A 57,671-nucleotide genomic window follows, 5' to 3' on the forward strand; every position below is an offset into this window, starting at 1 on the left:
CATTGGTGATCGCGCCGCCGTAGAAATTCGCGCCCGAATAGTTCGGCGCGCCGCTGCCGACCGGCGCATCGCCGTAGGTGAACCCGGTGAAGACTTTCGCGGTATGCGTGATCACCGTCTGATCGTAGGTCGGTATGTTGCCGGGCAACGGCGTGAAGTCGATGTCACGCAGGATCAAGCCGACCGAGAACAGCTGCATCACCTCGCGCGCGTAGTTCTCGTCCGGCGACGTGGTCGCGCTCGGCTTCTGGTTGCGGAAGTGGCTGAGGAATTTGCCCATGGTCGGGTTGTAGGTGACATCGCCGAGCAGGGTCCGGTAGCTGCCGAATGCATCACGCGCGAGCAGATCCCAGTATTCGGCCATCGGAATCACGTCGCCGGAGATCGCACTGTTCTGGTCGGAGATGACGAAGATCTGGCTCAACGCCCAGGCCATGCGCTCGCGGAGCTGATCCTGGCCATACGTGGCCGTCCAGAACCAGCGGTCGTAGCGTTGCGTCTGGTCGACTCCCTGGCCCGCAGCCGTACGCGCGGCGACGACCTGTTCGACGAATGGCCGGCCAAGTGTGGTCGGCATGCCCAGTTGCTCGTTGATCCATTCGGCATAGCCGATGGCCCGGAGCCGCGCGATCTCCGCTGCAGTCGGACCGAAGGTCGCCTGGGTCAGGAAGCGCGCGGCTTCGGCATCGGAGGCCGGCGCGTCGGCAGGAACCTCGAAGCCGTTCGCATAGATGTGATCGTAGACACTAGCAGTTGCTGACCCTGCCCAGAACACGCCGCTGAGCAAGACCGCCCGCAGGACCGCGCGCCATGCATACATGTGGAATCCCCTTCCGACCGACGCTGAAGTCTAGTCAACGGAGATCCAAGCGATTGTGAAACTCTACACAACTGGGCAAGCGGCTCCGACCGCTCAGCGGTCCCGATCGGCCGAGCGTCAGGTAGCAACGCCACCCGCGGCGCGCACGCTGCGCCCGCGGCCAATTCCGTAGTACGCCAGCCCTGCAGCCTCGACCACTTTCGGCTCGAAGATGTTGCGGCCGTCGAAGATCACCCGCTCCTTGAGGAGCGCGTGCAGGCGCTCGAAATCGGGACTGCGGAACGCTTTCCACTCGGTCACCACGACCAGCGCGTCGGCGCCTTCGAGAGCGGCGTATTGCTGGTCACACAGGATCAGATCCTTGCGTGCGCCGTAGAGTCGGCGCGTCTCGGCCGCGGCTTCGGGATCGTAGGCACGCACCGTGGCGCCGGCCGCCCAGAGCTGCTCGAGCAGAGTGCGGCTCGGCGCCTCGCGCATGTCATCGGTGTTCGGCTTGAACGCGAGCCCCCACAACGCGATCGTGCGGCCTGCGAGCGATTCGCCGAAATGCCGCTGGATGAGCGCAAACAGCCGGCGCTTCTGCGCGGCGTTCACGGCCTCGACCGCGCTCAGCAGGCGTGGCTCGTAGGCATGCGCGCGCGCGGCGTATTCGAGCGCCTTCACGTCCTTAGGGAAACACGAGCCGCCATAGCCGGCGCCCGGGTAGATGAAGTGGTAGCCGATGCGCGGATCCGAACCGATGCCGCGGCGCACCTGCTCGACGTCGGCGCCAACCTGCTCGGCGATATTCGCGATCTCGTTCATGAAACTGATCTTGGTCGCCAGCATTGCGTTCGCGGCGTACTTGGTCAGTTCGGCCGAGCGCACATCCATCAGCACGATGCGCTCGTGGTTGCGGTTGAACGGCGCATACAGCGCCTTCAGCAGGTCGACCGCGTGCGCGCTCTCGGCGCCGACCACGATGCGGTCCGGGCGCAGGCAGTCCTGCACCGCATCGCCTTCTTTCAGGAATTCGGGATTGGAGACGACGTCGAACCCGACTTCGCTGCTGCGCGCGGAGAGTTCTGCGCTGATTGCCGCGCGCACCGCATCCGCGGTGCCGACCGGCACCGTCGACTTGTTGACGACGACGGTGTAGCGCGACAGTGTCCTGCCGATCGTGCGCGCCACCGTGAGCACGTGCGAGAGATCGGCGCTGCCATCCTCGTCCGGCGGCGTGCCAACCGCGATGAACACGATCTGCCCATGCTCGATCGCCGCTGCCGCATCGGTCGTGAACTTGAGATGCCCGCTGGCATGGTTCGCGCGGACCAGCGGTTCGAGGCCGGGTTCGTAGATCGGGACCTCACCCCGTTCGAGGCGCGCGATCTTGTTTGCGTCGACGTCCACGCAGACCACGTCGTTGCCGACCTCGGCGAGGCACGTGCCGGTGACGAGGCCGACATATCCGGTTCCGAAAATCGTCACGCGCATGCGAATTCTCCGCGCCGCGCCGGCCGCTTCACGCCAGCATTGAAAGTGCGGCCACGGATGGCCGCTCTGGATTCCGATCTCGCAGCGAGCCTCAAAGCTTATTCGGGCTCGCCAGTGCGGCGATCAGGGATCGACCGCAAAGATTAAACAAAAAGCAAGGCGCGCCGGTTCGCGGCGCGCCTTTGCGGACAAACACGTACTGCGACTTACTTCTTGTCGCCGGCCTTCGCAGCGGGCTTCGCCGGCGCCTTGGCCGCAGGCTTCGCAGCCGCCTCGGCAGCCGGCTTCTCGGCCGGGTTCTCGATGCCGAGCAGCTCGACCTCGAACACCAGCGTCGCGTTCGGGCCGATCGGGCCCGGCGCGTTCTCGCCGTAGGCGAGGTCCGCCGGCACGAACAGCTTGTACTTCGAGCCGACCGTCATCAGCTGCAGGCCTTCGCTCCAGCCCTTGATCACGCCATTCAGCGGGAACGTGGCCGGCTGGCCGCGATCGTAGGAGCTGTCGAACTTCTCGCCGTCGATCTTGGTGCCGAGGTAGTTCACCTTGACCGTGTCGGTGGCCTTCGGCTTCGCGCCGGTGCCTTCCTTCTCGACCAGGTACTGCAGGCCCGAGGCGGTGGTCTTCACGCCCGGCTTGGCCTTGTTGTCGGCCAGGAACTTGGTGCCGTCCGCCTTGTTCTTGTCAGCGGCGACCTTCTGCTCGGCGACGCGCTTGGCCTGCATCTGCTGCATGAATTCCTGGCGCACCTGCAGCGCCTCTTCCTGCGTCAGCGCGGTCTTCTCGCCCTTCATCGTTGCTTCCAGCGCCTGCTCCATGACCTTGACGTCAATGTCGTCCTTGAGCTGGGCGAGGCTGCGACCGATGTCCATGCCGACCATGGTGCTGACCTTGTTCTTGTCGAGCGGCACCGCGGGCTTGGCGGCCGTGGCGGGTGCAACAGCCGGCTTCGCGGCCGGGTCGGCGGCGACGGCGCTGCCGATCGCGAAACTGGCCGCGAGTGCGGCAACAAGGGTCTTCTGCACGAAACTCGTCATGTTTGCTCCTGAGAATTTGAAATGTTGCCGGTCTGGATGCCCGACGGCATTGCCATGCGGCCGGTGGGCCGACTGTGCGGGGCCGCGTATTGTGTACGGGGCTTCGGGCGTTGGCAAACGCCGGTTCCCCGCCCTGTAAACTCGTCCCATGCTGCGCTTTGACAACCTGAACCTGCGCCGGGGTTCCCGACTTTTGCTGAACGGCGCGAATTTTCTCATTCATCCGGGCTGGCGCGTCGGGCTGACCGGCCGCAACGGCAGCGGCAAGAGCAGCCTGCTCGCCCTGATCGGCGGTGAACTCGCACCCGATGGCGGCGACTTCGGCCGTCCGCGCGACTGGACGCTGGCCCATGTGCGCCAGCAGACCGACGCCTCCGCACGCAGCGCGCTCGACCACGTACTCGATGGCGATGCCGAGTTCCGGTTTCTCGAACGCGAACTCGTCAGCGCGGAGGCCGACCATGACGCCGGCCGCCAGGCCACGTTGCACGAACGCCTGCATGCGATCGGCGGCTACGCGGCACGCGCCCGCGCCGGCGAACTGCTGCACGGGCTCGGCTTCGGGCCCGGGGACGAGGTCCGCGCGGTCTCGGAATTCTCGGGCGGCTGGCGCATGCGCCTGAACCTGGCCCAGGCGCTGATGTGCCGTTCGGACTTGCTGCTGCTCGACGAACCGACCAACCATCTCGATCTTGACGCGGTGCTCTGGCTGGAGGAATGGCTGCGCCGCTATGCCGGCACGCTGATCGTCGTCTCGCACGATCGGGAATTCCTCGATCACGTCGTCTCGCATGTGCTGCACATCGCGGACGCGAATGCCGAACTCTTCGCCGGCGGGGTCAGCGCATTCGAGCGCAAGCGCGCCGAGCGCATGGCGCAGCAGCAGATCGCGCACGAACGCCAGCAGGCCGAACGCGCGCGCCTGCAGCGTTTCGTCGACCGCTTCAAGGCGAAGGCGACAAAGGCACGCCAGGCGCAGAGCCGGGTCAAGGCGCTCGAGCGCATGACCGAGATCGCGGCGGTGCGCGCCGAATCCGGCATCGAGTTCGAGTTCGCCACGCCGGACGCACTGCCCGACCCGCTACTGACACTCGATGACGCCGCGATCGGTTACGGTCAGCGCCGCATTGTTGAGCGCGTGAAACTCTCCTTGCGACCCGGCGATCGCATCGGCCTGCTCGGTGCGAACGGGGCCGGCAAATCGACCCTGATCAAGACGATCGCCGGCACGCTCGCTCCACTGGCCGGCAAGCGCCAGTCAAACCGGGGGCTCGCGATCGGCTATTTCGCGCAACACCAGGTCGAGCAGCTCGACAGCGAGGCGACGCCGGTGCAGCACCTGCTGCGCCTGCAGCCCGCGCTGGGTGAACAAGGCGCACGCGATTTCCTCGGTACATTCGGCTTCGCCGGAGAACGCGCGCTGGCCGAGGTGCGTGGATTTTCAGGCGGCGAAAAAGCGCGCCTCGCGCTGGCGCTGATCGTGTTCGCACGTCCGAACCTGCTGCTGCTCGACGAACCGACCAACCACCTCGACATCGACACCCGCGAAGCGCTCGCCGAGGCTCTGCAGGATTTCGCCGGCGCGGTCGTGCTGGTCGCGCACGACCGCGGCCTGCTGCGCGCGGTCTGCGACGATTACCTGCTGGTTCGCGACAACGAGGTGCAGCCATTCAACGGCGACCTCGACGACTATGCGCGGCTGGTGCTGCGCGGAGTGCCCCTATCGAACGCAGCGCCAACAGACAGCGCCGGCGATTCCCGGCGCGATGCGCGTCGCGACCGTGCCGAACAACGCGCACGCGTCGCGCCGCTGAAGAACGAGGTCGCCCGCATCGAGAAGCGCATCGCCACGCTCGAGAGCGAGCGCGCGGGCGTCCAGGCCGAACTGGCCGATCCGGCGCTGTACGAAAGCGGTCGCGGCGACCGAGTGGCGGACCTCGTGCGCCGTCAGGGCCAGTTCGCACAGGACATCGCCGCGCTCGAGGACGCCTGGCTGGAGGCACACGCGGCGCTCGAGGCCGCGGCACAAGGCTGAGCCGTTCCGGCCCGGAAGTCGCGGCGGAAAACCCATACCCCCCATCGGTCATGGATGCATCTCGCTTGACACGTTCGCTTTTAGTGTTATAGTTAACTACAACACTACTTCATCAACCTCCGCACAGAGACCGCCATGAACACTCACTTCAGCGAACATCTGGTCGAAATCATGATGCCGACGCGCCTGACCCGGCTACTGCTGCTGGCCGTGGCTATCGCCGGTACCGGCGCAACCATCGTCGCGCTCTCCCCTGGCTCCTCCGCCGCTCGCCAGCAGGTGAACGCCGCGGCAGTGGCCCCAGCGCCATCTGCCACCGCGACGACGCTGCTGCCGACCGTCGTGGTCCATCCGGAAGCGCCGATGCCGACGCTGGCAACGATCACGGTCCGTCCGGATCGCACCGATGCGGAATTCACCGAGGCCGCACGCGCAAATGACCATCTGCTGGGCGAGGCGGTCCGCAACGCCGGCGCGTCCGTGGGCGGCGTGCTGTCCAGCACGCCGTTCGACATGCCCTACTATTCCTTCGGCAAGCCCCTGCGCCGTGTGAGCAAGGAATGACCTTGATGAGCATCACCTGGAACGATTCGACGCCGATCTATCGCCAACTGCGCGACCGCGTGGTGGCGATGATCCTGGACGGCGTCCTCAAGCAGGGCGATCCCTTGCCCTCCGTGCGCCAGGTCGCCGGGGATTTCCAGATCAATCCGATCACGGTGTCCAAGGCGTACCAGGAACTGGTTGACGAGAGTCTGGTGGAAAAACGAAGGGGGCTGGGTATGTACGTGACCGACGGCGCACGCGAGGCGCTGCTGAAATCCGAACGCGAGCGCTTCCTGCGCGAGGAATGGCCAACGTTGTCGGCGCGCATCGCCCGCCTCGGCCTGGACCTCAGGCAGCTAGTGGACGAGGCAAGGGGCGAGGAGAAGAAATGAGCGTCATGGACATGAGCACCACGACAACCAGCACGATCATCCGTGCCCGCAATCTCTCGAAGCGCTACGACGCCACCAAGGCGCTCGACAATGTCAGCTTCGACATCGAAGCCGGCCGCATCATCGGTCTGATCGGACCCAACGGCGCCGGCAAGACCACCGCGCTGAAGGCAATCCTCGGTCTCACGGATTTCGAAGGCGAGCTGTCCGTGCTCGGCCTCGATCCACGTACGCATCGCCCCGCGCTGATGGAGCAGGTCTGCTTCATCGCCGACGTCGCAGTGCTGCCGCGCTGGATCCGCGTACGCGAGGCGATCGAGTTCGTCAGCGGCGTGCATCCGCGCTTCTCGCGCCAGAAGTGCGAGGCGTTCCTCACGCACACCAAAATCGCCCCCGGCATGCGCGTGCGCGAGCTGTCCAAGGGCATGATCGTGCAGTTGCATCTTGCGCTGGTCATGGCGATCGACGCCAAGCTGCTGGTGCTCGACGAGCCGACGCTCGGCCTCGACATCCTGTACCGCAAATCGTTCTACGAAAGCCTGCTCGCCGACTATTTCGACGAGAACAAGACGATCATCGTGACCACGCACCAGGTCGAGGAAGTCGAGCACATCCTGACCGACCTGATGTTCATCCGCGATGGCAGGATCGTGCTCGATGCGACGATGGACCAGGTAGGTGAGCGTTATGCCGAGGTCATGGTCAATCCGGACAAGGCCGATGACGCACGCGCGCTGAAGCCGCTCAGCGAGCGGCAGATCTTCGGCAAGTCGATCTTCCTGTTCGATGGGGCCGACCGCGTCCGGCTTGCCGCACTTGGCGAGTTGCACAAGCCCAGCGTTGCCGATCTGTTCGTCGCGACCATGAAAGGAACCTACGCATGAATACGCTGCCCCTCCTGCTCAAGCGCGAATACTGGGAACACCGTGGCGGCTTCCTGTGGACGCCGGTGTGGATCACCGGAGTGATCCTGTTCCTCACGGTTGCCGGCATGATTACCGCGGAAGTGTTGCGTAGCCACGCGCAGGTCCAGGTTGGCTTTTCCCTGGATTCGTTGCGCAACGACATCAGTGCGAAGGATTTCGCCGCGGCCGGCAACGGCCTGGACATGGTGCAGCTGGTGTTCAGCGCGATCCCCTGCATCGGCCTCTTCTTTGTATTGTTCTTCTACCTGCTCGGTGCGCTCTACGACGACCGTCGTGACCGCAGCGTGCTGTTCTGGAAGTCGCTGCCGGTCTCCGACACCTCGACGATAACGTCGAAAGCACTCGTCGCCATGTTGCTTGCTCCGCTGATCGCGTTCGCGGTGTCGACGCTCGCCTACCTGGTGTTCCTGGTACTGGTGAGCGTGTGGACCGCAATGCATGGATTGAACGTGCTGCCTGCAATCGCCGCGTCGCATCCGTTCGGCATGTTCTGGCGCCTGCTGCTGACGATTCCCGTCGATGCGCTGTGGGCATTGCCCACCATCGGCTGGCTGATGTTCTGGTCGGCCTACGTGCGCAGCAAGCCGTTCCTTTGGGCAGTCATGCTGCCGTTCGCCGCACTGTTCGCGAACTGGTGGTTCGGTGTGCTCGGCGGACCGCATATCAGCAGCGACCTGCGCCTCGCGGAAATTCTTGCCCGCTTGCTCTTGAGCGTGATGCCGGGCAGCTGGATGAACGGGAAATTCGGCGTCGGCAGCCCGAAGGGCTGGGTCAACCCGGACAGCGAGCAGGTGGTCGGAAGCTTTGATCCAAGTCATGTCTATAGCGTGCTGGCGACACCGGACCTGTGGATCGGCGTCGTGGCCGGCCTGGCTCTACTCGGTGGCGCGATCTGGCTGCGCGGGCGGCGCATCGAGACCAACGTCTGAACGTCAGGCCACGAGGTTCGCGATGAATCGTCCGTACCGAATCGGCGCCGAGATCACGGCACAGGCTTTTCGCATCCTGGTCCCATGCGTTCATCGAGTCGGACGAGGTCGCCGACCACTCGGCTAAATGGTTACAGCCATCAGGCAAGAAAAGGGCCGCTTTCGCGGCCCTTTTCTGTTGCGCGAATCCGTATGGCGTCAGTGCACGGTGTCGTTGAGCACCTTGTACTTGTTGGCGCCATCCGCCTGCAGGCCGGTCTGGTGGAGATCGAGCGAACCGATGAGCCAGTAGCGGGACAGGTCATTGCCCTGGCGACGCACGACAACCACCGCCGTGCCGTTCGAGTAGATCACGTCGCCGCTGTGTAGCTTGGCCGGCTCCAAGGTATCGCTGATGGTGCGCCCGTCGTTGAGGCTCTTCTCCAGCGCGAGGCGTGCGGGTGCGTCGGCGGCGGGTTCACGTGCCTGGAGCGTCGCCGCTTCGTTGCTGAATTCGCGCCGCAGCGTGCCTTCACCATGAATCGCCGACAGCACCTGGTAGCGATTCGATGCAATGACTTTCAGTTCTGTACGGCGCAGGTCGAGATCGCCGTCGAGCCAGTAAAGCACCGGCTTGAGGCCCTCGCGCCGCAACACTGCGCGCACCGGGCCGTCGACATAGATCGTGTCCGCGGACTGCAGACCGCTGACCGGCAACGTTCCCTCGGCGCTACGGCCATTGTTCAGCGACTGCTCGAAGCGACTGCGGATCGCATCCGCATCCGCTACCGTCGGGGCAGTATTAGCCGGGGCAGCAGCCGGACGTGGTGCCTGAGCGGCGACCGGCGCGGCCGCCTGCGGCGGCGGCGCGACCGGTGCTGGCTTGGCAGCTGCAGCGTCCCGTCGCATCTTCGCCGCCTCGGCTTCTGCCCGGGCCTTCTCCATTTCGGCCTTGCTCTTCTCGGCTTCGGCCTTTGCCTTCTCGGCTTCGGCCTTGCTCTTCTCCGCTTCAGCCTTCGCTTTCTCCGCCTCCGCCCTGCTCTTCTCGACCTCGGCCTTCGAGGTCTTCTCGGGTTCGGCGCTGGCCGATTTGGCCGACTTGTCCTCGACGCGCACCAGCACGTTCTCGTAGAAGCCATCCCGCAGCACGACGTCGGCGTTGCCGCCCGCATGCACCTTCGCGGTGATCTTCGCGTGCCACTCGGGCGGCGCGGTGATGACCAGGCGGTTGCCGGACGCGGCGGCCTTGCGGCCCAGCGCTGCGAGCGTCGCATCGGCCTTGCCGCTCGAGAAGTCGGCGCCTGCAATGTCGGTGTTTTGTTGTGCGAACGCATTGGCGCTGACCAACGCTGCCGCAAGCACGAGTTTTCTCAGCATTTCGCAAAGCTCCAATATATGTTCATCTATCTATGCAATTGTCGAACGATTTACGCTCGAACGGTGGGAAGGATCAGCACAAGGTTCCCGGTGCCAGGTACACGTGCGCAGGCATTCATACTCTCGCGGAATGACGATTCGCCGAGGCGCCCTTAAACAATTCTTCATCGTCACCTCACCACCCCAGCGTATTTCCGCCCCCGACGCGCACGCGATCGCAAGCAGTCGCACGCGGAAGGCAAGCCGCGGATTTTACGACGCGTCAAGCCGGCAAGTCTGGTCTCCGTATCCGCGTCGTGGCATGTGCCGTTCGCCACGGCCGATCGCGACCCCACGGAGTCGGCGCGCGCATCCTTCTCCATAGGGGCTTCCCGCTGATCACGATTGCTTTGCTTGAGAGCACGGCGTCGATGGCGTGCTCCTCAACTGCCGGCACGGACACAGGCTGACGTCACCCGCCCGCCGAACCTCCGTGGATACCGCCCTTGGTCAATGCAGCCGGGTCGAGCAACTCCTCGAGCTTCTTGCGCGGCAACCCGGTCGTCTCCAGCGCGATATCGATGATCGGGCACCCTTCCTTGTAGGCTTTCTTCGCAGTCGCGGCGCCCTTGTCGTAGCCGATCACCGAGTTCAGCGCGGTGACCAGGATCGGGTTGCGGTCCAGCGCCTCCTTGATCTTGTCCTCGCGCACCTTGAAGCCGGCGATCGACTTGTCGGCGAGCAGGCGCGAGGCATTGGCGAGCAACTCGATCGACTGCAGCAGGTTCAAAGCGACGACCGGCAACATCACATTGAGCTGGAAATTGCCGCTTTGCCCGGCGATCGTGATCGTCGCGTCGTTGCCGATCACCTGCGCACAAACCATCGCCATCGCCTCTGGAATCACCGGATTCACCTTGCCCGGCATGATCGACGAGCCCGGTTGCAGCGCCGGCAGTTCGATCTCACCGAGGCCGGCAAGCGGGCCGGAGTTCATCCAGCGCAGGTCATTGGCGATCTTCATCAGCGAGCAGGCGAGCGTCTTCATCTGGCCGGACAGCTCCACCGCGGCATCCTGCGAGCTGATGCCCTCGAAATAGTTGTCGGCCGACTCGAACTTCACGCCGGTCATCTTCGAAAGCTCGGCGCATACGCGCGGGCCGAGTTCGGCATCCGCGTTGATGCCGGTGCCGACCGCGGTCCCGCCCTGCGGCAGGCGGCACATGCGCTTGAGCGCATCGTTCAGCCGCTCGATGTTTGAGCGGATCTGCGCGGACCAGCCGCCGAGTTCCTGGCCGAACGTGACCGGCATCGCGTCCATCAGGTGCGTGCGTCCGGTCTTGGCGACCTTCTTCAGTTCGCGCGCGCGCGCGTCGAGCGTTTTCTTCAGGTGTGCGAGCGCCGGCAACAGTTTCTCGCTGACCGTCAGCGCCGCGCTGACGTGGATCGCCGTCGGGATCACGTCGTTAGACGACTGACCGTTGTTGACGTCGTCGTTCGGATGCACCTTGGCGCCAGCCGCCGCGCAGACGTGCGCGATGACCTCGTTCGCGTTCATGTTGCTCGACGTGCCCGAACCGGTCTGGAACACGTCGATCGGGAAATGCGCATCGAATTCGCCCTTGGCGACGCGCTCGGCGGCTTTGCGGATCGCCTTCGCCGACGTCTTCTTCAGGTGGCCCAGATCCGCATTCGCCTGTGCCGCGGCCGACTTGATCAGGCCCAGCGCACGAATGAATTCACGCGGCATGGTCAGCCCGGAAATCGGAAAATTGTCGACCGCGCGCTGCGTCTGCGCGCCGTACAGCGCATCGGCCGGGACCTTGAGTTCGCCCATGCTGTCGCGCTCGATCCGGTGCTGGCTCATGACTCACCTGTTGCATGAAAAAGGGGGCGCGATTATAGCCGCTGCACGCCACAGGGCCGGGCGCCGATGGCGCGAATGCTAGAATGACAGGCCGTCCAACCTTCTTTCTCGATGCTTTACAACCTGCTCTACGTCGGCGCGGCACTGCTGTTGGTGCTGCTCAACGGGCTTTTCGTCGCCGCTGAATTCGCCCTGGTGAAACTCCGCCACACGCAGGCGACGACGCTGGCCGCGGCCAACGGCTGGCGCGGCCGCATCCTGCTCGACGTACACGGCCATCTGGATGCCTATCTGTCCGCCTGCCAGCTCGGCATCACGCTGGCCTCGCTCGCATTGGGATGGATCGGCGAACCCGCATTCGCAGGCCTGCTCGAACCCCTGTTCACTCGTTTCGAAATCGGCGCCGAGACCACACGCATCGTCGCTCTGGTGCTCGCATTCACGCTGATCTCGTATCTGCACATCGTGCTCGGCGAACTCGCACCGAAATCGCTCGCGATCCGCCGGCCGGAGCGCATGTCGCTGTGGACCGCGGCGCCGCTGTATGCGTTCTATTGGCTGATGTATCCGGCGATCCGGCTGCTCAACGCGAGCGCGAACCGGATGCTCGCGGCAGCCGGACTCGATACCACCGCCCATGCCGGCGAGCACCCCTATTCGCGCGAGGAACTGAAACTCATCGTGCACGCCGAGCGGGCGATACGCGCCGGCGAGGAATATTCGATGATGAAGCACGCGCTCGACCTGCCGGAGCTCGTCGTCGGCGACGTGTTGCGCACACGCGACCAGCTGGTTGCGCTGCGCGACGGCCAGACCCAGGAACAGGTGCTCGCCGAGTTCCGGCGCACGCGTCTCAGTCGCTATCCCTGGTTCGACGCGGACGGCGATCACGCACGCGGCGTTCTGCACATGAAGGATCTGCTGCATGCGATCGCCGAGCAGGGCAAGGTCGGCGACATGACCGCACTGCTGCGCCCACCGGTTCTTCTGCCGCTGCATACCCCGTTGCTCGACGTGCTGAAACGCTTCCGTGCGGGCCATACGCACCTGGCGCTGGGCGTCGAGGACTCCGGCCGCGTCGCCGGGTTCTTCACGCTCGAGGACATCCTCGAAGTGCTGGTCGGCGACATCGAGGACGAGTACATGCCGAGCGGCGATGGCACGCAGAGTGGCGCCCCGATGCCGGACGGCTCGTTCACGATCTCCGGCGGCACTCCGATCTACAGGCTCGAGCGACTGCTCGACCGCGACATCGAGGCGCCCGCCGACGTGAATTCGGTCGGTGGCCTTATCATTCACCGTCTGGAGCGCCTGCCCGTCGAGGGCGAGACGTTCGCGTTCGATGGTTTCGACCTGACTGTCCACACGATGCACGGCGCACGCACCAACACGATCGTCGTGCGTCCGAGAACCGCAATCGCTTCCGAGGAAACACCATGAGTTCGACCTTGCTCGCCTTGTCGCCGCTGGATGGCCGCTACGCGGCGAAGACTGCCTCGCTGCAGCCCGTGTTCAGCGAGTTCGGCCTGATGCACCGGCGCGTGCGCGTCGAGCTGGCCTGGCTGCTCGCGCTCGCGGACGAACCTCGCATCACCGAGGTGCCGGTGCTTTCCGTCGGCGCACGCGCCGCGCTGCTCGCGATCGGCGAAGCGTTTTCCGAGGAAGACGCCGCACGCATCAAGACGATCGAACGCACCACCAATCATGACGTCAAGGCGGTCGAGTACTTCATCAAGGAAAAAGTCGTCGCCAACGCGGAGCTCGCCGCGGTGAAGGAGTTCATCCACTTCGCCTGTACCAGCGAGGACATCAACAATCTCGCCTATGCGCTGATGCTGCGCGACGCGCGCGACGGCGTGTTGCTGCCGACCCTCGATGGCGTGATCGCGAAGCTGCGCGAGCTTGCCCATGCGCACGCCGCGCTGCCGATGCTTTCGCGCACGCACGGCCAGACCGCATCGCCGACCACACTCGGCAAGGAGATCGCGAACGTCGTCGCGCGCCTGGACCGCCAGCGGCGGCAGATCGCCGCGGTCGAGATCACCGGAAAGATCAACGGCGCGGTCGGCAACTACAACGCGCATGTGGTGAGCTACCCCGAAATCGACTGGACCGCGTTCGCGCGACGTTTCGTCGATGGCCGCGGCCTGGTCTTCAATCCGTACACGACGCAGATCGAACCGCATGACTGCATCGCCGAGCTCGGCGACGCGATTCGCCGCAGCAATACGATACTCATCGACTGGTCGCGTGACGTCTGGGGTTATATCTCGCTCGGTTATTTCCGCCAGGTGCTGAAGGCCGGCGAAGTCGGCTCGTCGACGATGCCGCACAAGGTCAACCCGATCGATTTCGAGAACGCCGAAGGCAACCTCGGCCTCGCCAACGCCTTGTTCGAGCACTTCAGCACGAAGCTGCCGATCAGTCGCTGGCAGCGCGACCTCACCGATTCGACCGTGCTGCGTGCGCTCGGCACCGCGTTCGGCCATACGCAGATCGCACTCGATGCGCTGCTGCGCGGGCTGAACAAGCTCAATGCGAACCCGGACCGTCTCGCCGCCGATCTCGACGCAAGCTGGGAAGTGCTGGCCGAAGCGGTGCAGACCGTGATGCGCCGCTACGGACTGCCCGAACCCTACGAACAACTCAAGGCACTGACCCGCGGCCAGGGCATCACGCGTGAGGCGCTGAGCGGGTTCGTCGCTGCGCTCGATCTGCCGGCCGACGTCAAGCAGCGTTTGCTGACCTTGACGCCGGCCGGCTACATCGGTGTTGCCGAGAAACTCGCTCGCGCGATCTAGGCGACTACTTCGCGCTCAGGCCTTCAGCAGCGCGCGCCGCCTGCACCGCAGGACGCGCGGCGACGCGTTCCTGGAACGCAACGAGCGCCGGAAAACCGGACAGGTCGAGCTTCACGGCGTCGGCCCACTTCGTGACCGTGTACAGGTACGCATCGGCCGCGGTAAACGTGTCGCCGAGCAGGTACGGCTGCTTGGTCAGCGTCTTCTCGAACATGCCGTAGCGCATGCGTAGGTAGTTCTCGCGCTCCGTGCGCACCTCCGGCAGCGTGTCCGGCTTGAACAGCGGCGTGTAGGTCTTGTGCAGCTCGGAATTGATGTAGCCCAGCGTTTCCTGCAGGCGTGCGCGCTCGAGCGTGCCGTTCGCCGGTGCGAGCCCGGCCTCGGGCTTGCGATCGGCGAGGTACTGCACGATCGCCGGGCCTTCGGTCAGCACTTCGCCATTGTCCAGCTCCAGCGCCGGCACATAACCTTTCGGATTGATCTGCCAATAGTCGCGGCCGGTCTCGGTGGTCTTCGTCTTGGTGTCGACCTTTTCGAGAGCGACCTCGATGCCGGCTTCGCGCGCGACGATGTGCGGCGACAGCGAGCAGGCGGCCGGCGAGTAATAGAGCTTCATGCGGGTACTCCTTGCGTTATTGACGGAAATACATGGTCGGGCGGTCGGAAGCCTCGCCAGGCGAGGGCCGCTGCGGATTCGAAGTTCATCGAATCCCCTTCCATGCGATCTGCGCAGTCCGCGCAGCCCAGGTATCCTATCCGCATCTAGTTACTATTGGATACCACATAACTCGCAGTAAGCGTGAAATTGTGGTATCCAGCGGGTTACTCGTCATCCCGGAATCCGCCATGGGCCTGCCCCTGCGCAAGAGCAAAATCGATGCACCGCCGCCGGCGTGCCCGCTTACCGAATGCATGGCGCTGTTGCGCGGCGCCTGGGCTCCGAACGTGATCTGGTACCTCGGTGCCGGTGCGCGGCGTTTCGGCGAACTGCGCCACGACATCCCGCGCATCTCCGCGCGCGTGCTCAGCGCGCGCCTGCACGAACTGGAGGCCAAGGGCGTGATCACGCGACGGGTGCTGGCAACGTCGCCGCCATCGGCGGAGTACGAACTCACCGACCTGGGCGAAGAATTGATCCCGGCGATCAAGGCGATCGTTGCGGTCGGCACGAAGCTCAAGGAAGGGCCACACGCTCGTCGCAAAGCGCTGCGCAAGTAGGAGGTACCTGCAACTCCACATCCCTATCCGCATCCGGCCATCGGCTCCCCATGCCGTCCTTCTCCGGCGAAAGCGTCTAGTCGCCCTCGCAGGCCGGGGCCCACAGTTCGCGGCACAGGTTGGCACGCAAGCCTTCGAATTCCACCTGCGCCGGTGTCGGGTGCGAGCGCGCCCAGTGGCGCTGCGCCGTTCGCATCGGCGCGGTGCCGTACCGCCGCAGAATCCGCTCGAGCACCGCAGCGCTTTCCAGCGTATGCGTGATCGCGAGATGACGGATCTCATCCGCCGAGCGCTCGAACGGAAGCGGCCGCCGCTCTGCGCCGGAGCGACGCTCCGCGGCCCTCTCCGCCCGCCGCTCCGCGACGACGCCATGCAGCAGTGGCAGCGGCAGCGCAAGACGCTGCGAAAACGAGGCGGTCGCGTCGGCCAGTTTCGCGGAGACCATCTCGACGATCGCCGCGTTTATTTCGCGATAGGACAAACGCTCCCAGGTATGGAGCAGGAGATCGAGCCTCAGCCGATCGTGATACGACGGCCCCACTCGGTAGTGTGCCGGCAATCCGGCACGCGCCGCGACGAACTCGATGCGCAGCTCCCAGCAGGAACGCAGCGCCTCGTCACCGAGATCGCGCGTGGACCAGCCGCATCGGCGCAGGCACACGAGCAGACAGTCGTCCAGCGTGGCACCGCGCGGCAGTTCGAGCGACATCAGCCGAACCGGCCTGCGTTTTGCCCACGCACTGAGCGCAAGGCAACGGACGAAATCCGCCTGCAGCAGCGTCAGTCTCCATGCCTGCATCTGGTTACGCAGGTACGCACTGTCGCCGAACGGCGTCGACGCCATCCACTCGGAAGAATCCGGATCGTTGACTCTCCACATACGTCGCGCCTCCCCAGGTCGCGAAGCTCCCACCAGCGGGTGGAAACATATATTATATAAACTACTAGTTGATAAAAAGTGGTTAATGCAGGCGTCCCCACCTAGGGTTCAGGCATGAGCCCTGAAGCCCTGCAGATCCGCTTGGGGTACGTCATCCGCCGACATCGCGAAGCGCTGAAGTTCAGCCAGGAGGGTTTCGCAGACATGATCGGCGTGCACCGCACGTACTACGGAAGCATCGAACGTGGCAAACAGAATCCCACTTTGTGGAATCTGCAGCGCATCGCGCTGGGCCTGCGCGTGATGCTGTCTTCGCTCGTGGCCGAGGCGGAGCACCTGGACCTGGAACGCGCGGTGCGCGAACCGCCGTCGCCGCCGCGTCGCGGCCGGCCGCCGGGCCGGCGTTCGCGCTGAGCGAACGTTCCTCGAGAAAGAAGCGGAACGGATCCAGTCCGGCGAGTCGGGCTGGATCGAACGCGCGAGCGCTGAGATAAACTGGTCCGCCGCTCAGATCGTCAGCCCCATGTATCCGGAAACCGGTTTCCGCACGCCGATGCACAGGTTGGAAACGCCGTCGGGAACCCCCAAGCCCCTCATCCGCACGCGCCGCTACGAGACGGCAGCGCTGCATCCGAGCGCCGGTCGGCGCGATAGGACGGCGAGTCGCCGAGCCGCCCCCGAATGAAGACACCTCCGCGATCCCTGCCGCTGGAAGTCCGCGCATCGCCCGGTCGATGGCTCGGTATGCCGCCCGCACACTTCCTGCACGACTACTGGCAGAAACATCCGCTGCTGATCCGCGGCGCGTTTCCGGACTTTCGCAACCCCCTGGCGCCTGAGGATCTCGCCGGACTGGCCTGCGAGGAGCTGGCGCTGTCCCGCATTGCGATCCATGAAACCGCCGATTCGCGCAGTCGCGGGAACGGCGGCAAGAAGCCGAGCCAGATCGCGCGCGACCGCTGGAGCCTGCGCACCGGCCCCTTCGCGGAAGGCGATTTCGCGAAGCTGCCGAAGACGCATTGGACGCTGCTCGTGCAGGACGTCGACAAGTGGGACGCGGACGTCGCCGCGCTGCTGGAGCATTTTTCATTCCTGCCGAGCTGGCGCATCGACGATGTGATGATCAGCTATGCCGAGGACGGCGGTTCGGTCGGAGCGCACGTCGATCAGTACGATGTGTTCCTGCTGCAAGGCCTCGGCCGGCGCCGCTGGCAGATCAGTACCGATCCGCACGCGCCGATGGATTTTCGCGACGACGTGGAACAGAAGCTGTTGCGCGAGTTCGCGCCGACGCATGAGTGGATTCTGGAACCCGGCGACATGCTCTACCTGCCGCCCCGCGTGCCCCACCATGGCGTCGCGCTCGGCGCCTGCATGACGTACTCGATCGGCATGCGCGCGCCATCGCGCGCCGAACTGGTCGGCGATTTCGTCGACCATCTGATCGAAGCGATGCCCGAGGAATCGCGCTACGTCGATGCCGACCTGGAGTCCGCACGCGACGTCGGCGAGATTGACGAGGCCGCGATCGCACGCGTGAAGCGGGCGATGCCGTGGCTGCGGTTCACCGAAGGGGCCGCGCCGCGCGACCAGGCGCAGACGCACGAACGGAATGACGATAGCTCGGCGGCGCTCGACTCTTCGCAGCTTCGCACGTGGTTCGGTCGCTTCATCACGCGTTATCGCAGCGCTCACGTCGCCGCGCCGAGCACGCGAGCCATGACCGACGCCGCCTTTGCGCGCGCGCTGGAACAGGACGTCGAAGTGCGCCGCAATCCGTGGTCGCGCTTTGCCTGGATGCGCGATGCTCGCGGTGCGACCCTGTTCGTCGCCGGCGAGACTCACGCGTGCTCGCTGCGCTTCGCGAAGTTCATCTGCTCGCACGCGGCGTTTCCGGTCACGGCCGCACCCGCCGCCGTGCGCGATCGCGTCGTGTTGCGCGCGTTGATCGATGCCGGCCATCTCGCACTTGTCCGATCACGACCACGGAGGCCATGATGATTCCCGACGATTTCGGCGTCGAACCGGCATCGTGGGCCGCCGACCTGGCCGACCTGCGCGCCGTGCGCGAGCAGGTGTTCGTGATCGAACAACAGGTTCCGGTCGAGCACGAATGGGACGCGCTCGACGAGAAGTCGCGGCATGTGCTCGCACGCGACCGCGACGGTCGCCCGATCGGCACCGGGCGGCTGACACCGGAACATGGCATCGGTCGCGTGGCGGTTCTCGCCGAATGGCGCGGCAAGGGTGTCGGCGAAGCGATCATGCGCGTGCTGCTGGAGCAGGCACGCGCGCTGCATTACCCCGAGATCGAGCTGCACGCCCAGAGCCATGCAGTCCCGTTCTACGCGAAGCTCGGCTTCGAGCCGTACGGCGCCGAATTCGATGAATGCGGCATCGCGCACCGGATGATGCGCCGCGCACTCGAGCCGTTCGCCGGCCGCGACTCGGCCGGGCTGTCGCCAAAGCCCGAGGCGCGCATCCTGGTCGCCGACGATCGCGAGCAAGCCTTCACCGCGACCGCGGAATTGCTCGCGGATGCGAAATACGAGGTCGCGATCTACACACGCGATCTCGATGCGGCGCTGTTCGACGTGCCGGCCACGCTCGACGCCTTGAAACGGGTCGCACTGTCCGGGCGCCACGCGCAAATCCGGATCATCGTGCAGGACGCGAAGAAACCGCTCGCCGACGGCCATCGCCTGATCGCGCTGGCGCAACGCCTCTCGAGCACGATCGCGCTGCGCACGCCGGTCGACGAACGCGACCTGCAATACCCGTCCGCGTTCCTGCTCAACGATCGCGCCGGCTACCTGTTCCGTCCGCTCGGCAACCGCCTCGAGGGCGAGGGCTCGACCTATGCGCCCGGCCGCCACGCGCAGCTGCGCGAACTTTTCGACCAGGTCTGGGAACGCTCGGCGCCGAGCGAGGAACTGCGCCAGCTTGCGTTCTGAACGGGCGCCCCCACGCAATGTCATGCTGCCCTGCAATAAAGTGCAGCGAGCCGCTATACTTCCAGTGTTGTGTCAGCCGTCTTGCGACGGGATGACGAACACGGCCCATGGCGCGCGACCGGCGCGCCTTTTCGTCTGCACGGTGGCAGCGTGAGCGCAAATCCTTCCCAGCCCAGCCTTAGCCTTCTCCAGCAATTCCAGGCGACCTCGCCGATTTCCGGCGGCAATGCCGCGTTCGTCGAGGATCTCTACGAAACCTGGCTCGCCGACCCGAATGCGGTCGCGCCGCAGTGGCGCAGTTATTTCGACACGTTGAAAGGCCGCGAGGCCGGCGACGTGCCGCATTCCGCGGCGATCGCGCGCATCGAGGCGGCACAGAAACTCAACGGCCGCGGCCCGGCGCCGCTGGCGGCGACCGGCGCCGAAGCGCCCTCGCAGAAACAGGCCGGCGTGCTGAAGCTGGTCACGGCTTACCGCTCGCGCGGGCATCTGGCCGCCAAGCTCGACCCGCTCGACATGGAGCACGCGTTCCCGTCCTCGGACCTGAAGGCGATCGGCCTGCTGCCGCGCCCTTCGGCGCCGGATCTCGATCCGCAGTTCCACGGCCTCGGCAACGCCGACCTCGACACCGAATTCAGCACCGGCTCGCTGGCTGGGCCGAAGCGCCTGAAACTGCGCGATCTGGTCGCCTTGCTGAAGGCGACCTACGCCGGCAGCATCGGCGCCGAGTTCATGCACATTTCCGACGTCGAGCAGCGCCAGTGGGTGCACGAGCAGCTCGAGCGCGCCGGCGGCAACTACGGCCTCAGCATCGAGGACAAGAAGCGCGTTCTCGAGAAACTCGTGCAGGCGGACGGCCTTGAACGCTACCTGCACACCAAGTACGTCGGCCAGAAGCGCTTCTCGCTGGAAGGCGGTGACAGCCTGATCCCGCTGCTCGACGAGCTGATCCGCCGCGGTGGCGCCGACGGCATGAACGACATGGTGATGGGCATGGCCCATCGCGGTCGCCTCAACGTGCTGGTCAACATCCTCGGCAAGTCGCCGCAGAAGCTGTTCGAGGAATTCGATGGCAAGTTCGAACATCCGGACGATCCCGCGCATTCGGGCGACGTGAAGTACCACATGGGCTTCAGCGCCGACGTGAAGACGCCCGGCCGCACGGTCCATGTCGCGCTCGCGTTCAATCCTTCGCATCTCGAGATCGTCAACCCGGTCGTTGCGGGCTCCGTGCGCGCGCGCCAGACCCATCGCCAGGACACCACACGCGAACACGTCGTACCGGTGCAGATCCACGGCGACGCCGCGTTCGCGGGCCAGGGCGTCAACATGGAACTGCTGAACATGTCGCAAGCGCGCGGCTTCCGCGTCGGCGGCTCGATCCACGTCGTCGTCAACAACCAGGTCGGCTTCACCACCTCGAACCCGCACGACGCGCGCTCGACGCTGTACTGCACCGACGTCGCCAAGATGATCAACGCGCCGGTGCTCCATGTGAACGGCGACGATCCGGAGGCTGTGCTGTTCGTCGCGCGCCTCGCGTTCGACTACCGCCAGAAATTCAAGCGCGATGTGGTCATCGACCTGGTCTGCTATCGCCGCCACGGCCACAACGAGGCCGACGAGCCGGCGGCCACGCAGCCGCTGATGTACCAGATCGTGCGCGCGCGCCCGACCGCGCGCGAGCTGTATGCACAGAAGTTGATCGCCGCTGGCGTGATCGTCGATGCCGATGCCAAGGCGCTCGTTGACGGTTACCGCAACCGGCTCGAAGCCGGCACGCCGATCGCCGAGCTCGATCCGGACTTCAGGGACGCGTTCGCGATCGACTGGCGCAGCCACCTCGGCGCGAAGCTGGCGCAGGTGGTGTCGACCGGCGTCGCGAAGGACAAGCTCGCAGCGCTCAACAAGCAGATCCTCGGCGTCCCCACAGGCGTCGTCCTGCATCCGCGCGTCGCCAAGATCTACGAGGACCGCGCCAAGATGGCCGCGGGTGCGCAGTCGATGGACTGGGGCTTCGCCGAGAATCTCGCCTACGCCTCGCTGCTGGCCGACGGCTACGACCTGCGCCTGGTCGGCCAGGATTCCGGCCGCGGCACGTTCTTCCATCGCCACGCAGTGCTGCACGACCAGAACAGCGGCGGCGACTATGTGCCGCTCACGACCGTGCGCGACAGCGCGAACGTGACCATCATCGACTCGCTGCTGAGCGAGGAAGCGGTGATGGCGTTCGAGTACGGCTACTCGACCGCGGAGCCGCAGACGCTGGTGCTCTGGGAAGGCCAGTTCGGCGACTTTGCGAACGGCGCGCAGGTCGTCATCGACCAGTTCATCTCATCCGGCGAGGCGAAGTGGAACCGGCTGTCCGGCCTGGTCCTGCTGCTGCCGCACGGCTATGAGGGCCAGGGTCCCGAGCACTCCTCGGCGCGCCTCGAGCGTTACCTGCAGCTGTGCGCACTCGACAACATGCAGGTCTGCGTGCCGACCACACCAGCGCAGATGTTCCACATGCTGCGCCGGCAGATGCTGCGCAGCGTGCGCAAGCCGCTGATCGTGATGACGCCGAAGTCGCTGCTGCGCCACAAGCTCGCGGTGTCAACGCTCGACGAACTCGCCAACGGCAGCTTCCAGCTCGCGATCCCGGACACCACCGCGAAGAACGGCAGCAAGGTCCGCCGCGTCGTGCTGTGCTCGGGCAAGGTCTACTACGACCTCGTCGAGGACGCGGCCAAACGCGGCATCGGCGACGTTGCGATCGTGCGCGTCGAGCAGCTGTATCCGTTCCCGCGTACCGAAGTCAGCGCCGAACTGGCGAAGTATCCGGCCGCGAAGGAAGTCGTGTGGTGTCAGGAGGAGCCGATGAACCAGGGCGCCTGGTACCAGATCCAGCATCACCTGAAGGCCGTGCTGGCACCCGAGCAGAGCCTCGCCTACGCCGGCCGCACGCGCTCGCCGGCGCCGGCCTGCGGCCATTTGAGCACCCACGTGGCCGAACAGGCCGCGCTGGTCGAGCAGGCGCTGGTCCTGCCGGCCGGTCCCGATAACGTAATTGAATAGTGCGGCCAGGGATGGCCGCTGTTTGATCCTCGCGTTCATGGATGAACGCAAAAGTACACAAAGAACCCAAGGACAATCCCATGTCGATCGAAGTCAAAGTCCCCGTCCTGCCCGAATCCGTCTCCGACGCGACCATCGCGACCTGGCACAAGAAGCCGGGCGACGCGGTCAAGCGCGACGAGAACCTGGTCGATCTCGAGACCGACAAGGTCGTGCTCGAAGTGCCGGCGCCGGCCGACGGTGTGCTGAAGGAGATCCGGCAGGACACCGGTGCCACGGTGACCAGCCAGCAGCTGCTGGCGATCATCGAGGCAGGCGCCGTCGCAGCCGCCCCGGCCCCGAAAGCTCCCGAGGCCGCGAAGGCCGAGGCGCCGAAAGCCGCGGTTGCCACCTCCGCAAAGGCCGCCGATCTCTCGCCGGCCGGCCAGCGCGTCGCGACCGAGAACACGATCGACGTCAACGAGGTTTCCGCGACCGGCCGCGATGGCCGCGTGACAAAAGAAGACCTGGTCAACTTCATGCGCACCGGTACGCCGGCTGCAGCACCGGCAGCCGCTGCTCCGGCCGCGAAGCCGACGCCGGGCGCGCGACCGGAAGAGCGCGTGCCGATGACGCGCATGCGCGCGAAGATCGCCGAGCGCCTGATGCAGTCGAAGAACTCGATCGCGATGCTGACCTCGTTCAACGAGATCAACCTCGCCAAGGTTGCCGCGATGCGCAAGCAGCTCGGCGAGCAGTTCGAGAAGGCCAATGGCATCAAGCTCGGCTACATGAGCTTCTTCGTCAAGGCCGCCTGCGAGGCGCTCAAGCGCTATCCGATCGTCAACGCGTCGGTCGACGGCAACGACGTGATCTACCACGGCTACCAGGACATCTCGGTCGCGGTGTCGACCGACAAGGGCCTGGTCACGCCGGTGCTGCGCGACGCGCAGGCCATGGGTTTCGCCGACATCGAGAAGGCGATCGCGAACTACGCGAAGAAGGCGCGCGAAGGCGGCCTGACGCTGGATGACCTCGCGGGCGGCACCTTCACGATCACCAACGGCGGCACGTTCGGCTCGCTGTTCTCGACGCCGATCGTGAACCCGCCGCAGAGCGCGATCCTCGGCATGCACACGATCAAGGACCGTGCGATCGTCGAGAACGGCCAGGTCGTCGCCGCGCCGATGATGTACGTCGCGATCAGCTACGACCACCGCATCATCGACGGCAAGGACGCGGTGCTGTTCCTCGTCGATATCAAGAACCAGCTCGAGAATCCGCAGCGGATGCTGCTCGGGATGTGATGCTTCCCCCTTCCCCTTCAAGGGGAAGGCCGGGATGGGGATGGTGTTCGCGCACCGTCGCCACAATCTGAACACCATCCCCACCCTACCCTCCCCTTGAAGGGGAGGGCATTCGGCAGAAAGGATCTTCCTAATGGACAACTTCGACGTCATCGTCATCGGCGCCGGCCCGGCCGGCTATGTGGCCGCGATCCGCGCCGCGCAACTCGGCCTCAAGACCGCCTGCATCGACGACTTCAAGGGCAAGGACGGCAAGGCCGCACTCGGCGGCACCTGCCTCAACGTCGGCTGCATTCCGTCGAAGGCGCTGCTGGATTCATCCAAGCAGTTCTGGAACCTTTCGCACAGCTTCGAGGCGCATGGCATCAGCGCGAAGGACGCGAAGATCGACGTCGGCACGATGGTCGGCCGCAAGGACAAGATCGTCAAACAGTTCACTGGCGGCATAGCGATGCTGTTCAAGCAGAACAAGGTCACGCCGTTCTTCGGCAAGGGCCGTCTGTTGAAGGATCGCCAGGTCGAGGTGACCGCGGCTGACGGCAGCAAGCAGACGCTCGCTGCGACCAACGTGATCATCGCGACCGGCTCGGTGCCGATCGAGCTGCCGTTCGCGAAGTTCGACGGCAAGAACATCGTCGACAACGCCGGCGCACTCGATTTCAGCGAAACACCCAAGCGCCTCGGCGTGATCGGCGCCGGCGTGATCGGCCTCGAACTTGGCAGCGTGTGGAAGCGCCTGGGTTCCGACGTCACCATCATCGAGGCGCTACCGGATTTCCTCGGCGTCGCCGATGCGGATGTCGCCAAGACCGCCGCGCGCGAATTCGCCAAGCAGGGTCTGAAGATCGAACTCGGCGCGAAGCTGTCGAAGGCCGAGGTCAAGGGCAACGAAGTCAACCTCACCTACTCTGCGAAGGACGGCGAGAAGCAGCTCGTCGTCGATAAGCTGCTGGTCGCGGTCGGCCGCCGCGCCTACACCGATGGCGTCCTCGCTGACGGCACCGGGGTGAAGACCGACGAACGCGGCCGTGTCATTGTCGACGAGCATTGCTGGGCTGGCGTCGAGGGCGTGTGGGCGGTTGGCGACTGCGTACGCGGTCCGATGCTCGCGCACAAGGGGTCCGAGGAAGGCGTCATGGTCGCCGAGATCATCGCCGGCAAGGCCGGCCACGTGAACCTCGACACCGTGCCGTGGGTGATCTACACCGAACCGGAAATCGCCTGGGTCGGCAAGACCGAAGCGCAGTGCAAGGCCGAAAACATCCCGTACAAGACCGGCAGCTTCCCGTTCGCGGCGATCGGCCGCGCGGTTGCGATGAACGAACCGGCCGGCTTCGTGAAGGTGATCGCGCACGCGGAAACCGACCGCATCCTCGGCGTGCACCTGGTCGGCGCCTGCGTCTCCGAACTGGTCGCCGAATGCGTGGTCGCGATGGAGTTCAAGGGTTCGTCCGAAGACCTCGCGCGGATCGTGCATGCACATCCGACCTTGAGCGAAGCGGTGCATGAGGCGGCGTTGTCAGTCGACAAGCGGGCGATCCACAAGGCGAATTGAAGTCAGAATGACTTCATCCCGTTCAGGCCATGGATGGCCGGTGACACGGGATCCAGCGACCAAGGCGCCAAGTCCCGGCGTGCGCCGGACGAGGTTTCAATTCGTTGTCATCGCACACATCGGCACGATGAAATCGCACGCGATACAGTTGGCTCCGGCGTTCGACGAAATGGCCGGCGCATGGAAAGGTGACACTCCACCTTTCGTCGTCCCGGCGAACGCCGGGACCCAGTGTCTTGCATGTCACGCCCGAGCAAGCAGCCCTGCGTCTACATCGTGGCGAGCCGCCGCAATGGCACGCTCTACCTTGGTGTAACCTCGGATTTGATCCAGCGCGTCTGGCAGCACAAAAACGGATTCATCGAAGGATTCACCAGGCAACATCGCGTGCACGTGTTGGTCTGGTTCGAGCCGCATGCAACGATGGATTCGGCGATCGCGCGCGAGAAAGCGCTGAAGCAGTGGAGACGCGCGTGGAAAGTGAACCTGATCGAGCAGGTCAATCCGTACTGGCGCGATCTCTACGACGAGTTGCTGTAGCTGGAAAATCGAAGCCACTGGGTCCCGGCCTGCGCCGGGACGACGAGATAAAAGCATGAGTATCGCCGCCGCCTTCCCCGCCTTCCGCATCCACAACGACGCCACCGGCTACCGCGCTGGCATCGAGGACATGCGCGTCGACGCGCTCTCGCCGGGCGAGGTGCTGGTCAAGGTCGCGTACTCGTCGGTCAACTACAAGGACGCCCTGGCCGGGACCGGCAAGGGCAAGATCCTGCGCCAGTTCCCATTGAACGGCGGCATCGACGTGGCCGGCTACGTCGCTGCGTCGACCGATCCGGCGTTCAAGGAAGGCGACCAGGTGCTGTGCACCGGCTGTGGCCTCTCCGAAACGCGCGACGGCGGCTATGCGGAATACGCGCGACTGGAATCCAAATGGACGATCCCGCTGCCGGCCGGCCTCACGCTGCGCGAATCGATGGCGCTCGGCACTGCCGGCTTCACTGCGGCGCTGTCGCTGTTCCAGATGGTGCGCAACGGGCAGACGCCGGAGATGGGGCCGATCGTCGTCACCGGTGCGACCGGCGGCGTCGGTTCACTCGCGATCGACATCCTGACCCGCGCCGGCTTCGAGGCGCATGCGATCACCGGCAAGGTCGAGCAATTCGACTGGCTGATCGGGCTCGGCGCGAAGCAGTGCATTGCGCGCAAGGAACTCTACTGGGGTCAGCGCCCGCTCGAAACCGCGCGCTGGGCCGGCGCGATCGACAACGTCGGCGGCGACATGCTGGCCGGCTTGACCCGGGTCATCCGTCCCTATGGCAGCATCGCCAGCTGCGGCCTCGCCGCGTCCGCAGACCTGGCCACTACCGTGATGCCCTTCATCATCCGCGGCCTCAGTCTGCTCGGCGTCGCTTCGGCCGGCACCGCGCGACCGATCCGCGAGCAGGTCTGGGAACGCCTCGCCAGCGACTGGAAACCCGTCCATCTCGCCACGATCGTGAACCGTGAAGTGGCGCTGGCCGAACTTCCCGGCATTTTCGATACCATGCTGGCTGGCGGTTCGCTCGGCCGAACGGTCGTCAAACCCGGCTGAACGGCTCTTGGCCGGATGGCCGGCACCTGTCTAGAATGCATCCCTTCACAGGGGGAAACAGCCACAATGTCCAGAGTACTCATCGTCGACGATTCACCGTCGCAGCTGGTTGGAATGAAACGCACGGTCGAGAAGCTCGGCCATCAGGTCATCACCGCCGAGGACGGCGCTGCCGGCGTCGAAGCGGCCCGGCGCGAACTGCCGGACCTGATCCTGATGGACGTCGTGATGCCGAACCTCAACGGCTTCCAGGCGACCCGCACAATCGCCAAGGACCCGAAGACCAGCCATATCCCGATCGTGCTGGTCACCACCAAGGACCAGGACACCGACCGCGTCTGGGGCATGCGCCAGGGCGCGAAGGCCTACGTGACCAAACCGATCGACGACGCCGAGCTCTCGAAGGTCATCACGGAATACCTGCCGGCGGCTTAGCTCAGGCCCGCGGGTCGAAGTCGAATTCCTTCGCCATCTGCTCGTAGAGTGCGCGCTGCGCGTCGGTCGCAGCCTTCGGCACGCGCACGGTCAGCGTGACGATCTGATCGCCGGGCGTCTTGCCCGGCCAGCCGCGGCCGCGCAAGCGCATCTTGCGGCCGCCATCCGAACCGGCCGGAATGCGCAACTCGACGTTGCCGCCCAGCGTCGGCACGGTCACCGTCGCGCCGAGCGCGGCTTCCCACGGCGCGACCGGGAGGTCCGTGAGCACATCGCGTCCTTCCAGCCGGAAACGCGGATCGTCGCGCAAACCGACTTCGAGGATCAGGTCGCCCGCGGGACCCCCATGCGCCCCCGCACCGCCCTGCCCTGCCAAACGGATCTGCTGGCCCGGCGCGATGCCGGCCGGAATCCGCACCTCGAGCGTGCGTTCGCCGCCGCCGTCGTGCAGGCCGATGCGCTGCCGCCCGCCGTGATAGGCCGTGGTCAGATCAACGGCGATCTGCGCATGTACATCACGCCCGCGGCGCGGGCCCGCTCGTCCGCCGGCGCCGCGGCCTCCGAACAGCGACTCGAAGAAGTCGCTGAAATCCGCACCACCGTCCTCGCCGAAATCGGTGCCGCGCTGCCAGTTCGGCGGCGGACCGCGGAATTCGTCGCCGCCGCGGTAGCCGCCCGCGCGCAGCTGGTCATAGGCCTGGCGGCGCGTGGGGTCCTTCAGCGCCTCGTACGCCTCGTTGACCGCCTTGAACTTCTCCTCGGCGCCGGCTTCCTTGCTGACGTCCGGATGGTACTTGCGCGCGAGCCGCCGGTACGCGGACTTGATCTCCGCATCCGTCGCGCCGGACTTCACGCCGAGCGTCTCGTAATAGTCCTTGAACTCCATCGATTCTCCCGAGCCTCGCAAAACGAAACGGCCCGCGGTTGCGACCGCGGGCCGGCAGTGATCACCGGTACGCCATGCCTGCCGGCCAGCGTACCAAAGCACCCGCCCCCGCATAAGCGGAGCGGCGATCGGAGTTCGTCAGCTGTTGATCGCGATGCGGCGCGGCGTGGTCTCGGGCTTCTTCGGGATCGAGATCTCGAGCACGCCGTGTTTGCCGACCGCGGTGATGCCATCGGCATCGGCGCTGTCAGGCAGCACGAAGCGGCGATCGAAGCTGCCGTGCGTGCGCTCGACGCGCGTGAACGTGGCGCCCTCTTCCTTCGTTTCCGACTTGCGCTCGCCCTTGAGCGACAGGACGCCCTTGTCCATCTGGATCTCGATGTCGGCCGGATCGATGCCGGGGAGGTCGGCGAGGATCACGAAGCGCGCGGCTTCCTCGCGGATGTCGACGCGCGGCGTCCACGGCTGCGTGGCGGCGCCTGCCGCATTGGCTTCGTCGGTGTTGAAGAAACGGTCCAGTGTGTGCTTCGCCAGCGCGTTGCCGCGCACGAACCACGGGTTGTAATGGGTCACGATCATGGAATCTCTCCGCAATTGGCTGCGGCGACAGTCGCCGCGATGGCGAAAAGGTAGGGCCACCGGATCGGCTTTCAAGAGACGCCATGTTCGACGCCGGCGCGACGTATGATCCGCTCCCGACCCGCAGCGCGGGCAGCCACTCCAACGAGGATATTCCGATGACGATCCAGGTCGGCGACCGCATTCCCGCGGCGACACTCAACGTGCTGAAAGACGGCGTGCAGGCGATTTCCACCGACGAAATCTTCAAGGGCCGCAAGGCCGTGCTGTTCTCGGTACCCGGCGCATTCACGCCGACCTGCTCGGAACGGCACCTGCCCGGCTATATCGAGCACTACGGCGAATTCACGAAACGCGGCATCGAGGTCGCCTGCATCGCGGTCAACGATGCATTCGTGATGGATGCCTGGGGGAAAGCGCAGCACGTACCCGATGGCCTGATGATGCTCGCCGACGGCAATGGCGCATTCACGCAGGCGCTCGGACTGGAGATGGACGCGACGCGCTTCGGCATGGGTCTGCGCGGCAAGCGCTTTGCGCTCTATGCCGAGGATGGTGTCGTGAAGAAGCTCGCCGTCGAGGCACCCGGTGAATTCAAGGTGTCGAGTGCGGAGGCGATGCTGGCCGACGTAGGTTGACCGGTAGGAGCGGCTTCAGCCGCGATGCTTTTCCGGATGCTCGCCGGAAGGCGAAAGAGCATCGCGGCTGAAGCCGCTCCTACGCAATGGCGGTGCCGAACCTAGGTTTCGTCGGTGGGTGACGCAGCGCTGTCGATACCCGTCCCGGCCACGTCGCCGTTTTCATCCTCGCCCAGCTCGCCCGGCGCCTCGACCATGACCACGCCGAGCAGCGCCGCGCCCGCGGGCAGACAGGTCAATGTGACGCTCTGCGTGTAGGAGCGGCTTCAGCCGCGATGCTTTTCAGAGTGCTCGCGGGAAAGCGCAAGAGCATCGCGGCTGAAGCCGCTCCTACGCAATGAAGGTGCCGAAACTAGGTTTCGTCGGTGGGTGACGCAGCGCTGTCGATACCCGTCGCGGTCACGTCACCGGTGTCGTCCTCACCCAGCGCCTCGACCTTGACCACGCCGACCAGCGCCTCGTCCGCCGGCAGGCGGATCAGCGTGACGCCTTGCGTGTTGCGGCCGACGCGCGCGATCTCGGCTGCGCGCGTGCGTACCAGCGTGCCCTGGTTCGAGATCAGCATCAGCTCGTGGCTCTCGCCGAGCTGCACCGCGCCGATCAGCATGCCGTTGCGCTCCGAGCACTGGATCGCGATCACACCCTGCGTGCCGCGGCCCTTGCGCGGATAGTCGGCGAGCGGCGTGCGCTTGCCGTAGCCGCGTTCGGTCGCAGTCAGGATGTCATCGTCGCCCTCGCCGACGATCAGGCTGACCACCTGTTCGCCCTCAGCGAGGCGCATGCCGCGCACGCCGGTCGCGGTGCGACCCATCGAACGCACCGAGGCCTCGTCGAAGCGCACCGCCTTGCCGTTCGACGCGAACAGCAGGATGTCGCGCGCGCCGTCGGTGAGCTGCACGTCGACCAGCGCATCGCCCTCGTCGAGGTTGATCGCGATCTTGCCGCGCTGCAGCTGGAACGCGTACTCGGTCAGCGGCGTCTTCTTGACCGTGCCGTTCCTCGTCGCGAAGAACACGTAGCGGTCCTCGCTGAACTCGCGCACCGGCTGCACGGCCTGGACCTTCTCGTCCGGCTCCAGCGGCAGCAGGTTCACGATCGGCTTGCCGCGCGCGTTCGGACCGGCATCCGGCAACTGATAGACCTTGAGCCAGAACACGCGGCCCGCGCTCGTGAACGTGAGCAAGGTGTCGTGCGTGTTCGCGATCCACAGACGCTCGACGAAATCCTCTTCCTTCATGCTCGTCGCCGACCGACCCTTGCCGCCACGCTTCTGCGCGCGGTAGATGCTGACCGGCTGGCGCTTCGCATAACCGGTATGCGAAAGCGTGACGACGACATCCTCCGGCTCGATCAGGTCGAGGATGTTCAGATCCTCCTGGCTGGCCTGGATCGCGGTGCGGCGCTCGTCACCGTACTGCTCCTTCAGCGCGACGAACTCGTCGCGGATGATCTTCAGCAGTACATCGGGGTTCTCGAGGATCTCGATCAGCCCCGCGATCGTGCGCAGCAATTCCTTGTATTCGTCGCTGAGTTTTTCCTGTTCGAGACCGGTCAGGCGCGACAGGCGCATCTCGAGGATTTCCTTGGCCTGGATCTCGGACAGCTGGTAGCCGTCCGCCTTCAGGCCCGCCTCGATCGCCATCTCCTCGGGACGCGAGGCTTCCGCGCCCGCGGCCGCGAGCAGCGCGCGCACCATGCCCGGCTCCCAGCGCCGCGCGAGCATGCGCTGCTTCGCCTCGTCCGGCGTCGGCGAGGTCTTGATCAGCTCGACCATCTCGTCGATGTTCGCGAGCGCGACGGTCAGGCCCTCGACGATGTGCGCACGCGCACGCGCCTTGCGCAGATCGAAGATCGTGCGCCGCGTGACGACTTCACGGCGATGGCGGATGAATGCATCGAGGATCTCGCGCAGCGAGAGCGTGCGCGGCTGGCCGTCGAGCAGCGCGACCATGTTGATGCCGAACGTGACCTGCAGCTGGGTCTGCTGGAACAGGTTGTTGAGCAGCACGTCGGCCGAGGTGTCGCGGCGCACCTCGATGACGACGCGCAGGCCGTCCTTGTCCGACTCGTCGCGCAGCTCGGTGATGCCCTCGATGCGTTTTTCCTTGACCAGCTCGGCAATCTTCTCGATCAGCCGTGCCTTGTTCACCTGGTACGGCAGCTCGGTGACGATGATCGTCTCGCGGCCGTTGTCCTCGGTCTCGATCTCCGCCTTGGCGCGCACCAGGATGCGGCCGCGGCCGGTCTTGTACGCCTCGACGATGCCGGCGGCACCGTTGATGATGCCCGCGGTCGGGAAGTCCGGACCGGGAACGAGACGCAGCAGGTCGTCGAAGCCGAGCTCCGGATCGTCGATCAGCGCAATGCACGCGGACAGGACTTCGGTGAGGTTGTGCGGCGGCACGTTGGTCGCCATGCCGACCGCGATGCCGGCCGAACCGTTGACCAGCAGGTTCGGGATGCGCGTCGGCAGCACCGTCGGCTCGAATTCCTTCTCGTCGTAGTTCGGCTGGTAATCGACGGTTTCCTTGTCGATGTCGGCGAGCAGCTCGGAGGACAGGCGCTCGAGCCGGCATTCGGTGTAACGCATCGCCGCCGCTTCGTCGCCGTCGACCGAGCCGAAGTTGCCCTGGCCGTCGACGAGCATGTAGCGCATCGAGAAATCCTGCGCCATGCGCACCAGCGCGTCGTAGATCGACGAGTCGCCGTGCGGATGGTACTTACCCATCACGTCACCGACCACACGCGCGCACTTCACGTACGGGCGGTTCCACACCGTGTTCGATTCGTGCATCGCGTACAGCGTGCGCCGGTGCACCGGCTTCAGGCCGTCGCGCACGTCGGGCAGCGCGCGCCCGACGATCACGCTCATTGCATAGTCGAGATAGCTTTTCCGGACCTCGTCCTCGATGTTGACGCGTATGACTTCTTTGGCCAGCTCAGCCATCAGGAAACCTCTGCAAAAGTCCGGATTTGGAACGCGATCACGTCGCTCTCGCGGCGCTTTTCGAGGATCGAAAAGCAGAGCCGCGACAGCGCTGCGCAAGTGCCACTCGCGTGCGCGAAGGCAACACTAAATCTTACCACAGCAGACCGGCCAAAGTGGCCGTTTTTCCCTGATTTCAGCGGGACTTAGGGGCTATCCCGACCTCCCCGGAAGGGCAAGTCCCGGATCCGGGTTCCGCAGGAGCGGCTTCGGCCGGAATGTTCCATCTGCCCCACCTCCCCGGAGACATCAAGACAGGTCTCTCCCGCACAAACGGGCATCTGCCGGATGCCCTCAACCGCGATGCGCAGGCGCGCGGAAGATCCAGTACTTGGAACTCAGGAAGTTCACGGCCGCGCCGGCCACCGACCCCGCCGCGACGCCGATCGCCGGCCACTCGCGCACCAGCGGCCAGAACAGCACGCAGGCGGCGTACGCGCCGTAGTTCAACGCGAAGCCGAACGCCATTGCGACCAGGTAGCGCAGCAATTCACGACGCCGGCTGCCGCCGCCATGCCCGGCGAACGTATAGCGCCGATTGAAGCCCCAGGTCGTCGTCGCTGCGGCGAGAAACGAGACCACGCGCGCGCCGTAGGGATTGATGCCGAGTTCACGCACGAGGAACTGCACGATGCCGGCGTCGACCACGAAGCCGAGCAGGCCGCTGATCGCGAACAAAAGAATTTGCCTGTGCAACGCCATCCGAGGCTCCGTTCAAAGCAGGCGGAGATCAGCGCGCGGTGCCGAACAGCGCGGCCATACGCCCGGCATCCGGACGCTCGACAACGCCGCGCTCGGTCACGATCGCATCGATCAGGCTGGCCGGCGTCACGTCGAACACCGGATTCCATGCCTGCGCGCCCGCGGCCACGGTGCGCTGCCCCGCATAGGCGAGGAGCTCATCCGGTGAACGCAGCTCGATTTCGATATCGGCGCCGCTCGCGGTCGACATGTCGACCGTCGACGACGGCGCGACGACCATGAACCTGACGCCGTGGTGGCGCGCGCCGATCGCAAGCTGGTAAGTGCCGATCTTGTTGGCGACGTCTCCATTCGCGGCGATGCGGTCGGCGCCGACGATGACCCATTGCACATCACCGGACTTCATCAGGTGCGCCGCTGCCGAGTCTGCAACGAGCGTCGCCGGGATCCGGTCGCGCAGCAGCTCCCAGATGGTGAGCCGCGCGCCCTGCAGCCACGGCCTCGTCTCGCCCGCGAATACACGCGCGATGCGGCCCGCGCTGACGCCGGCGCGGATCACGCCGAGCGCGGTGCCGAAACCGGCAGTCGCGAGCGAACCGGTATTGCAGTGAGTCAGCACACCCACGCCACGACCGAGCAACGCCGCACCGAGTTCGCCCATGTGGCGGTTCGCGGCGAGATCCTCGTCCTGGATTGCCTGCGCCTCGCGAGCGAGTGCTGCCGCGTCCGCACCACGCACGATCGCGGCCTTCATCCGGTCCAGTGCCCACATCAGGTTCACCGCGGTCGGCCGTGCGGCGCGCAGTGTTGCCAAGGCCGCATCGAGGTGTCCTGGATCGCGTTGGGCGGCGATCACGACACCCCACGCCGCCGCGATACCGATAGCGGGCGCGCCACGCACGACCAGATCGCGAATCGCCGCGGCGACCTCGTCGGCGCTGTGGCAGTCGAGCCAGATTTCATCAGCCGGGAGGCGGCGCTGGTCGAGCAGGCGCAGATGGTCACCCTGCCAGATCACTGCGCGGATCGAATCGTGGCTGTATGCAGGCTGCGTGGTCATGCGGCGTAACCGGTGCAGTCGCACGCGGCGGAAAAGTCGGGCGCGCAGGGTACCAGCGCACTGGCATCGCGGCCAGCACAGCGCGCGGCACAGACGCTCGCGCGATGCAGATCCAACTGGAGAAAGTGGTGGGCGGTGCAGGGATCGAACCTGCGACCCTTGCCGTGTGAAGGCAATGCTCTACCGCTGAGCTAACCGCCCGGACTTGGTGCCGGAGAAGGGAATCGAACCCCCGACCTACGCATTACGAATGCGCCGCTCTACCAACTGAGCTACTCCGGCGGGGGCGCGGAGTATAGCGACCGATACCCGCCACCTCAACCCGGAGCACACAAATGCCTCGACTACCAGCAGCTGCCTGACGGATGGGTGCCACTGGCTCCCTTCGCACCGGTCTGATCGACCGTCAGCACCGCGCATGGATCGGCCGTCTGGGGGCCGGTCGGGGTGGCCGTCAGCGTATAGGCTCCCTGCGTCAGATTCGGCAACGTGATCGTATACGCCACGGTCGCACCGCCATCCGTTGGCGACTGGGTGAACGGAAGCACGAAGCCGACGTAGGTCCGGTTGACCGTGTATTGCCGCTCCAGCATTTGCGCGAGTTGAAGCAAATCTCCCTCCGCCCTCGCACGGCGCGCCTTCTGCATATGCCTTTGGTAGCTAGGTAGCGCGATCATCGCAAGGATCGCGACGATCGCCACGACAATCACCAGCTCGATGAGGGTGAAGCCGCGCGCGGTCGCGCAGGCGCCCGATCGCACCTCTCGCCATCGTCTGGGTCCGGTAATCATCTGCAGACACGACTTGCTCATCGCATTCCCCATCGATCGTTCAGCGAAGTTGGCGCCATGCCGCACGGCACTGGAACGCTTGGTTGCCGATTGGCGTGCCGGCATTCGGGATCAGACTGCATTGGGCGCTCTGGTTGCAGTACGGATAGCCGGGCGAGGCAGGCTGCGCCGGCGGCCCGGCGATGGCTGGATGGCAATCGGCCGGGGCCGGGCAATTCGGATAACCGGGCGTCGAAGGCTGGCACCAGGTGGGATCCGCGCAATTCGGATAGCCGGGCACGCCCGGTGTGCACCAGAAGTGCGGCGTCACGCAATTCGGATTGCCCGGCGGACAGCCGATCGCGGGGATGCCGGTCTGTCCCGAGATCGTCACGACCGGATTTGGCGAGCCCAGCGGCGGCCCATCGCCGATGTCCTGGCCGCCCTTCCCGCTGCCGCTGCCCGAGCCATTGCCACCACCGGCAGGGTTCGGAAATGCAGCTCCGCCATTGAGCAGATCCAGTTCCAGCAGACTGTTCACACCGGCCGGCAGGCAGATATCGCCGATCGGCCGGAACACATTGATGAACAACTTGCTGAGCACGCCCGTTGGCGCCGCCAGGACACGCTCGCTCTGCAATGGATCGGGGTTCGCCGATGTCACGGACAGATCGAGATACCAGCCCATCTTGCCGCCCGGGAACTCCGTGGTCTTGTACCCGAAAGCGTTCTGCGTGATCGTGAACGAACCACTGGTGTAGTCGGTAATCCGCTGCTGTTGCAGATCCGAGCGAGTCGGAGCCGCACTACCACCGTTGTCCCACACGGCATAGATGGAATTCACCAACGGCTTGCCGTCCGCCTGAAGGTCTTTCGGATCGTTGTCGGCAGTCGTCAGATATTTTCCGGTGCCGAAATAGATGATCACGCCGCCAAGCGGGTTCTTGATCGCATACATGCCGCTGGTGATCGGCTGCTTGTGGCCATAGGTGTCCACCGCCTTGAAGATCGGCGTGGATGGGTTGAGTTTCCAGGCGCCCTTCGTGAGGACGAATTTCCAGACATTGCCCAGATAATCGCCGGCATAGATCGTGTCGCCGACGCCGTCCGAGCACACAGGCGGGCCGCCGCTCGGACACGTGCCGGTCGCGTCGATGATGGTCGCCGTCGACAATCCGTTGGGCGCTGCGTTGGCGCTGTCGGTGATGGCATCGACGCTGATCTTGCTGCCCGTCGACAAATCGACGACGAACAGCTTCGCCCTGTTGCCGGCGCCGTTGTATCCATTGCCGAACGCGGCGACCCATTTGCCATCGGCGGTCAGCGTCGGCGGACTCGGGATGCCGGTGAATCGGCCCATGTCGGGATCGACCGTGCTGTTGAACTCCCATAGCAGACTGCTGGTTCCGAAGCTCGCGGGATCGGTCACATCGAGCGCGAACACGGCGGCGCACCCGCGCCAGCGGAGCTCACCAACACGGTCTTCCAGCTACCGAGATAGGCATCACCAATCGCCGGTGTTCCATCGACAGAATAGGTGTGCACATACCCGGGCTTGGCCAACGCACCCAGCTTGGAGATCACGGCATTCGGGATGTAGGCGAACAGTTCCTTGCCACCGGTGGCCGATCCATCGAATGCATGCAGCATGCCGTCGTTCGCGCCGACGAAAACCGTGGTCTTTGCCTTGCTCGCCACGAAGGTCGCATAGGACGACGTGCACGCCGCGCCGCAGCCCGTCGGGTTCGGCAGCTGGCTGTATCCGTAGTCGAGCTTGTAGGCAACTTGCGGCGAGGAATTGACGATGTCGCCAAGACGCTTCAGCGGGTCGCGTCGACGATACGAACCCGTGGGCAATTCGTTGGTTTGATCACCACTCAGATACACGATCAGGCTGTCGATCGACGCGCTGGTATTCGGCCACGTGGCAGGCGACGCGCCAGCAGCGGTCAGCGCCGTCGTCATCCAGGCGGGCAAATTCGATCGCGTGAACTTCTGCGCCATGAAGGTCGCACTCGTATTCGTCGGCGCCACGCCGATCCAGATGTCGCTGCGCGCGCCTGTGGGCAGCATCGCCGCAGCCGCCCATGCCTGATTGCCGAGCGAACCGTCGCCGTTGAGGTAAAAACCCTTGAGATCGCCGACCCAGTTGTTCGAGTCGTAGGACGACTGGTAGGCCAGCGTCTGTCCGACTGTGTAGCGCGACGAACTAGAGGCGACGCTTCCGGACGGGCTGGCGCCTGCGATCACCGCGTCGAAGATCTTCTGCAGCTGGGTCTTCAGCTTGCTCGGATCAGTGACAGCGAAGAAGTTGTCGGGGACGCCGGCTTCCCTCGAATCCCATTCGCCGGGATCCGGCCTGCCGTTGCTGTTGAGGTCGTTGAAGCTGCCGTACTTCGCCGCATAGAACAACGGGTTTTCAAGCTGTTTCGCCGCCGCCGTCGCTGCCTTGTATTTCATTACGATCGGGGCATACCACGAAGCGTTCGGATTCACAGTCTTGTTGAGCAAAGTGTCGTTCGTATTGCCGGGACGCAGCGTCAGGCGCTTGACGCCGTCGTCGTTCGAGCCGGCGATGCTGTAACCGGTCAGCATGGCGTTGCCCGCGTAAGCAGAAACGTTTTCGATGCGGATCAGCACCTCGTCTGCGGCTACGCTCGGCTTGCCATTGGTCGGACAGGGCGACGTGTATCCGTAGGGATCCTTGGTCGCGGTGGCCAATCCCGGTGCGGCGAATCCGCCTGCGGTGCTGCCCGTGGTGCCCGTGGTGCCATAGGCTCGCCAGCAGATGTCATATCCGTTGTAGCTGGTCCCATCCAGGTTCTTGCGACCACTCTGTTGATTGCCGGAACAGGCGCCACCTACGCAGTACGTGACCATGGTTACGACGTCGTTCTCGTGGTCGTTGCCCCACAGGGAGTCTTCCCAGACGAACGTGAACGTACCGAATTGCGGTAATGCACGGGTGTCCAGCGAGCGACCGTAGATGTAGTTCGGCGACACACTCGACTTTTTCTCGCCGATCGTCACCGAACCCATGTAACAGCTGCGCCAGTTCTTGTCGTTGGTGCCGTTGAGCGCATCGCCGGAACCGGAGTTGTTGGCCTGGCACAGCGGAGCCAACGAAATCGTGCTGCCGCCGAGCGGAATCTTGAAACTGGGCAGGTTGCGCGCGAGTGCGACCGAGAACGTCTTCACCGTGTTCTTGTACGTGTCGGGCTTCACCGGATTGCCCGTCGGCGGACTGTTGTGCAGATCGGGACGCAGATCATTCGTCCACGCATCGAAGGCCAGGCCATCCATCAGATAGCTGCCTTCCATGGCCGAGATATCCGGACAGATACCGCGGACGACACTCAGGTCGGCGACGCCTTTCGCCGTGCAAAGATCGGTGTGCGTGGCAGTCGAGTTGCCCACAGCAAGATCGCCTGGAGTATTCGTAGCGATGCGACCGACCGAATAATTGCCGGTGACGCCTTCGACAGCACCCACAGCCCTTGTCGATGCCGCAGCCTGCCTCGACAAGGCGGCCACGGTCGGAATCTCGTCGCTGTCGAACGAATTGAGGCCGGTCGAAAGCACGAGGATGCTGCAATTTGCGCAATACGGATTGCCGCCGGCAGCTGCGGACCGATAGGGATCTTTCCATGCCACATTGGTCGGCAATCCGGTCAGATCCGTGCCTCCGGTAAACGCGCTGCTCGGAGTGCTGGCCGTCGGATTCGGCGTACTGATATAGCGAAGCGCTTCTGCGTACATCTCCGACAGCGGATTGCCCCATGCTGCGCAGTTCTGCGTGTTGCTCCCTGCACCCGGATTGTTCAGATAGCGGTCGCCGTCAAAACCCTGACGGTTCAAGATTCCGTAGTTGTTGCAATCACTCCATTTCGGATTGGTGGCATTGAAATTGTAGTAACCACTGATATCCAGCGCAGTTATCGTGCTGACGATGCCCTTGTTGCCCGAAGCACTGTGCGTGCAGAACTTGCCGTTGTTCAGATTGACTTCGTCATCAGCCGCGCAACCTTCGGCGTCCTTCGCACCTGTGTTGCCGGCGAACAGTCCGATATTCCGGCGCAGCACGCCGCCACTGCGCGGTTTTGAGAAGCTGCCGGTCAACAAGCCAAAGCGCATCTGGCCCTTCTCGCCATAGGTCTGCAACAACCCGACAGGCTTGTAGGATGCGGCACCGTTGGAACTGTCCATGTATTTCTGACAAAAATTTTCGCGCAGGCTGGCGTTGCTGTTTGCGCAGACTTGCACGCGTGCCGTAAGCCCGGCCGTTGTCGCGAGCGCGGCCGACTTCGGCGCATCGTCGTAACAACTGTTGTCGCCGGCCGCGTTGGAACAACTGCCAGCCCCCGCTGAATACGCTTCCTCCCGCCAATTGCACATCTGCAATGCAGTGGCGGCCCATTCCGGATAAGCGCCCTGTGCTGCACGAATGGTAGGCGCCGCACCCCTACTCATCGTGGCATTGCAAAAGGACACGGTGCCCGAATACGGCGTGTATTTCCTGGTGTCGCTGCCGGCATACACCTTGACCCAGGCATGCAGGTCGGGCGGTATGGGCGCGCGCTCGAGGACCGCCCCGTTCGCTGGCTCGGGAATGACACGCCTGCCACCGGTCAGCACGAAATTCAGTACATCGAGACGGCTCATCGCCACCCAGTTCATGAAGTTGCCGCTGAACGTCGAACCACTGCACTGATGCGGATATTTCTGCCCGACAGCCACCGTACCCGTTGCTACTTCAGCGGCGCTGAATTGGCTGTTGGCATAGGCGTAGCACAGTGCGGAATCGAAATATCCTGAATAGTCGAAACGATCCTGATAGGTCGTATCGAGGATTCCATCGCCATCCAGATCCGAGTAGTCGTCATAGGCCTTGATGAACAGCTGCTCGTCGCGCGACATCACCATCATCATCAATGGCGGCACTCCGGCGGTGGTGAACAAAGGCTGGTCGGTGATCGGGATCGATTGCGCCTGCGCGCGGTCGATCGGCGAATCGATCGCGGCCAGCAAGGTCAGCGCGAAAGCCACCACGACCGACTTCATGTTGGATACATTCATGATGATTCCTCGATGGCCCACGACCCGATCAGAAAATGTAGATGCCCTGCAACGCGGTCTTGGCGTCGCCGCTCGGATCACCATCGATCGCGGCAACTGAGTAGTAGCGCAGAGCAGCGCCGCTGGGAGGAAGCGCCGCAGCGCTGCAGGAGGGGCAATACCTCAACGCCTTCAGCGAACTGATGGGCAGGGTCGGCTCGCTGGTCAGCCATGGCACCCACGGCGCCTGGTTCGGCAGACCCGTATTCGGATCGGTGATCACTGACACGCAATTGCCGGCCGTGTAGCAGTTGACGCCGTAGGTACTGGGTGCGGCGCGAACGGTTTCGCGGCCTTTTCCGAGCAGGGTTTCTCCCGCCTCGAAACCGTCGTGCCGCACCTTGAAGTTGCCCGCCATTCGTTCCTGCAGCACCGTCACCTGCATCGCGGTGATGCCGATCAGGCTCATCAGCAACAACATGATCAGCGCCACGAAGAGGGCTACGCCGCGCTGGCGCGGAAATCCGGAAGTTCGATTGACGTGGTTCATGGCGTAAGGTCCGGTCAGAAGCTGGTCAGGCGATTGCGCAGCGCGATCGTCGTTTCGTAGACATCGCGGAAACGACCGTCACTGGGCCGCGTCAGCTTGGCGTCCGCGACGTTGAACACGTTGCCGCCGGTCTTCGCCGTGGCACTGGCGCGGTCCTGGCTGCGCATCAACAGCGCCACTCGCACGCTGACGACCTTGCGCCATGCCGCGTCGATCGCGACGGGATCGGCGAGCGCGGCCGGCTGAATGTCGGACGCTTTTACAAAAGGATCATCCGCCAGACCATCCCCGTTGTTGTCCACGCCATACGTCAGATGCATGCTCTCGACACCGTCGACGATTTCTTCCGTGGTCAATTGCGGCAGAACCTCGCCTGCAGTTCCGTCGTAATGCCGAACCTTCAGAGCTGGATTCCCGTTGGTATCCAGGCCGACGAAGATCGCCAGATATTCCGCCTTGTGGATCTCGGCGTTCAGCGTGCCGGCCGGCGTACCCAGCGGCGGCTGCTGGAATTCGCCTTGTGCATTCGTGAACCCCCATGTGTCGTTCGCAACCGAGCCGCCGCGCAGCTGGTTTTCAACAGGCCCTGCGATCAGCGTCGTACCCGCCGATCCCCCGCTGGCCCGGAAGATATCGACGCGTGGGCGGCAATTGGTCGCCGCATACACCTCACCCGCCTTGACGAAATTCGGTTCGTTGGGGACCGCTGCGACCGTGAATGTTCCGGTCGTCGGATCGAATGCTCCAAGCGCCGGGGTGCTCTTCGCACTGAGGACGCGCAGGATGAGGACGTCGGACCCCTTCACGGTCGCAGACGCCAGAACATCGCTGTTCGCTGCGTTGAGTGGCGGCGTGAAGTCGCCGGCGACCGCCGCTGCCGGATCGAGGTTGTCGGTCGCGCACGACGTGGTCGTGCAGTTCGTGTATTCAAAACCCTGGATAGGTCTCTGGAATCGCACTCTTCCGGTCGGATCCGGCACGCCGGCGCCGGGGATGTGGTTGAAGAACTGCAGCGAGGAGTCAGCCTCGTTGCCACAGCCGTAGTAGCCGGCCATGCGCAGGTTGTCTTCCAGATAGCTGAAGACGAACCGCGCATTCTCCTGCGAGCGCGACATGCCCTGCTGTATCGAATAGGCGGCCTTCGATCCGAGGAAGATCTGGCTGAGTCCGAGCAGCAGCAGCGCTGCGATCGCCAATGCGACGAGAATCTCGATCAGCGACAGGCCGTGGCTGACGGAGCGAAACGGACGAATCGGAGCGAGCACGGTCATAGGGTCGTATTCAGCACGAAGGCGGTTTGCTGATCGGCGCCAATCGCCCAGCGCGCATCGGTCCAGGTGATGCTTACGCCGATGTTGCCGCCGTTGAAAACCAGCGTGCCGACGCCGTTCGGCAGTTGCGCGGCAATCGCGGCCTGCCATTCAAGAAGATCGTTTTGCGCGCGCGCGTCCGAACCTGCACCGTAGTACGCGACCGTCGTGTTCAACGCGCCGCCGCCGTGGGCCCGCATGCGCTCGACGATCAGGTTCGCCAGCGCGGTCGCCTGGGTGCGGAAATTCGCGCTCTGGTTGGCCTTGAGCGAGAACGCCTGGAGGGCGGCGAGGCCGAGCAGCCCGATGCTGAGCACCAGGATCGCCACCAGGACTTCCAGCATCGAAAAACCGCGCGAGGATCGGGTATGAATCGTCATGGACATCCAGCCGTCAGGCTCTCCCGAGTCAGGAACATGAGCCGGACGTCAGTGACACACGCCCCAGCAACGTCAACGTGATCGTGCGCTGGACCCGCGCGTTCGCCGCGCAGCTTTGTGGTCGCAGCGTGAAGGTCGCAGATGCGGTCACTGCCGCGTTGTCCGTGCTGGCGCTGCCCGCACGATCGAAACTGATCCACTGGATCGCAGGGTTCGATACCAGGACGTCCTGCGGGTTGACCGCTTTCCATACGCGCAGCACGGTGTCGGTGTCGTCCACGGTTCCCCTGACGCCGTAATCGGTGAAGACGATCCACTGGTTGGTCGACCAGTTCGAATCGCCGTTGCATGCCGTTCCGTTCGCGCTTGGGCACAGCGTCACTGGCCGCGAGCGTGTGGTCGCTTCGCCGCGCGCAACGTTGATCGCGCTGATGAAATCATCGGCCTCGGTAGCCGTGCGGTTGTTCTGGATCGTCTGGCGATAGCTGGGCAGTGCGATCGCGGCAAGGATCGCGACGATCGCGATGGTGACCACCCACTCGATGAGGCCGAAGCCGCTGCTCGTGCGCACGTGTGCGGTTGCGCGGGCGCTGCCGACCTGGCGGTGCATCGGCTGCGTCATGGCCGGCAGCCGGAGCAATCTGAAACAGGTCCCGGCCGGCAGTCGTGATGCAACCCGAACACGGGCTTTCAGGTGGGCATCCAGGGCTTGGCGACGCCTCAACGGATCTGGTGCGCCGGCAGCCGTCAGCTCGATGAGCCCCAAACCGCTGCGAGAGCCGCGCCGGAGGCCGGCGAGTGCCTGTCTTTGCATCGAGTTGTCCCCAGTCTTCCGACGCGACGGTTCCCCGGAACCGCATTCACTGCACCCACATGCAGCAAGTGGCGCCAGCAGGCATCTTCCCGCCTGTCACGCCAACCATCCGGCCAAACGCAAGGGCGTCGATCAGGGCCGAGACTAGTCGCGGGAGTCGGATGAATCTAATTGATTTCCGACTAGCGGTAAAATTAAACCGACGAACGGCTCATTACCGTCAGGTTGGCGACAGATATGAAACCGCGAGATCTCGGGCAATCCTCACCTGGCAACGCTGTAAGTGGCTTCGATCACCTGCACATACTCATCCCGGCCACCGGTACCGCGCGCGGTGATGCGAAAGAGCCGCCCCGGATCCGCGCTGCCCGAAGGTGATCGACCGACCGATGCACCAGGAGCCCCAAGATCCTCGATGACATAGGTCGGCAAGGCGGCAAGTCGCGCGCTCGCGTCAGCGCCGTCCAGTTTCGTGAGATCCAGCCGGAACGAATTCATCGCGGCCTTCGCCTGCTCGGTCTGCATCAGTTCCGCAGCATCGTAGGGCGCACCCGGCGCGCGGACGAAGCAGCGCAGATGGACGCAGACCTGCGCAACGCCGTACGCGGTGGCGGCCGCGGATATCCTCGCCTTCGCCTCGCTCAGTGCGCTGTCGGCTGCAAGTCTGGCGAGCTGCCTGTTGCGGGCGTCGTCGGCCCGCTTGCGTTGCGTGATCGCGGTGTCCGCGACCGTGATCGCAAACAGCGACAGCATGAGCAGGATGACGAGCGACACGAAGAGCACGGCACCGGTCTGACGTGACCATGACGGAAGGCGCTGGCGCGCGCCAGCGATCATGCGCCAAGGTTTCCCAGCGCAACCACGGAATGGAATTCGCGCCGCAGCATGCGCCCTGTGGGCAACCCGGTCACCGGCATCGTCGCTTGCGGCGGCCGCGCCTGATCCCCATCCACTGAATAGCGATAGTCAAAAGCGTGCGCCGACGAGTCCGCCGGCAGATCCTCCACTGTGTTGATCAGCATCGAGATGTCGACCGCATCGATGTCGGACCAGGCACATGGTCTTGTGACGGTTCCATCCGACATCCCGCACTGCAGCTGCGCGCCATCGCTCGCGGTTGCGTGATCCACCTCGGCGGCCGTCAGCCAATGCGCGGTGCCCACGCTGTCGACCAACGAGTAGCGGAAATCGAGCCGTTCGACGCCTTCGACCACCTCGCTCGTGACCCCGTTCATACGCCGCATCAGCACGGCAGTGCCGCGATCGCGCACGCCTGCACGCGCCTTCATGGCGAGGTAGTAGACCGAAGTCTGCAGCTGCGCATCCAGATCGAACACGCGTGTCTGTGCGTCGATGGCCATGCACGCTGCCGCACCGAAATTTCCTTGAATGGGCTGCAGCGTATCGGCATGCGGCGCGACGGCAAGAATTTCGCCGTTCGAACAATTTGCCAGCAACGCGACATGCGATGCGTCGAAGCCCGCGGGTAGCGAGTCACCCGGCAACTTGCGGATCGTGATCGGCCCGACACTCTTGTTGTCCTTGCACAAGGACCCGGGGTCATCGGCGCGCGCCGCCCAGCCGCTGCCCTGCAGATGCCGCACGGTCAACATGTCCGTCCCCGGAATCCTGTCGCCTTCAGCCAGCCCCGCCGGGGGCAGACCTTGAGCGGACGCGAGTGCCGGCGTGCAGGCATTGCCGATGCATCGGTTTCCGCTGATGAAGATTCCTCGATCGAGCGGATACGGCGTGGCGGCGGGCCAGCCTTGCGGCACGTTCGCGGCAGCGGGTGTGCCGACGATGTGGTCGGCCAGTGCGTCCGCGAACACCAGCGGACGAATCCGCGAGCCGCAGGGCAGACGACCCGCAAGGCGGAGATCGTCGGCGATCAGGCCAAGCGCGATCCTTCCCTTGTCCTGCAGTCTGAACAATGCCGTCTGTCTTGCGTTGACGCGGCTGGTCTCCGAAAACAGCACAAGGACGCCCTCGATGAGCAACAAGCCGAGGACCAGCGCGATCATCAATTCGACGATGGAAAAGCCCCGCGGAATGCCGGAATCGCGGTGACGCCCGAATGCGCTTGAGTGCGATGAGCCGAACGGCCTCATCAGGGCTGAAAGACCCATGCCAGCGACTGGGCACCGCTAACGGCCACCGCATTCGGCGCGCGTTCGGACCAGCGGATTTCGAGCCGGCACGTGCCGTCGTAGATCGACGCCGAACCCGAGGCGCGTGGATCGCCGCCCGAGCATTTCAGTGCAGCGGTCGCATTCGGCAGCATTGTGTGCAAGGCGGTGTCGAAGCGGGCGCGGTCGTAGTCCGCGCGCTCGCCGGGAGAGCATCCGCGCATCATGCAGCCCGGGTCCGGGGCGCCGCTGCCCGCGTACGTTCCGTCATACCGGCCGTCGGCAACGGCAGACGTGTTGATACGCATCGATTCGATCAGCGTTTGTGCGATGAAATCAGCCTGCGTCGCGAGATACGCGTCGCGATCGATCTTCGTCGAAACGATCATCAAGCCGGCCATGCCGAGCAGGCCGATGCTCGTGACCGCGACGGTCACGAGCACTTCGATCAGGGTGGCGCCTGATTGGCGGCCGCGGAGCGATCCATACGACGCCTCGCACCTGCTTGATGCCGCAATTGAATGCGACGATGGCATGTCCATGCCTTTCATATCGACGAATCCGGCTCTTCCCGCGGAGCCATTGATCAGAAAATTGCTGCTTCCAGCGGTTCAATCACTCGCAGAGACGGCAATCGGCGGCAGACTGATTGCGGGCATCACTGCATCAATTGAGTATTTCGCGCCAATTGACTCGCGACCGGAAAGTGGTCGGGTTAATGCCTCCGATTTTTTGGACGTTTGCCCCACCATTCAGCGATCCATAAAGCAGTCCCACTGAGCCGTCCGGCAGCCGCTGGAGCGCCACCTTTGTCGGCGCGCCACCCGGGGGTGAAATGGATGCGACCGCAACGCCGTGACTGTCGAGCAGCGCGGTTACTCCCGTCCCGTAGTTGACCGCATAGATTGCGCCTTGGTACGAACATGGGTCGGCACCTGGCACCAACGTCGCCCAAGCGATGATCGGCACCCCTGCCTGCGAATCCGGGTCGACAATCACGCGCTCCGCTGCGCTTCCCGTTGGGCTCCCAAGCAGGTCGAAGTACCACCCCCCGGCACTGTCAGCAATCGTCAAGCCGGTCAGGATACTGGTGATCGCGCTCACTCCGGCGGCGGAACGCGAAAGTGGCAGCCCGGTGGTTCTCGGCGCGACCCCCGTACCATCGCGCAGGGCATACATGGTTTGTGTCTGTGTAGTCGTCAAATCACCCACATCGAGGAATCGCCCGGTGCCGACGAACACCCAGCGCCGGGTACTGAGCCCCGTTGAATTGAGATCGACCTCCACGCGCGGCGCGGTGGTGATCGGTTGTGCAGTCCCGTCCGAGGCCGTGAGCGTCGCCAAAAGGGCGGGCGCCGGATACGCTCCAGGACCCGTACCGGACAAGTCGAAACGCCAGACATTGCCTTTCAGATCGCCCGCGTAAACCTGCTCGATCGTGTTGTCGGTGAAATCCTGGGTATAGGCAGCCATGCGTCCCAGTCCTGATGGATCGGTTGGCGAACCCACGGTCGTTGAAAGGGTTTCCAGCAGCGCGCCTGTCTTTGCATTCAGCACGAACAGGCTTCCGATACCGGATGCGTTGTTATATCCCGTGGTCACCAGGACGACCCAGCCGTATTTGCGCGTCTTGGCGATGTTCGGTTTGCCATAGAGATACCCCATGTCGGCAGGCGCGAATTCCCACAGGACCTTCTGGGCGATAGCGGTTTCCTGGGTCGTGCTGGTTCCCGCGCTGAGCGCCGCCGGCACCGTCGTCACATCCAGTGCATAGATGCCCTTGCCGCCCTTGCCGACAGCACCGACAAGAACGGTGTGCCAATCCGGCGCCCCCGATCCGGTCGGCGTAAGTCCGGTGCGGTCGAAATCCGCGTCTGCGATCTGGGGCGTCTGATCCACATAAAAATGATGGGCGTACGCATTGGTCGTCACACCAGCGAGATTGCCGAGCGCCGCCAATCCATCGATGCCCGGCGTACTGTTCGGGCCGTTAAACAGGAAGCTCGGAACGTAGGCGAACAATTCGTTGCCACCGTCCGTCAAGGCAGGTGCCGAGGCCGGCGACGTTATCCCCGAGAAGTCTGCGGAAAACGCATGCAACATGCCGTCATTGCTGCCGACATAGACAACCGGCGCGCGGCTGGCCCGCGCGGTGGTGAAGGCGGAATAACCCGGATTGTTCGCGTCGTTGTAATTCAGCGCCAAGGCCCCCTGCACCAGCACGGCCTCCGAATCGACGATATCGCCGAGAACAGAACGGCGTGTCCGGAACTTCGTGCCTTCATTGCTCCGATCTCCGCGCAGGAAATCGAGCAATGGATGGGCTGTGCCCGTGTCACCGGACAGCGCAGTCTGCTCAGCAGATGTCAGGTTGCTCCAACGGAACGGAATGCCGCCAGCACTGCCCATCGTGATGATGCGTCGCGTCGTGTCCCAGCCCGTCGGTTTCGCCGACGCGTCCGGAAGCTCCGCCAGTAGCTTCAAATTGGCCTTGGCGCTCCATTGCACGAGCACTGCAGGGGTGCCGATCGTTGCAGGGTTGACCGTGCCATCGGCTGCAATCGTGGACACCGCACCCAAGACGTCACCCGTCCAGTCGCCCGGCGTGTACTTCGTCGTGTATGCGACAAAGCCAGTGGCTGGACTTGGAATCTTGTAGATCGTCGCATCGGCCGGTCCCAGTGAACGGGTCGATGTGGTGCCCGGACCCACTGCGCTGAGAACTTTCTTGGAGGCAACCCGATTGAAAATCGTCGCAAGTCCCGAGTGGATCAGGTCCGGGCGGTTGCCGGGGAAATAGTTGTCCGGCCGCAGGTTCTTGGCTGCCACGGTGGTCGTGTTGGTATGCCAGTCGAGGAAACTCTCCGGCGTCGGCACCTTGTTGCCGTTGACCGTCACGCACGGAGTCGGCGGGCTCGCCGCAGAGCACTGGGTGTCGTCCACGTCGAATCCGCCATACTTGGCGGCCAGCCAATACATGTTCGGCCCGCGGTTGGACCTGACATTGGCGGGATCGTAGGTTTCACGGCCGCTGCTGCCGTCATACGAACCTGGCTCCATCACATCCACGGTATAGGTATCTACCGTCTGTTTACCGGTTGTGGAATTGACCTTGGAAACCGGGTTGACGTAACTCGGGTTGTCGCCGCGAATATCCTGGGTATGGGCGTAGTAGGCCATGCCGGCCATGTTGTAGGTCGCCCCATCTGGAGCGTTGAATTCGTACGTGGTGCTGAGGTCGGCGACTGCGGCGTAGCCAATCATGCTGTTCGATGCCGGAGTCGCACCTATCTTTTCGATCAGCGGCAGCGCGCCGAGCGCCTTGAGGTAGGCACCGGTGTCGAGGCCCGGGTCGGTGCCGTTGGCAGCAAGCGCAGTCAACGCGGTCTGGTTGGTACAGCGACCACCGTTTGACAGTTTGGAGCCCGGAACTGCCGCGTCGCACCACGTATGCGAATCGCCGATCGTGACGATCGCATTACCCTGGCACGAATACTGGATCGGGTCCGTCGCGTTCGCTGAGCTGATGGCGGGGAATCCGTCGAGCTGTATCGAGTTTCCTGAATTGACGGGCGCGCTATAGCTCGCATCCAACGGAAGATTCTTGTAGTAGGAAAGCGTCGCCCAATACAGTTCGGCAATCGTGTCGTAGGTTTCGTAGCCGGGTTCGACCAATCCGAACTGGTTCAGGTAGTTGATCGCGCCACTATTGGGGACACCCGAGGCCGATGCCGCGGCTGGATCCGGGTTCTGAGTGAACACGCCCGTGCCGCCGTCCCACTCTGCATTCGTGTTCGGTATGCGCGGACCGTTCCCGACGTACGCGGTCGGCCCGTTGTCACGCAACTGTGCGCGCAGTACGCCATTGGGATGACCAAGCCCGAGAGCGTACAGATAGCCGGTTGCACCAACGCGGATCTGGTTCGCATGCTCCTGAATCAAACCCTCCGGCTTGTTGTATTTTCCAGCGTTCGGATAGTCCGTTGAAGCATGAGCCGAATTGCAATTGCTTTCGAGCAGGCCCGCAACGCAGACCTGAACACGTGCGTAGTACAACGTGTCGTTGAACCCATTTACTGGATCATTCACGAAGCCCGAATTATCCGCTACCTCGATGAAAACACCCCTGTCGGTGCCGGAAGTGAGTTCCGTTCCCCCATTGTGCGAACGGATATATACGGTGGGCGCCAATGAAAATGGGGCAGGAACGAGACCCGCCGGCGAGGTAATCGATTTGGTGGGAAAGTTGCTTGCGGAGCCCTGCGCCGTCTGCCGTGAACGCTGCAACACCGTGAGTGATGCCGTATCGACCACGCGATAGCCGCCGGAAAGTACCTGACGAAATTCATCGAGTGCCGTCATCGATGCCCAGTTCAGCAGATTGCCACTCCACTGAGGGTCTACACACCCGGTACCGATCGGGCCAATGGGGACAAAATAGTTGTTGAGCGGATTGGCTGGTGTCGCCGTGTCACTCTGATATGTGTAACATTTCGCCGGATCAAAATAACCAAGATAAGTATTTGCGGAAGAAAATCCGGTCGCGCCCGTGTAAGCCGCCACGGTGCCGGTTGGAAATTCGACCGAAAGCGCCAGCATCAGATTCGCGGGTACCGAAAAGGCGCTGAATACCGGAACATTGGAAAGCGTGGTCTGCGCATGCAGCGCGGCGCCAGGATTCGCAAGGCCGAACAGCAGTACCAGGCTGCTTGAAACCAGCTGCGTCAGGAAGCGATTGAGTCTGGTCATGGCTTTCTCGATTTTGTCCCGCTAAACCAACGTTGAATCACAGCGCACCGTATCCATGCCGAACAGAGCAATCTATTGATCCGCAATGATGGTCTGTACGAACGCCAACGTATTCTTGGGCCCATCGACGCGAACGGTCAGACGATATGCCGCTGCCGGCCTCGGCTGCGCAAACACCCCCATCGTTTCATCGTTGGTGCCGCCGGTAGCGATGGCTTTGGGCAGGAGGCAGTTTTTCTTGTCAACCACGCCGGGTGCGCGGCAAAGCCTTTCAATAATGTAGCGCACGGTGTTTCCGGTGCTGCTCGTCGCCGGCATCGTTATCCCGCCGAGAGGCGTATCCACCAGCGCAGCAGGCAGGTCGGTCCTCGTAGTGCCCGTGGTCTGCAGGGATGCGTAATAGCCAACCGCCGTGCTATCGGAGTTGGCTGCGCTTCCGCTCGGTATATTCGTCTTTGCGGCTGCGTAAGCATTTTCCGCTTCCTGCACAACGCCCTGCCTGAAACTCATCGTGCCGGCGATCAGATTGCTGGTATCCACCGAGCGCAGCAAGCCGATCACAGCCAGAAGGGTGGACACCAGCACAATGATCGCGATGATCATCGCGATCATGCCGCGCTGGCGGCGTGGACCATTGAAAGCCTGCGAATGAATGTGGGATGCGCGCATGGTTCGCCGGCTCACTGGACAAGTCTGACGGCCGCGTTGTGCAGCGGAATCGTGGTGTCGTAGGTCTTGTAACGGTATTGCGGCTCGGTCTTGACGCTGAACGTCAAACCCGCGGCGGCGAGATCGGGGAACAACGTGATGGGAGGAGGCCCGGCATAGCCGTTCACAGGATCCGCGCTAATCGTTCGCTCCGGCAGCTGGCTGCGCGCGACCACGGCGACACGAATCGCCAGGATTTGCGAGATCGAGACGGCGGATGCCGCCGATCCGTTGCCGAGCGTATCGGCGCCCCATGTAGTGCCCGCCGTCGGGACCACCCACTCGTCGATCACGCCATCGTTGGCGGTGCCGCCACCGGCACCGTCATCCACACCGTAAAGCGCCTTTACCAGGACAACTCCGTCGGCAATCGCGACGGGCGCGTTCCCGTTGCGTTGTAGCAGATCAAACGCGACCAGGGTATTGCTTGTGGCATCGACGCCGAACAGGCTGAAGATCGGGTTCACGCCCAAATCGAACAGGTATTTTTGAGCCGGTGTCGTCATGTATCCGCCGGCAGTGGTGTTGGGCGCGTCGAACGTCACCGTCTTGTTGTTCGGGTCGGTAGGATTGTCGACCACGGATGCCACGTGACCGAGGTTGCAGGCGACGCTGCCGTCGGCCCCCACCACACCGTCGCTCGCCAGCAGATATTCTTTCGGATACATCCCGAATGCACTGTCCGTCATCACGATCGTCGCAGCCGAGGTCGGCGGGTTGACCGGCGCGCCGAACGTCCTCGCAGTGGGGTTGCCGGAAACCACTGCAATCATGTCAGACAGCGCCTTGCCTCCCGCATCCTTGCCGCCGCCATATACCAGCGCCGGAATTGCACGAACCGTGAGCGGCACTGCCGCGAATGGCGCTGGCAGCGTTGCAGGCGGCATCACTGCTGCGCCACTGGTACGCGCATTGATGCGGCACGCAAAAATGGTGTACGTGGCGCTCCTGCCCTGGATGACCCCGGAGCCCGCGGTGCGGAGTTGGCGCTCCATTTCATACAGCGAATAGCTGCCAGCCTGCTGCGCGTCGCTTCCGCTGGTTGTGGTGCGCTTCTGTCCTTCAAACGTCGCAAACGCAGTCATCATCGCCAAGGTGCCGATCAGGCTGATCAGCAAACCGACCATGACCTCGACGAGCGAAAAACCGCGTTGCCTGGACATCGGCGACGCTGCACATCGTGCCAACGGGCAGGCACTTAACAGGGTTGTTCGCCGCATCACGTTGGCAACACCCTCAGTGGATAATTTGAGTGGCTGATACATAGCGATGGGGTGCCGGGTCCGTGTCGTTGGGTGGCTGCCATGTGACCGTCACGGTCACGGCGTTGTTTGCGCCAAACACGATCGCGCCCGTGCCACCGGGCAACGTGGCAACGAGATTGTTCCAAATCAGATAGCTGGTTCCCGCCGGCGAGGCATACACGGTGCCGAGCGTCGCGGGATCGGCATTCCACATTTGTCCAATCACCTGGTCGGCCAGCATCGCGGCATCGGTACGGTACTTCGCGTCCGAGGAAAAATTCACAGCGTTCGCCTGCAGCTTGACCATGCCGAGGATTCCGATCGCGAAGATCACGATTGCGATCAGCGCATCCAGCAAAACAATGCCGCGCTGTGCCGGATGGAAATGGACTTTGCCGATTCTCATGTGCATGCCCTCACGAACATCCTTGCGGACTGGTGCTCTGTGACAGCGCCGGGTCGCACATGCGGACACTGCCGCCAGGGGAGATCACGGTGATCAGCCTTCGGCTGCCGCTTTGGCTGGTGGATGCATCGATTCGAACCACAGGCGTCGTGCCAGTGGGTCGTCCAAGCGCATTGAACGTGATGCCGGTGCCCGCCGATACGGTTCCGCTGACGTCAGTGGCGTAGGTGAGATTTGTGCTGGAACCCACCTTGACCAGATTGGCGCCGCCGGCGCTGTTGAATTGCTGCACGGTCTCGAGGGGCGAAGCGCACGTCGTGGGCGTGGCAACGGCTGGAATGCAGACGGTCCAATCCGCGCCACCGCTTGCCGAGGTCAGTTCGAATCTTGCGCTGGTTCCGCGCTGCACCGCCTGATCGCGGGCGAGCCGAAGCGCGTTCTGGATCGACTCAGCCGCATTGCGTATCCGCGTGTTGGTTATCCACGTGGAATAGCCTGGAGCACCCAACACGATGAGCAGGCCGATGATCGTGATCGCGACCATCAGTTCGATCAGGGTCATGCCCGATGGACGACGCGTGAACATCAGGAGCAACTCCCGCCCTTGCGCACAATCCAGCAGCTCGCATTAGCGGTCCAGCCCGCAGGGACATTGGTTGTTGCGCGAGCATTCGCGCTGTTGATCGTGAACGTGAACCCGGCTACCGGCGTGGATGCCTTGCCCGTCGCTGTAGCGGTGTAGGTCTCGGGTGCCGGCGGCGCTGCGGCAGTGCGCGTACACGTGAAATCGAAGTAGGCGCCAGCTTCCGTCGCCGCAGGATCCAATCCACAGGCAGCGCCAGCACCGTAATTCCTGCTGTCCTGGAAGAATTGCTCCATGTGGACCCGGAAGTCCTGCAGGCCGTTCTGGGCCTCGGTCAATTTGCTGCGCGTGATGTAGTCGCTGTAGGAAGGCAGCGCGATCGCGGCAAGGATCGCGACAATCGCGATCACCACCAACAATTCGATCAGCGTAAAGCCCTCTGCTGCCCGTTCGGTTCCACCGTGGCACTTGAGCTTCATGTGTAGACACCCCATTTCCGCGCGGGTTAAGCGTTCTGCTCACCCGCATTGACGGCAGCGTCATTGATGACGGGAGGCGCCCAGGCGGTCAATCGGATGCCTGATGAACGGTCGCTTTTGCTGGATCAACGAAAGCGGCTCTGCGGCCGATCCGCTGTGGAGTGGGGTCGACTCGATCCGGCGAGCTGTTACGCCTAAGCCACCACGCGCAACCGCAGTTCCTTCGGCAGCGCAAAGGTCACGTTCTCGGGTTCGCCATCCAGTTCGCGCACACCGGCGGCGCCGGCTCCGCGCAGACGATCGATGACCTCGCGGACCAGGCTCTCCGGAGCAGAGGCGCCGGCGGTGACGCCGATGCGGGTGCGGCCTTCCAGCCATTGCGGCTGGATATCGGCGGCGCCGTCGATCAGGTAGGCGGGCACGCCCTGCTTCTCGGCGAGTTCGCGCAGGCGGTTCGAGTTCGAGCTGTTCGGCGAACCGACGACGAGAACCAGGTCACATTGCTGGCCGAGCTTGCGCACCGCATCCTGGCGGTTCTGTGTGGCGTAGCAGATGTCGTCGTGGCGTGGGCCGACGATGGCGGGAAAACGCTGTTGCAGCGCCTCGATGACCGCGCGGGTGTCGTCGATCGACAGCGTGGTCTGGGTCGCGAACGCGATGTGTTCGGGATTGCGCGGGGTCAGGTGCGCGACGCATTCGGGCGTCTCGACCAGATGGATCGCGCCGGCATTGGCCGGATCCCACTGTCCCATCGTGCCTTCGACTTCGGGATGGCCGGCGTGGCCGATCAGCACGACATCACGCCCGGCCTTGCCGTGGCGCGCGACTTCCATGTGCACCTTGGTGACCAGCGGACAGGTTGCGTCGAACACGGCGAGGCCACGCTCCCCTGCTTCGCCGCGCACCGCCTGCGAGACGCCATGCGCGCTGAAGATCACGGTCGAACCGTCCGGCACCTCGGTCAGTTCGTCGACGAACACCGCGCCTTGCGCGCGCAGCTTGTCGACGACGAAGCGGTTGTGCACGACTTCGTGGCGCACGTAGATCGGCGCACCGAAGGTCTCGAGCGCGCGTTCGACGATCTCGATCGCGCGATCGACGCCGGCGCAGAATCCGCGGGGGTTGGCGAGCAGGACATCCATGGCAGCGATTATCCGCCGTTGACCGGCGCTTTCCTACCGGCGAAGCCGAACAGGATCAGCAGCACCGCGCCGACGCTGATTGCCGAATCGGCGACGTTGAACGCGGGCCAGGCCCAATCCTGGTAGTACACCTGGATAAAATCGGTGACGTGCCCGAAGCGCAGGCGGTCGACCAGGTTGCCGAGCGCGCCGCCGATGATCAGTGCGAGCGGCACTGCATTGCGCCAGTCGCGGCGCGCTGTGCGGCTCAGCCAGAACATCAGGACGACGCTCACCCCGATCGCGAGCGCGGCGAACAGCCAGCGCTGCCAGCCGTCGGCGCTGGCGAGGAAACTGAACGCCGCGCCGGTATTGAACGCGAGCGTCCAGTTCAGTAGACCGGGAATGACCGCGTGCGGCGACAGCGGCTGCAGCTCGGTCAATGCGATGTGCTTGGTCAGCTGGTCGAGTGCAATGACGAGCAGCGAAAGCAGCAACCACGAAAGTGCGTTGGGTTTGATTTTCATTCGATCGATGATCTGGGGACGGTTAGAGCCGTTCGTGCTGATGCTTCGACAAGCTCAGCACAGGGTACGCTTCGCGTATCGACGCACGAACGGCACTCAGCAACACTGTTTCGCAAGGGTCGCCCTTCGATGCCTCAGGGCGAACGGCCCTCGTTTCCGCTAGAACCACCGCCTCGTCTCGCCCTTGCCATCGACGTTCTCGATGCAGCGTCCGCAGATCTCCGGATGCTCGGCATGCGTGCCGACATCGACACGGTAGTGCCAGCAGCGGATGCATTTCTGCGCGCTGCTCGGCTGCGCTGTGATCCAGACCTTCGCGCCCTCGATCTCGACGCCGTGCACGTCCGCGCGCTCGGCCGGGTCCGGCTGGATGGCGAGATCGGCGAGCGTCAGGTTCGAGGTAATGAAGAAGAAGCGCAACTCGTCGGCGATCTGCGCATAGCGCGCGCGGGTCGCCGCATCCGCGTGCACGACGACGTCGGCCTGCAGCGAGGCGCCGATCGCGCCGGTCGCACGCATGCCTTCGAGCAGGCGCGACGCCGCCGCGCGGATCGTGAGCAGGTCGGCCCAGAACTTGCGCTGCTCCGGTGACCCCTGCGTCGCCGCGAGTCCGTCGTACCAGGTTTCGAACAGCACTGATTCGCCGCGCTGACCCGGGATCAGCGGCCAGATCTCCTCGGCGGTGAACGATAGAATCGGCGCGATCCAGCGCACCAGCGCCTCGACGATGCGGTACATCGCACTCTGCGCGCTACGCCGACCATGGCTGTCCGCCGGCATCGTGTAGAGCCGGTCCTTGGTGATGTCGAGATAGAGCGAGCCCATCTCGTTCGTGCAGAAGTTCTGCACGCGCGCGATGATCTCGGGAAAATCATGGCGCGCGTAGGCGGCAACGACCGCCTGCTGTACATCGTGCGCCTGCTGCACGGCCCACTGGTCGAGCAGCAGGCACTGCTCGACTGGCAGCAAGTGCTTCGCCGGATCGAAGCCATCCAGGTTGCCGAGCAGGAAGCGCGCGGTGTTGCGGATGCGCCGGTAGGAATCGGCGACGCGCTTGAGGATCTCGTCGGACACCGCGATCTCGTTGCGGTAATCGGTCGAAGCGACCCACAGGCGCAGCACGTCGGCGCCGAGCGTATCGACGACCTTCTGCGGCGCAATCACATTGCCGAGCGACTTCGACATCTTGCGACCCTGCGCATCGACGGTGAAGCCGTGCGTCAGCACCGCATCGTACGGCGCGCGGCCATGCATCGCAGCGGAGGTCAGCAGCGACGAATGGAACCAGCCGCGGTGCTGATCCGAGCCTTCCAGGTACATGACCTGGTCGCCAGGCTTGCGCGCGAGGTTCGCGCGCGCATCGAGCACGCACCAGTGCGTAACGCCCGAATCGAACCAGACATCGAGGATGTCGGTGACCTTCTCGTATTGCGCGGCTTCGGCGCCGAGCAGTTCGGCCGGATCGAGCGCATACCACGCGTCGACGCCGTCGTTCTCGATCCGCTGCCCAACCTGCTCCATCAGCTCGACGCTGCGCGGATGCGGCTGCTGATTCGTCCTGTCGACGAACAGCGCGATCGGCACGCCCCAGGTGCGTTGCCGCGAGATGCACCAGTCCGGGCGCCCCGCGACCATGCCGGCGATACGCTCCTCGCCCCAGGCTGGATACCAGTCGACGTCGTCGCGGATCGATTTCAGCGCGGCCTCGCGCAGTCCGGCGATTTCCATGCCGATGAACCACTGCGGCGTGGTGCGGAACGCGACCGGCGTCTTGTGCCGCCAGCAATGCGGATAGCTGTGCGTGATCTTCGCGGACGCGAGCAGCATGCCGCGCTCGCCGAGCAGCGCAACGATCGCGTCGTTCGCCTTCCAGATGAACTGGCCCTCGAAGATCGGCGTCCCGGGCAGATACACGCCGTTGCCACCGACCGGATTCAGTTCGGCTGCGGGATACTTCTCCACCAGTCCATATTTCTGGCCGACCGCGAAGTCCTCAACGCCATGGCCGGGCGCGGTGTGCACGGCGCCGGTGCCATCCTCGGCGGAGACGTGGTCGCCAAGCAGAATCGGGATCTGGCGGTCGTAGAATGGGTGGCGTAGTGCCGCGTCAACCCCTTCCCCCTTGAGCGGGGAAGGTTGGGATGGGGGTGAGGCGCCGAAGGCGCCCGCTTCGCGGTCGCCCCCCCTTCCGCCTTCGGCACCTTCCCCCGCAGAGGGGGGAAGGAAAGCCAGGGCAGAGCCCTTCGCACGACCGACCACGTTCACCGTCTCGACGCCGTAGCGCGCCAGCGCGCCGGGCGCCAACGCCTCCGCGAGCACCAGCAGGACGCGCTTGCCTCCACGCGCCGGCCCTTCGACGAGCACGTATTCAAGCTCCGGTCCGAGCGTGACGGCGACGCTCGCCGGCAGAGTCCACGGCGTGGTCGTCCATATCGGCACCGCGACGATGTCGCCGTCACCGATGGTCACGCCGAACTTCGCCGCCAGCGCTTTCGCATCGAGCGCGTCATAGGCGACATCGATCGCCGGCGAAACCTTGTCCGCGTACTCGATCTCAGCCTCGGCAAGCGCCGAACCACAGTCGAAGCACCAGTGCACCGGCTTGAAGCCGCGCGTGACATGTCCGTTCGCATGGATCTTCGCCAGCGCACGGATCATGTCGGCTTCGTACTTGAAGTCCATCGTGCGGTACGGATTCTCCCAATCGCCGAGCACGCCGAGCCGCTTGAAGTCGGCGCGCTGCAGGTCGATCTGTTTCGCGGCGTATTCGCGACACTTCGCGCGGAACGTCGCCGCATCGACCTTCTGGCCGACCTTGCCGACTTCCTTCTCGACCGCGATCTCGATCGGCAGGCCATGGC

General features: G+C 64.3%; 48 protein-coding genes, 2 tRNA genes and 1 pseudogene (2 of these 51 cut by a window edge). 18 read left to right on the forward strand and 33 right to left on the reverse strand.

The genetic code is table 11. The features are described 5' to 3' along the window. The 3 genes from ABD002_RS01320 to bamJ form a co-directional block, all read right to left on the reverse strand. Positions 1-820 carry the 5' portion of a DUF1800 domain-containing protein gene (locus ABD002_RS01320; RefSeq protein WP_343786344.1) on the reverse strand. 956 nt of this gene lie to the left of the window's left edge, so only the first 820 of its 1,776 coding nucleotides appear in the window; its start codon is at positions 818-820; its stop codon lies off the left edge, out of view. A 117-nt stretch (positions 821-937) separates the two neighbouring features. Beyond that, positions 938-2,293 carry a UDP-glucose dehydrogenase family protein gene (locus ABD002_RS01325; protein ID WP_343786346.1) on the reverse strand — a complete coding sequence of 452 codons (1,356 nt, stop codon included), beginning with the start codon at positions 2,291-2,293 and terminating at the stop codon, positions 938-940. A gap of 206 nt (positions 2,294-2,499) precedes the next feature. Beyond that, complete coding sequence (gene bamJ / locus ABD002_RS01330; RefSeq protein ID WP_343786348.1) at positions 2,500-3,327, reverse strand: BamJ family beta-barrel-assembly machinery protein; 828 nt, start codon at positions 3,325-3,327, stop codon at positions 2,500-2,502. A gap of 148 nt (positions 3,328-3,475) precedes the next feature. Between bamJ and ABD002_RS01335 the strand changes: the two genes are divergently transcribed. The 5 genes from ABD002_RS01335 to ABD002_RS01355 all read left to right on the forward strand — a co-directional run bounded on the left by ABD002_RS01335 (position 3,476) and on the right by ABD002_RS01355 (position 8,155). Beyond that, positions 3,476-5,362 carry an ABC-F family ATP-binding cassette domain-containing protein gene (locus tag ABD002_RS01335; protein WP_343786350.1) on the forward strand — a complete coding sequence of 629 codons (1,887 nt, stop codon included), beginning with the start codon at positions 3,476-3,478 and terminating at the stop codon, positions 5,360-5,362. A 135-nt stretch (positions 5,363-5,497) separates the two neighbouring features. Continuing rightward, a complete protein-coding gene (locus ABD002_RS01340; RefSeq protein WP_343786352.1) occupies positions 5,498-5,926 on the forward strand; it encodes a hypothetical protein in 429 nt (142 codons plus the stop codon). A gap of 5 nt (positions 5,927-5,931) precedes the next feature. After that, a complete protein-coding gene (locus tag ABD002_RS01345; protein WP_343786354.1) occupies positions 5,932-6,300 on the forward strand; it encodes a GntR family transcriptional regulator in 369 nt (122 codons plus the stop codon). A 5-nt stretch (positions 6,301-6,305) separates the two neighbouring features. Further along, positions 6,306-7,184: an ABC transporter ATP-binding protein gene (locus ABD002_RS01350; protein WP_379988384.1), complete on the forward strand. Its 879-nt coding sequence runs from the start codon at positions 6,306-6,308 to the stop codon at positions 7,182-7,184. Beyond that, positions 7,181-8,155: a hypothetical protein gene (locus tag ABD002_RS01355; RefSeq protein WP_343786356.1), complete on the forward strand. Its 975-nt coding sequence runs from the start codon at positions 7,181-7,183 to the stop codon at positions 8,153-8,155. Before ABD002_RS01350 ends, ABD002_RS01355 begins: the two co-directional genes overlap by 4 nt. Before the next feature lie 198 nt (positions 8,156-8,353). On the opposite strand, the gene ABD002_RS01360 is transcribed toward ABD002_RS01355, so the two are convergent. Together ABD002_RS01360 and ABD002_RS01365 are read right to left on the reverse strand one after the other, a co-directional pair. Continuing rightward, entirely contained in the window at positions 8,354-9,511 is a 1,158-nt protein-coding gene (locus tag ABD002_RS01360) for a hypothetical protein (protein ID WP_343786357.1), read from the reverse strand. 451 nt (positions 9,512-9,962) lie between these two features. Continuing rightward, positions 9,963-11,357, reverse strand: a complete 1,395-nt coding sequence (locus tag ABD002_RS01365) for a class II fumarate hydratase (RefSeq protein WP_343786358.1) — start codon at positions 11,355-11,357, stop codon at positions 9,963-9,965. Between the two features lie 111 nt (positions 11,358-11,468). On the opposite strand from ABD002_RS01365, the gene ABD002_RS01370 reads away from it, so the two are divergent. Both ABD002_RS01370 and purB read left to right on the forward strand, forming a co-directional pair. Beyond that, the gene (locus tag ABD002_RS01370) at positions 11,469-12,797 is read left to right on the forward strand and encodes a hemolysin family protein (protein WP_343786359.1); all 1,329 of its coding nucleotides are present in this window, start codon (positions 11,469-11,471) and stop codon (positions 12,795-12,797) included. After that, positions 12,794-14,158 carry an adenylosuccinate lyase gene (purB, locus tag ABD002_RS01375; RefSeq protein WP_343786361.1) on the forward strand — a complete coding sequence of 455 codons (1,365 nt, stop codon included), beginning with the start codon at positions 12,794-12,796 and terminating at the stop codon, positions 14,156-14,158. The genes ABD002_RS01370 and purB overlap by 4 nt, the downstream gene beginning before the upstream one ends. A gap of 4 nt (positions 14,159-14,162) precedes the next feature. Here purB and gstA read toward each other — a convergent pair whose 3' ends face one another. Then, the gene (gstA, locus tag ABD002_RS01380; RefSeq protein ID WP_343786363.1) at positions 14,163-14,774 is read right to left on the reverse strand and encodes a glutathione transferase GstA; all 612 of its coding nucleotides are present in this window, start codon (positions 14,772-14,774) and stop codon (positions 14,163-14,165) included. Between the two features lie 230 nt (positions 14,775-15,004). On the opposite strand from gstA, the gene ABD002_RS01385 reads away from it, so the two are divergent. Next, positions 15,005-15,376 carry a winged helix-turn-helix transcriptional regulator gene (locus tag ABD002_RS01385; protein ID WP_343786365.1) on the forward strand — a complete coding sequence of 124 codons (372 nt, stop codon included), beginning with the start codon at positions 15,005-15,007 and terminating at the stop codon, positions 15,374-15,376. Between the two features lie 76 nt (positions 15,377-15,452). Here ABD002_RS01385 and ABD002_RS01390 read toward each other — a convergent pair whose 3' ends face one another. Then, complete coding sequence (locus tag ABD002_RS01390; protein WP_343786367.1) at positions 15,453-16,256, reverse strand: hypothetical protein; 804 nt, start codon at positions 16,254-16,256, stop codon at positions 15,453-15,455. 114 nt (positions 16,257-16,370) lie between these two features. Between ABD002_RS01390 and ABD002_RS01395 the strand changes: the two genes are divergently transcribed. From ABD002_RS01395 to ABD002_RS01435, 9 genes are all read left to right on the forward strand, one after another. Then, positions 16,371-16,670, forward strand: coding sequence for a helix-turn-helix domain-containing protein (locus tag ABD002_RS01395; protein WP_343786369.1), 300 nt, complete (start codon positions 16,371-16,373; stop codon positions 16,668-16,670). A 267-nt stretch (positions 16,671-16,937) separates the two neighbouring features. Beyond that, positions 16,938-18,254, forward strand: coding sequence for a JmjC domain-containing protein (locus ABD002_RS01400; protein ID WP_343786371.1), 1,317 nt, complete (start codon positions 16,938-16,940; stop codon positions 18,252-18,254). Next, the gene (locus ABD002_RS01405; RefSeq protein ID WP_343786373.1) at positions 18,254-19,210 is read left to right on the forward strand and encodes a GNAT family N-acetyltransferase; all 957 of its coding nucleotides are present in this window, start codon (positions 18,254-18,256) and stop codon (positions 19,208-19,210) included. Before ABD002_RS01400 ends, ABD002_RS01405 begins: the two co-directional genes overlap by 1 nt. A gap of 150 nt (positions 19,211-19,360) precedes the next feature. Beyond that, on the forward strand, positions 19,361-22,267 hold the full coding sequence (locus ABD002_RS01410) for a 2-oxoglutarate dehydrogenase E1 component (protein WP_343786375.1): 2,907 nt from the start codon (positions 19,361-19,363) through the stop codon (positions 22,265-22,267). A gap of 80 nt (positions 22,268-22,347) precedes the next feature. Further along, the gene (gene odhB, locus ABD002_RS01415; RefSeq protein ID WP_343786377.1) at positions 22,348-23,553 is read left to right on the forward strand and encodes a 2-oxoglutarate dehydrogenase complex dihydrolipoyllysine-residue succinyltransferase; all 1,206 of its coding nucleotides are present in this window, start codon (positions 22,348-22,350) and stop codon (positions 23,551-23,553) included. A gap of 133 nt (positions 23,554-23,686) precedes the next feature. Further along, positions 23,687-25,108 (forward strand): dihydrolipoyl dehydrogenase, encoded by a 1,422-nt coding sequence (lpdA, locus tag ABD002_RS01420; protein WP_343786380.1) that lies wholly within the window; start codon positions 23,687-23,689, stop codon positions 25,106-25,108. 240 nt (positions 25,109-25,348) lie between these two features. After that, positions 25,349-25,648 carry a GIY-YIG nuclease family protein gene (locus ABD002_RS01425; protein WP_343786382.1) on the forward strand — a complete coding sequence of 100 codons (300 nt, stop codon included), beginning with the start codon at positions 25,349-25,351 and terminating at the stop codon, positions 25,646-25,648. Between the two features lie 55 nt (positions 25,649-25,703). Next, positions 25,704-26,702 carry a YhdH/YhfP family quinone oxidoreductase gene (locus tag ABD002_RS01430; RefSeq protein WP_343786384.1) on the forward strand — a complete coding sequence of 333 codons (999 nt, stop codon included), beginning with the start codon at positions 25,704-25,706 and terminating at the stop codon, positions 26,700-26,702. A gap of 66 nt (positions 26,703-26,768) precedes the next feature. Further along, positions 26,769-27,137, forward strand: coding sequence for a response regulator (locus ABD002_RS01435; protein ID WP_343786386.1), 369 nt, complete (start codon positions 26,769-26,771; stop codon positions 27,135-27,137). Position 27,138: 1 nt separating this feature from the next. On the opposite strand, the gene ABD002_RS01440 is transcribed toward ABD002_RS01435, so the two are convergent. Next, a complete protein-coding gene (locus ABD002_RS01440) occupies positions 27,139-28,023 on the reverse strand; it encodes a DnaJ C-terminal domain-containing protein (RefSeq protein ID WP_343786388.1) in 885 nt (294 codons plus the stop codon). Positions 28,024-28,161: 138 nt separating this feature from the next. After that, positions 28,162-28,602 carry an Hsp20/alpha crystallin family protein gene (locus ABD002_RS01445; RefSeq protein ID WP_343786389.1) on the reverse strand — a complete coding sequence of 147 codons (441 nt, stop codon included), beginning with the start codon at positions 28,600-28,602 and terminating at the stop codon, positions 28,162-28,164. A 158-nt stretch (positions 28,603-28,760) separates the two neighbouring features. Here ABD002_RS01445 and ABD002_RS01450 point away from each other — a divergent pair, with 158 nt between their 5' ends. Continuing rightward, the gene (locus tag ABD002_RS01450) at positions 28,761-29,240 is read left to right on the forward strand and encodes a peroxiredoxin (RefSeq protein ID WP_343786391.1); all 480 of its coding nucleotides are present in this window, start codon (positions 28,761-28,763) and stop codon (positions 29,238-29,240) included. Positions 29,241-29,341: 101 nt separating this feature from the next. Here ABD002_RS01450 and ABD002_RS01455 read toward each other — a convergent pair whose 3' ends face one another. The 24 genes and pseudogenes from ABD002_RS01455 to ileS all read right to left on the reverse strand — a co-directional run. Further along, the gene (locus ABD002_RS01455; protein ID WP_343786393.1) at positions 29,342-29,479 is read right to left on the reverse strand and encodes a hypothetical protein; all 138 of its coding nucleotides are present in this window, start codon (positions 29,477-29,479) and stop codon (positions 29,342-29,344) included. Between the two features lie 113 nt (positions 29,480-29,592). Beyond that, on the reverse strand, positions 29,593-32,187 hold the full coding sequence (gyrA, locus tag ABD002_RS01460) for a DNA gyrase subunit A (protein WP_343786395.1): 2,595 nt from the start codon (positions 32,185-32,187) through the stop codon (positions 29,593-29,595). 333 nt (positions 32,188-32,520) lie between these two features. After that, positions 32,521-32,928: a GtrA family protein gene (locus tag ABD002_RS01465; protein ID WP_343786397.1), complete on the reverse strand. Its 408-nt coding sequence runs from the start codon at positions 32,926-32,928 to the stop codon at positions 32,521-32,523. A gap of 28 nt (positions 32,929-32,956) precedes the next feature. Next, positions 32,957-33,988 (reverse strand): S-methyl-5-thioribose-1-phosphate isomerase, encoded by a 1,032-nt coding sequence (gene mtnA / locus ABD002_RS01470; protein ID WP_343786399.1) that lies wholly within the window; start codon positions 33,986-33,988, stop codon positions 32,957-32,959. A gap of 126 nt (positions 33,989-34,114) precedes the next feature. After that, positions 34,115-34,189, reverse strand: a tRNA-Val gene (locus ABD002_RS01475). A gap of 5 nt (positions 34,190-34,194) precedes the next feature. Beyond that, positions 34,195-34,270, reverse strand: a tRNA-Thr gene (locus tag ABD002_RS01480). A gap of 62 nt (positions 34,271-34,332) precedes the next feature. Next, positions 34,333-34,812: a type IV pilin protein gene (locus tag ABD002_RS01485; protein ID WP_343786400.1), complete on the reverse strand. Its 480-nt coding sequence runs from the start codon at positions 34,810-34,812 to the stop codon at positions 34,333-34,335. A 7-nt stretch (positions 34,813-34,819) separates the two neighbouring features. Then, positions 34,820-39,918, reverse strand: a pseudogene (locus ABD002_RS01495) (PilC/PilY family type IV pilus protein). Next, positions 39,863-40,363 (reverse strand): pilus assembly PilX family protein, encoded by a 501-nt coding sequence (locus ABD002_RS01500; protein WP_343786404.1) that lies wholly within the window; start codon positions 40,361-40,363, stop codon positions 39,863-39,865. The pseudogene ABD002_RS01495 and the gene ABD002_RS01500 overlap by 56 nt, the downstream one beginning before the upstream one ends. Before the next feature lie 14 nt (positions 40,364-40,377). After that, the gene (locus ABD002_RS01505) at positions 40,378-41,634 is read right to left on the reverse strand and encodes a PilW family protein (protein ID WP_343786405.1); all 1,257 of its coding nucleotides are present in this window, start codon (positions 41,632-41,634) and stop codon (positions 40,378-40,380) included. After that, a complete protein-coding gene (gene pilV, locus ABD002_RS01510; RefSeq protein ID WP_343786406.1) occupies positions 41,631-42,053 on the reverse strand; it encodes a type IV pilus modification protein PilV in 423 nt (140 codons plus the stop codon). Before pilV (ABD002_RS01510) ends, ABD002_RS01505 begins: the two co-directional genes overlap by 4 nt. A gap of 28 nt (positions 42,054-42,081) precedes the next feature. Beyond that, positions 42,082-42,675: a GspH/FimT family pseudopilin gene (locus ABD002_RS01515; protein ID WP_343786407.1), complete on the reverse strand. Its 594-nt coding sequence runs from the start codon at positions 42,673-42,675 to the stop codon at positions 42,082-42,084. 456 nt (positions 42,676-43,131) lie between these two features. Further along, positions 43,132-43,650, reverse strand: coding sequence for a pilus assembly PilX family protein (locus ABD002_RS01520; RefSeq protein WP_343786408.1), 519 nt, complete (start codon positions 43,648-43,650; stop codon positions 43,132-43,134). 50 nt (positions 43,651-43,700) lie between these two features. Further along, positions 43,701-44,888 (reverse strand): PilW family protein, encoded by a 1,188-nt coding sequence (locus ABD002_RS01525; protein WP_343786409.1) that lies wholly within the window; start codon positions 44,886-44,888, stop codon positions 43,701-43,703. Between the two features lie 86 nt (positions 44,889-44,974). Next, the gene (pilV, locus tag ABD002_RS01530; RefSeq protein WP_343786410.1) at positions 44,975-45,544 is read right to left on the reverse strand and encodes a type IV pilus modification protein PilV; all 570 of its coding nucleotides are present in this window, start codon (positions 45,542-45,544) and stop codon (positions 44,975-44,977) included. Between the two features lie 115 nt (positions 45,545-45,659). Further along, positions 45,660-49,742 (reverse strand): pilus assembly protein, encoded by a 4,083-nt coding sequence (locus ABD002_RS01535; protein WP_343786411.1) that lies wholly within the window; start codon positions 49,740-49,742, stop codon positions 45,660-45,662. 72 nt (positions 49,743-49,814) lie between these two features. Further along, positions 49,815-50,411, reverse strand: a complete 597-nt coding sequence (locus tag ABD002_RS01540) for a pilus assembly PilX family protein (RefSeq protein WP_343786414.1) — start codon at positions 50,409-50,411, stop codon at positions 49,815-49,817. 11 nt (positions 50,412-50,422) lie between these two features. After that, positions 50,423-51,715: a PilW family protein gene (locus ABD002_RS01545; RefSeq protein ID WP_343786416.1), complete on the reverse strand. Its 1,293-nt coding sequence runs from the start codon at positions 51,713-51,715 to the stop codon at positions 50,423-50,425. Next, on the reverse strand, positions 51,687-52,100 hold the full coding sequence (locus ABD002_RS01550) for a type IV pilus modification PilV family protein (protein WP_343786418.1): 414 nt from the start codon (positions 52,098-52,100) through the stop codon (positions 51,687-51,689). The genes ABD002_RS01545 and ABD002_RS01550 overlap by 29 nt, the downstream gene beginning before the upstream one ends. Positions 52,101-52,110: 10 nt before the next feature. Beyond that, complete coding sequence (locus ABD002_RS01555; protein WP_343786420.1) at positions 52,111-52,686, reverse strand: GspH/FimT family pseudopilin; 576 nt, start codon at positions 52,684-52,686, stop codon at positions 52,111-52,113. Then, positions 52,686-53,162 (reverse strand): type IV pilin protein, encoded by a 477-nt coding sequence (locus ABD002_RS01560; RefSeq protein WP_343786422.1) that lies wholly within the window; start codon positions 53,160-53,162, stop codon positions 52,686-52,688. The genes ABD002_RS01555 and ABD002_RS01560 overlap by 1 nt, the downstream gene beginning before the upstream one ends. 194 nt (positions 53,163-53,356) lie before the next feature. Then, positions 53,357-54,304 (reverse strand): 4-hydroxy-3-methylbut-2-enyl diphosphate reductase, encoded by a 948-nt coding sequence (ispH, locus tag ABD002_RS01565; protein WP_343786424.1) that lies wholly within the window; start codon positions 54,302-54,304, stop codon positions 53,357-53,359. A gap of 8 nt (positions 54,305-54,312) precedes the next feature. Continuing rightward, a complete protein-coding gene (lspA, locus tag ABD002_RS01570) occupies positions 54,313-54,810 on the reverse strand; it encodes a signal peptidase II (RefSeq protein WP_343786426.1) in 498 nt (165 codons plus the stop codon). Positions 54,811-54,969: 159 nt separating this feature from the next. Beyond that, positions 54,970-57,671, reverse strand: the 3' portion of a protein-coding gene (gene ileS, locus ABD002_RS01575; RefSeq protein ID WP_343786427.1) for an isoleucine--tRNA ligase. 295 nt of this gene lie beyond the right edge of the window; the window shows 2,702 of its 2,997 coding nt (coding positions 296-2,997); its start codon lies beyond the right edge, outside the window; the stop codon is at positions 54,970-54,972.

Source organism: Dokdonella soli (genome assembly GCF_039523175.1).
GTDB classification, from domain to species: Bacteria; Pseudomonadota; Gammaproteobacteria; order Xanthomonadales; family Rhodanobacteraceae; genus Dokdonella_A; species Dokdonella_A soli.

Bases quoted from the DNA above. Each gene is read 5' to 3' on its own strand.
- ABD002_RS01525 (WP_343786409.1), bottom strand. From the start codon at position 44,888: ATGATCGCGCTGGTCCTCGGCTTGTTGCTCATCGAGGGCGTCCTTGTG.
- ABD002_RS01435 (WP_343786386.1), top strand. From the start codon at position 26,769: ATGTCCAGAGTACTCATCGTCGACGATTCACCGTCGCAGCTGGTTGGA.
- ABD002_RS01370 (WP_343786359.1), top strand. From the start codon at position 11,469: ATGCTTTACAACCTGCTCTACGTCGGCGCGGCACTGCTGTTGGTGCTG.
- ABD002_RS01385 (WP_343786365.1), top strand. From the start codon at position 15,005: ATGGGCCTGCCCCTGCGCAAGAGCAAAATCGATGCACCGCCGCCGGCG.
- ABD002_RS01440 (WP_343786388.1), bottom strand. From the start codon at position 28,023: ATGGAGTTCAAGGACTATTACGAGACGCTCGGCGTGAAGTCCGGCGCG.
- ABD002_RS01445 (WP_343786389.1), bottom strand. From the start codon at position 28,602: ATGATCGTGACCCATTACAACCCGTGGTTCGTGCGCGGCAACGCGCTG.
- ABD002_RS01325 (WP_343786346.1), bottom strand. From the start codon at position 2,293: ATGCGCGTGACGATTTTCGGAACCGGATATGTCGGCCTCGTCACCGGC.
- ABD002_RS01560 (WP_343786422.1), bottom strand. From the start codon at position 53,162: ATGAAGCTCAAGTGCCACGGTGGAACCGAACGGGCAGCAGAGGGCTTT.
- odhB (WP_343786377.1), top strand. From the start codon at position 22,348: ATGTCGATCGAAGTCAAAGTCCCCGTCCTGCCCGAATCCGTCTCCGAC.
- ABD002_RS01430 (WP_343786384.1), top strand. From the start codon at position 25,704: ATGAGTATCGCCGCCGCCTTCCCCGCCTTCCGCATCCACAACGACGCC.
- ABD002_RS01355 (WP_343786356.1), top strand. From the start codon at position 7,181: ATGAATACGCTGCCCCTCCTGCTCAAGCGCGAATACTGGGAACACCGT.
- ABD002_RS01505 (WP_343786405.1), bottom strand. From the start codon at position 41,634: ATGACCGTGCTCGCTCCGATTCGTCCGTTTCGCTCCGTCAGCCACGGC.
- ABD002_RS01535 (WP_343786411.1), bottom strand. From the start codon at position 49,742: ATGACCAGACTCAATCGCTTCCTGACGCAGCTGGTTTCAAGCAGCCTG.
- ABD002_RS01405 (WP_343786373.1), top strand. From the start codon at position 18,254: ATGATTCCCGACGATTTCGGCGTCGAACCGGCATCGTGGGCCGCCGAC.
- ABD002_RS01390 (WP_343786367.1), bottom strand. From the start codon at position 16,256: ATGTGGAGAGTCAACGATCCGGATTCTTCCGAGTGGATGGCGTCGACG.
- ABD002_RS01545 (WP_343786416.1), bottom strand. From the start codon at position 51,715: ATGTATCAGCCACTCAAATTATCCACTGAGGGTGTTGCCAACGTGATG.
- ABD002_RS01335 (WP_343786350.1), top strand. From the start codon at position 3,476: ATGCTGCGCTTTGACAACCTGAACCTGCGCCGGGGTTCCCGACTTTTG.
- ABD002_RS01540 (WP_343786414.1), bottom strand. From the start codon at position 50,411: ATGCGCGCATCCCACATTCATTCGCAGGCTTTCAATGGTCCACGCCGC.
- gstA (WP_343786363.1), bottom strand. From the start codon at position 14,774: ATGAAGCTCTATTACTCGCCGGCCGCCTGCTCGCTGTCGCCGCACATC.
- lpdA (WP_343786380.1), top strand. From the start codon at position 23,687: ATGGACAACTTCGACGTCATCGTCATCGGCGCCGGCCCGGCCGGCTAT.
- ispH (WP_343786424.1), bottom strand. From the start codon at position 54,304: ATGGATGTCCTGCTCGCCAACCCCCGCGGATTCTGCGCCGGCGTCGAT.
- purB (WP_343786361.1), top strand. From the start codon at position 12,794: ATGAGTTCGACCTTGCTCGCCTTGTCGCCGCTGGATGGCCGCTACGCG.
- gyrA (WP_343786395.1), bottom strand. From the start codon at position 32,187: ATGGCTGAGCTGGCCAAAGAAGTCATACGCGTCAACATCGAGGACGAG.
- ABD002_RS01555 (WP_343786420.1), bottom strand. From the start codon at position 52,686: ATGTTCACGCGTCGTCCATCGGGCATGACCCTGATCGAACTGATGGTC.
- ABD002_RS01345 (WP_343786354.1), top strand. From the start codon at position 5,932: ATGAGCATCACCTGGAACGATTCGACGCCGATCTATCGCCAACTGCGC.
- mtnA (WP_343786399.1), bottom strand. From the start codon at position 33,988: ATGACCACGCAGCCTGCATACAGCCACGATTCGATCCGCGCAGTGATC.
- ABD002_RS01515 (WP_343786407.1), bottom strand. From the start codon at position 42,675: ATGACGCAGCCGATGCACCGCCAGGTCGGCAGCGCCCGCGCAACCGCA.
- ABD002_RS01425 (WP_343786382.1), top strand. From the start codon at position 25,349: ATGTCACGCCCGAGCAAGCAGCCCTGCGTCTACATCGTGGCGAGCCGC.
- ABD002_RS01340 (WP_343786352.1), top strand. From the start codon at position 5,498: ATGAACACTCACTTCAGCGAACATCTGGTCGAAATCATGATGCCGACG.
- ABD002_RS01360 (WP_343786357.1), bottom strand. From the start codon at position 9,511: ATGCTGAGAAAACTCGTGCTTGCGGCAGCGTTGGTCAGCGCCAATGCG.
- ABD002_RS01350 (WP_379988384.1), top strand. From the start codon at position 6,306: ATGGACATGAGCACCACGACAACCAGCACGATCATCCGTGCCCGCAAT.
- ABD002_RS01465 (WP_343786397.1), bottom strand. From the start codon at position 32,928: ATGGCGTTGCACAGGCAAATTCTTTTGTTCGCGATCAGCGGCCTGCTC.
- ABD002_RS01395 (WP_343786369.1), top strand. From the start codon at position 16,371: ATGAGCCCTGAAGCCCTGCAGATCCGCTTGGGGTACGTCATCCGCCGA.
- bamJ (WP_343786348.1), bottom strand. From the start codon at position 3,327: ATGACGAGTTTCGTGCAGAAGACCCTTGTTGCCGCACTCGCGGCCAGT.
- pilV (WP_343786410.1), bottom strand. From the start codon at position 45,544: ATGAAAGGCATGGACATGCCATCGTCGCATTCAATTGCGGCATCAAGC.
- ABD002_RS01365 (WP_343786358.1), bottom strand. From the start codon at position 11,357: ATGAGCCAGCACCGGATCGAGCGCGACAGCATGGGCGAACTCAAGGTC.
- ABD002_RS01400 (WP_343786371.1), top strand. From the start codon at position 16,938: ATGAAGACACCTCCGCGATCCCTGCCGCTGGAAGTCCGCGCATCGCCC.
- ABD002_RS01485 (WP_343786400.1), bottom strand. From the start codon at position 34,812: ATGGGGAATGCGATGAGCAAGTCGTGTCTGCAGATGATTACCGGACCC.
- ABD002_RS01450 (WP_343786391.1), top strand. From the start codon at position 28,761: ATGACGATCCAGGTCGGCGACCGCATTCCCGCGGCGACACTCAACGTG.
- ABD002_RS01500 (WP_343786404.1), bottom strand. From the start codon at position 40,363: ATGAACCACGTCAATCGAACTTCCGGATTTCCGCGCCAGCGCGGCGTA.
- pilV (WP_343786406.1), bottom strand. From the start codon at position 42,053: ATGACGATTCATACCCGATCCTCGCGCGGTTTTTCGATGCTGGAAGTC.
- lspA (WP_343786426.1), bottom strand. From the start codon at position 54,810: ATGAAAATCAAACCCAACGCACTTTCGTGGTTGCTGCTTTCGCTGCTC.
- ABD002_RS01550 (WP_343786418.1), bottom strand. From the start codon at position 52,100: ATGAGAATCGGCAAAGTCCATTTCCATCCGGCACAGCGCGGCATTGTT.